A 57,671-nucleotide genomic window follows, 5' to 3' on the forward strand; every position below is an offset into this window, starting at 1 on the left:
AATGGCCTGCGCTACCACGTTCAGCGCCATACGGAAGAGGAGCAGTCCTGGCTGGCGCAGATCGACACGGTCGGGCTGAATGCCATCCCCGCCGGGCATATTTATACGCCAGCTCCGTTGCCCCCGGCGATCTTCGCCCCGGCATCGCCGCCGCAGTGGCGTGATTTCATTAAAAAAGGCCTGCCGGCGCTGCGCAAACGCGGCTGGCGCATCAGCATGGATGATGATTTCACCTGGAACGTCTCGGACGTTGATGCGATTGAAGGGCGCGCAGTACAGGGCGAGGACGGCTGGTTCGATCTTGAGCTGGCGATGAAAATTGGCCGCCGACGCGTGCGCCTGGAGCCGCTGCTGGCGAAGCTGTTTGAGCGTGACCGCCGCTGGATGTCCGGCAATCTGCGTCTGATTGATGATGACGAACAGATTGAGATGCGTGACGATAAGAATCAGCGATTGCTGTTTCGCGCGGGTCAGCTAAAGCCGCTGGTGGGCAATCTGATTGATCTGTTTGGCGCGCATCAACCGCTGCGACTGGCCGCCTGGGATATCGGGCGTCTCAGCGAGTCCGGCGATCGTAATCGCTGGATATTTGACGGTGACAACGCGGTCCATCAGCTGGCAGAGCGATTGAACGGGCACAGCGGTGTACAGGCCATTGCCCCGCCTGTTGGCTTGCAGGCCACCCTGCGCGATTATCAACAGCAGGGCGTGAACTGGATGCAGTTCCTGCGTGAGCATCAGCTGGCGGGCATACTGGCCGATGATATGGGGCTGGGGAAAACGATTCAGACGCTGGCCCACCTGCTGCTGGAAAAAGAAGCCGGGCGCCTCGATCGTCCTGCACTGATCGTGGTGCCGACCACGCTGGTCCATAACTGGTGCTGTGAAGCACGGCGCTTTGCCCCCGATCTGCGAGTACTGGCGCTGACCGGGCCGCAGCGCAAAGACTTTTACGATCAGATGGAACAGTACGACGTGGTCATCACCACCTATTCACTGCTGTGGCGCGATCAGCCGCAGCTGGTGGCGCACTATTATCATCTGCTGATCCTCGATGAGGCGCAGTACGTGAAGAACAGCGCCTCACGTGCCGCCTCGGTAATCCGCACCCTGAAGACGCGGCATCGTCTCTGCCTGACCGGAACCCCGCTGGAAAATCACCTCGGGGAGCTGTGGTCGCAGTTTGATTTCCTGCTGCCGGGCTTCCTCGGCAGCGAACGCGACTTCACCCAGAACTGGCGTATTCCGGTAGAACGCAATGGCGATAAAGTCAGGCGTGAGCTGCTGGCGAAGCGCGTACGGCCGTTTATGCTGCGCCGCCGTAAACAGGAGGTCGCCAAAGAGCTGCCGCCGAAAAATACCATTGTGCGCAGCGTGCCTCTGGACGGTGCGCAACGAGAACTGTATGACCAGGTGCGTGCCGCCATGCAGGACCGCGTACAGTTAGCGATGCAGCAGCAGGGGCCGGGACGCAGCCATCTGCTGGTGCTGGATGCCCTGCTAAAACTGCGCCAAATCTGCTGCGATCCGCGTCTGATGTCCGATCCGCGCGCCGAGCGGGTGAAACACTCTGCCAAGCTGGCGCTGCTGCGCGAGATGCTGCATGACCTGCTGGCAGAAGATCGGCGCATCCTGATCTTCTCGCAGTTCACCACCATGCTGGGCATCATCGCCGAAGAGTTACAGAAAGCGCGCATTCCTTATGTCATCCTGACGGGCAGCACCCGCGATCGCACTGAGCCGGTACGGCGTTTTCAGCAGGGCGAAGTCCCGGTGTTTCTGATCAGCCTTAAAGCGGGCGGAGTTGGGCTGAACCTGACGGCGGCCGACACGGTGATCCACTACGATCCCTGGTGGAACCCGGCGGCTGAAAATCAGGCCACCGATCGCGCTTATCGCCTCGGGCAGGATAAACCGGTCTTTGTGTATAAGCTGATCGCGGCCGATACCATTGAAGAGAAGATCGTCGCGATGCAGCAGCAAAAAGCCGAGCTGGCCGGAGAGATCCTCGACGACGAGCTGAGTGAACCCTCCAGTTTCAGTCAGGACGATCTGGCGGCACTGTTCTCCTGACATCACCGCCCGGATAGCATCAAAACGTTAACGGCGCCTGCGCCTTATGGAATTCGTTTCGTGAGATGTAACTTGATGTAACACGCGAATTATGTTTTATGAGGTCATCACAAAAAAAGGATGCCCTGATATGCCATGGTCACTGCGCCCGCTGTTGCTTGCCTGTTCCCTGTTTCTGCCATTCACTGTGGCTGCCGACCCGGCAGGGAAACTCCCGCTGATGCCCTGGCCGCAGCAGGTAGAGCAGCCAGAGGGTAGGGGAAATCTGGCCCTGACCATGCCGCTGGCGATTCAGGTTAAGGGCGATAACCTGCACGAGGCAATCCCGCGCTGGCAGCAACGCCTGGCGCGTCAGACCGGTAACCCTGATCTGCCGATTTCCGCCAGTGCCACGTCATTACAGATCCGTATCGCCCGACAGGTTGCCGCTATTCCTCAACCGGACAGCGATGAGAGCTACCGGCTGGTGGTCAGCGCCGACGGCATCACACTGGATGCAGCCACCCGTTTTGGCGCGATGCGCGGCATGGAAACGCTGCTGCAACTGGTGCATAACAGCACGGTGCCCCTGGTGACGATTAATGACCACCCGCGCTTTCCGTGGCGCGGGATCCTGATTGATTCTGCCCGCCACTTTATGCCCATTGAGACGCTGAAACGCCAGATTGATGGCATCGCCGCTGCGCGTATGAACGTCTTCCACTGGCACCTGACCGACGACCAGGGCTGGCGTTTTGGTTCCAGTCATTTCCCACAGTTGCAGGAAAAAGCCAGCGACGGACTGTGGTACAGCCCGCAGCAGATGCGCGATATCGTCAGCTATGCCGCCCATCGTGGCGTGCGTGTGGTGCCGGAAATTGACTTTCCGGGGCACGCTTCGGCACTGGCGGTGGCGATGCCTGAACTGATCGCGGCACCGGGGCCTTATCAAATGGAACGTGGCTGGGGCGTCTTTAAACCGCTGCTCGATCCGTCCCGCGAACAGGTTTATCAGTTTATTGATACGCTGGTGGGCGAGGTGGCCGCCATCTTCCCCGATCCTTATCTGCATATTGGTGGCGATGAAGTGGATCCCAGCCAGTGGGATAACTCTGAGGCTATCGCTCAGTTTATGCAGCAGAAAGGGTTGAAAGACAGTCATGCACTGCAGGCATATTTCAATCAACGGGTGGAGAAGATCCTGGAAAAACACCAGCGACAGATGATCGGCTGGGATGAAATCTATCATCCCGATCTGCCGCGCAGCATTCTGATCCAATCCTGGCGCGGACCGGATGCGCTGGGTGAAGTGGCAAAAAACAACTATCGCGGCATCCTTTCTACCGGCTTCTATCTCGATCAGGCCCAGCCTGCGGCGTTCCATTATCGCAATGAAGTCTGGCCGCAGGGACTGAACGATGCCGATCGGATCAAAGAGGGCGAAACAGCACAGAGCTGGCAATTTACGCTGCCACGTCTTAAGGGTAAGCCGCTTACAGGCAGCTTTACGCTGATTGATGCCGTTGGTGGATGGCGCGGATTTATTGATTTCGAAGGGCGCTCGCGGCGTATGGTGCGGGAGATCCGCTGGCTGTCGCCCACCCAGTTTACCTTCCGTGTCGACAGCTGGATGGGCGAGCTTCGTCCAGTGCTCACCCTGGCGGGCGACAACATGAGCGGCTACTGGCGCATCGGTAACGTGCGCTATCCCACTGTGGGCAGCAGGCTGCCGCAGCCTCCGCAGGGTATAAAACCGGTACTGCCGGATGATGCCCAGTTGCGAAATAACCTGCTGGGCGGGGAAGCGGCGCTGTGGAGCGAAATCGTCGATGAGAACGTGATTGACGTCCGTTTGTGGCCGCGGGCATTTGTGGTGGCAGAGCGGCTGTGGTCGGCCTCTGATGTGACGGATGAGCAGAATATGTATCAGCGCCTGGCGGCGGTTGATAGCTGGTCCGCCGTGTCGGTGGGTCTGCAACAGCACGCGGAGACGCAGTTGCAGATGATGCGTCTGGCCAACAGTAGTGACACGGTGCCGCTGCAAATCTTCGCTGAAGCGCTGGAGCCTGCGCAATTCTATACCCGACAGCATCTGAAATATCAGGCCGGACATTACACGCAGGCTGAACCGCTGAACCGGCTGGCCGATGTGCTGCCATCCGAAAGCAACAAAGTACGTGAGCTGGATCAGCAGGTGGACGCGCTGATCGCCAATCGGGGTGACCGACAGGCGGCGCAGGCGATCCGCCGTCAGCTTCTGCAGTGGCAGCACAATATTCCGCTGGTAGAGCCGGTGCTGGCGCAGAACCCGCAGCTACGGCCGCTGCTGCCGGTGGCAGGGCAGGTGGCAGAGATCAGTCAGATGGGGCTGTCACTGCTGGATGCGATGGAAAAGGAACAAACTTTTGGCGCTCGTGAAGTGGCGAAGATGCATCAGCGGCTGGATCAGGCGGCGCTCAGCCAGGATGAAGTGGTGATTGCGCTGGTGTATCCGGTGGAGAAATTATTGCGCAACGGGAAATAACGGCGGGTCGATCGTTGATCGACCCGTACAACGATTCACGACGTTCGCTTAACGACGTACAGCGATCGCTTCGATTTCGATGTTCACATCTTTTGGCAGACGCGCCACTTCCACACACGAACGTGCCGGGAAGCTGGCCTGGTGCTCAGTGAAGAAGGCTTCGTAGGTGGCATTCACCGTGGCGAAGTCATTCAGATCTTTCACGAACACGGTGGTTTTGACGATATCACCCACTTTCAAACCCGCGGCCTCAACAATCGCTTTCACATTTTCCAGCGACTGGCGTGCCTGCGCGGCAATATCGTCCGCCACAGCGCCGGTTTTCGGATCGACCGGGATCTGGCCTGACGTGAAGATCATGCTGCCGAGATCCACACCCTGAACATAAGGGCCGATAGCGGCGGGGGCGTTTTCCGTACTGATTTCGCGAGACATAGTTTCTCCTGAATGTGTGCGATGGTGAGGATAGGGGTACAGCGTATCATTTTTGCCCGGGCCGGGCATGCCCGGCCCCTACAGGTACAGTGATATTCCGTAAGAGCGAGGCCCGACAGCAACGGTGATACCCCGTAGTGGCGAGGCCCGACAGCAAAGGTGATACCCCGTAAGAGCGAGGCCCGACAGTAACGGTGATACCCCCGTAGTGGCGAGGCATGCCTCGCCTCTCTGTTTGACCCGGCGCGTGTCACATCCTGCCCACGCAACGGACCAAATGCAACGGCATTAACCGTTTGCCATCACCACATGGTGCGCGAACTCTTTCTCGCAGTATTTACATTTCAGGTGCAGCTCATCCTGGCGCTGTTTCACCGCGAAGCTGGAATGCACCGGTTCAGAACGGCTGATGCAGTTGCTGTTCGGGCAGGTCAGCACGCGTTCAATCCGGTCTGGCAACGTCGGGGAGCTCTTCGCCACCACGTTGTAATCATCAATGCGGTTCACCGTTGCGTGCGGTGCATACACCGCCAGCTGGTTGATCTGATCGTCGGTCAGGAAGGTGTTCTCAATCTTGATCAGGTCTTTGCGGCCCAGCTCACCCGAGGGCAGATTCAGGCCAATGGTAATGCGCTGGTCGGTTTCCGTCAGGCGGAACAGGGAGAGCAGCTTAAAGCCAATCTGGGCCGGGATATGGTCGATCACCGTGCCGCGTTTAATCGCTTCAACCTGTAATTTATTATCGTGTGTCATGTGCTTATCCCCTTAAAGAACCGGTTCGCTGTTCAGTACCAGCGCCAGAAGTGCCTGGCGTGCGTAGATACCGTTACCTGCCTGCTGGAAATACCAGGCGTGCGGCGTGTGATCGACATCCGTGTCGATTTCGTCAATACGCGGCAGCGGGTGCAGAACTTTCATATTCTCGCGTGCTCCCACCAGATCGCTGGCGCGCAGAATAAACTGGGCTTTGACGTTAGCGTATTCCGACGGATCAAGACGCTCTTTCTGTACGCGGGTCATATACAGAATGTCCACCTGCGGCACCACTTCTTCAATGCTGTCATGACGTGTCCAGACAATGCCTTTTTCGTCGAGCATATCGGTGATGTAAGCCGGCATCGCCAGTGCATCAGGCGCAATAAAGTAAAAACGATTGCCTTCAAACTTCGCCAGCGCCTGGGTCAGTGAATGTACGGTGCGGCCATATTTCAAATCACCGACCATCGCCACGCTGAGGTTATTCAGACGGCCCTGCGTTTCCTGCAAGGTAAACAGATCGAGCAGCGTCTGAGTCGGATGCTGATTGGCGCCATCGCCCGCGTTCAGGATCGGCACGCCGCCGGAAAACTCGGTTGCCAGACGCGCGGCGCCTTCCTGCGGATGACGCATGACAATCGCATCCACATAGGTGCCAATCACGGAGATGGTATCGGCGAGGGTTTCCCCTTTCTTGCCCAGCGAGGTGTTGCTGCCATCGGCAAACCCGACCACGGACGCGCCAAGACGATGCATCGCCGTTTCAAACGAGAGGCGGGTGCGGGTGGACGCTTCAAAGAAGCAGCTGGCAATCACGTTGTGCTTCAGCAGCTCAGGCTGTGGGTTCGCCTTCAGGCTGGCCGCGGTACGCAATACCAGCTCCAGCTCTTCACGGTTGAGATCGTTAATTGAAATAATGTGTTTGTGATATAGGGGGTTAGCCATTTCCACTCCTTTTGCCGTTATCATTCATGATGCAGCGGTGTCGGCTGCCTCATGAGTGCTATAGCGCAACGTTTTTGCATTAAAATACGGGCAAAAAAAAGCCCCTCAATGAGGGGCTTTTCTTGATGATCGGTCATGCAACGGGAGGAAAAACGGTGCTGCCCGCCTGTAGAAAGGCGATTCAGTACGGCTTGATTAACGCAATTCAGTTTCATGCATCCTCCCGGCAAACGGGGTGCATTATACGCATTCATCCGTTTGCAGCAAGCGAAAAACGCGTAACGTAATCGTTTGCCTGGGGTGAGTTACCCCAATTGTGCCAGCGTGGCCACCATCACTGCTTTGATGGTGTGCAGACGGTTTTCTGCCTGGTCAAACACCACGCTGTGCGATGATTCAAACACCTCATCGGTGACTTCCATGCCGCCGTGCAGATCGTACTGCTGCGCCATCTGCTGGCCCAGCGTGGTCTGGTCATCGTGGAACGCAGGCAGGCAGTGCAGGAACTTCACCTGCGGGTTCCCGGTCGCCTCAAGCATCGCCATGTTCACCTGATAAGGGCGCAGCAGGGCAATACGTTCGTGCCATACCTCTTTCGGCTCACCCATGGATACCCAGACGTCGGTGTAAATGAAGTCCGCGCCCAGCACGCCTTGCGCAATATCTTCTGTCAGGGTGATTTTTCCGCCGGTTTTTTCTGCCACGCTGCGGCATTCAGCAACCAGCCCCGCATCCGGCCAGCAGCTTTTCGGTGCCACCAGGCGCAGATCCAGGCCTGTCAGCGCCGCCGCCTCCAGCAGAGTATTGCCCATATTATTATGGGTATCGCCGACGTAGGTCAGCGTCATCTGACTGAAGGCTTTCTCCGGCAGGTGTTCCTGCATGGTGAGCAGGTCCGCCAGCAACTGGGTGGGATGAAACTCGTTGGTCAGCCCGTTCCACACCGGCACACCAGCGTGTTCGGCCAGGGATTCCACCAGCACCTGGCCGTGGCCGCGATATTGAATACCGTGGTACATCCGGCCCAGCACGCGGGCGGTGTCTTTCATCGACTCTTTATGGCCGATCTGGCTGCCGCTCGGGCCAATCCAGGTGACGTTCGCGCCCTGATCGTATGCGGCAACTTCGAAAGAGCATCGGGTGCGGGTCGAGTCTTTTTCGAAGATGAGCGCGATATTTTTACCTTTCAGATGCTGAATTTCTTCGCCATTTTTTTTATCGGTCTTCAACGTGGACGCCAGCGCCAGTAAGCCGTTGATTTCAGCGGGGGTGAAATCGAGCAGCCTGAGGAAGTGACGTTGATATAACTGACTCATAAAGCACTCCGGGATGATCTTTAATGAATTAAAATTCAATTTAACCGTATTAATATTCACTTTCAACCCCGAAGAGCAGAAACTTGCTTTTAAAGGTAGTGGCGCAGAGGGCACTGTGGGAAAATACGCGAAATAACGCCTTAATGAGGAAGCGATCATGGCTAATGAAGCATTGTTGGAAGAGCAGCGTGAAGAAACGCGGCTGATTATTGAAGAACTGCTGGATGATGGCAGTGACCCGGACGCGCTGTACACCATTGAGCATCATTTCTCTTGCGACAGCTTCGATGCGCTGGAGAAAGCGGCCGTGGAAGCTTTTAAGCTGGGTTACGAAGTCACTGAGCCGGAAGAGCTGGATCTGGAAGATGGCACCAAAGTGATGTGCTGCGATATTCTCAGCGAAGGCGCGCTGAACGCTGAACTGATCGACGCGCAGGTTGAGCAGCTGATCGATGTGGCGGGCAAGTTCAACGTTGACTACGACGGCTGGGGCACCTACTTCGAAGATCCGGACGCGCAGGATGACGACGAAGGCGATGAAGATGACGAAGCCATCGACGGCGAAGATAACGGCATCCGCCACTGATTCTCCCCTGTAAATTCTGGCCGGGCATGCCCGGCCATTTCATGACGTTGAGCAAATGAATACCGAACACCTGCTGGCCCCTGTCCTCGATTTCCTGCACTGCCGTACGCCTCAAGCCTGGATTGACGAAGCCCGTCAGCCGCAACATCTTCCTCTGTTACTGACCGACCATCTGGTATGTGAGCTGAAAGCAGCCCAGACCGCCATGTGGCTGATCCGTAAATATGTTGCGGACAAAGCCAGTGGCGATGCCCTGCTGGCGTGGCTGAAACCCTGGGAACAGTTTGTTCACAACGATCAGGCCGATCTGGCTTTCCTCGAACAGCATAAAGGTCTGTCAAAAACCATTATCAGCCGTGAAGAGGTGCCTTATGGCGATGAGCTGGTGGATAAGATGGTGCTGCTGATCAAAGAAGAGCTGCACCATTTCTATCAGGTGCTGGAGATTATGCAGGCGCGTGGTATTCCCTATATGCGCATCACCGCCAGCCGCTATGCCAAAGGGTTAATCCGCGAGATCATCACGCATGAACCGCAAACGCTGGTGGATAAACTGATCTGCGGAGCCTATATCGAAGCGCGATCCTGCGAGCGTTTTGCCAGTCTGGCACCGTATCTTGATGATGAACTGGCGGGGTTTTATATTTCGCTGCTGCGCTCAGAGGCGCGACACTATCAGGATTACCTGGCGCTGGCTGCACTGATCTCACCGACGGATATCAGCGTGCGGGTGCGTAAAATCGGGGAAACGGAAGCGCGTCTGATCATGGAACCGGACAACCAGCTGCGTTTTCACAGTGGCGTTCCGAACTTCGCCTGAGAGGCGAGCGGATAAAAGGGCCGATTGGAACACACGAACGGCCCCTGCAGGGGCCGTTCGCCGCGGTTAAAGGGTTTTCAGCATAGTCACTTCGCAATCCACATGACCGGTGGAGCCCATCGGGCCATCGATATGCTCAAAACCGAGATGTTCATACAGGCGAATGGCGCGCGTCAGTGACGCGGTAGTTTCCAGATAGCAGCGTTTAAAGCCCTGCTGGCGGGCATAGTCCATCGCCTGAATGGCCAGACGGCGTGCCAGCCCGAGGCCACGCACCGACGGCATAAAATACATTTTCTGCAGTTCACAGACATCCGCATCGCTGCTCGCCAGTGGCGCGATGCCACCGCCACCCACCACCTTTCCTTCCACTTCGACCACCCAGAAAGCACAGTTCTCTTCACTATAGACTTCATAGAGATGGTCAAGATTAGGGTCCGAAACGGTATAGCCTTTATCTGCCGTCAGGCCAAATTCTGCCGATACGGTGCGGATCACCGCAGCAATATGCGGGTTGTCAGCGGGAACGATCGGGCGCACGCGCAGGGTTGTCTGAATTGCGGTTGTCATACATTTCGCTCATGGTCTGTCGGTTGCAGGTAGTGTAATAACACTGCCAGCGTGCGGATGCAATGTCTGTGCATCAGGGGTTAACGTGTCTGAGTATGTTATCTAAATGATAATTATTTATTGTCGGGTTTCCAATGCCATGCTTAAATAGCGCGGCTATTTATTACGCTTTTATTTTCTGCTTCCCAGCAGTCTATTTCTATTTCAGGAAGAAAAACAAATGGAAAACAATACCTCGAATCAGCAGCGTCATGCGGTGCTGTTTCACGGTCGTTCTGGTGAATATTTCTCTATCTGGCTGGTCAATGCACTGCTGACCATGATCACATTGGGTATTTATTCTGCCTGGGCCACCGTCCGTCGCCGTCGCTATTTCTATGGCAATACCGAAATTGCGGGCGATCGCTTTGATTACCACGCTCGTCCCATTGATATCTTGAAAGGCCGTATTATTGTCTTCGTGGGCCTGGTGCTGTTCTTTATCCTCTCTTCAGCCATGCCGGGAATCTCACTGGTATTCGCGCTGGCGTTCTTCGCGTTAATACCGTGGATTGTCATCCGCAGTTGGCGTTACAACGCGCTGATGAGCAGCTTCCGTGGTGTGCGTTTTAACTACCTTTGCCGCGTGGGCCGTGCTTACTGGACCATGTTCCTGTGCCCGGTATTGCTGGTGCTGGCGCTCTATCTGGTCGTTGGTGTGATCGGTATGTTAGCCGCGAACAGTGGCAGCATCAGCGCTGCTCTGACCGTTGGCATCCTGGCATTTGTGCTGTTCCTGGCTGGTCTGGCGGCAGTGCAGGGCACCGTTGCTGCACTGAACCACGATCTGTATATCAACAACATGTCCTACGGTTCGCTGCCATTTAAAGCCGAACTGAGCAAAAAAGCGTTCATCAAAATGGTGTTAATCAGTTTCCTGATTATGCTGCCATTCCTGATCATCGCGGGAATGTTGATTGGTTCTCTGTTTGTCTCGATTTTCTATGCCATGGCAATGGGCATCACCGATCCTAAAATTCTGGGCAGCCAGATGAATGGTCAGCTGTTTAATATCTTCCTGACCTTCGCAATATTACTTTTTGGTGGTTTAGTTTCTTCTGCTTATTTAGTGGTGGCGCAGCGTAATTACGTGTTTGGCCAGACTCAATTAGGTGAAAAACTCCGCCTTAAGTCAACTATGTCTACAGGATCATTCTTAGGCCTGACGCTGACCAATACCCTGATTGTGATTTTCACCCTGGGTCTGGGGACGCCAATTGCTGAAGTTCGTCTGGCACGCTATATGGCGAACAGCACGGCGCTGGAAGGCGATATCTCTCTGCTGGACGTGCAGGCGCACCATGACACTGCCGGCACCGCCGTAGCAGAAGAAGTTGTTTCCGCATTCGATCTGAACGCTGGCATCTGACCTTGCAGCTGAACGGTTTTTATCAGTACCCTGGACGGGCAGCTCGCGAGGCTGCCCGTCTCACATTAGCGGAACAGCATGTGACGCTGGATCAGGGCACGCACCGGCAGCTCCTGATGTTGAACGATGTGACGGTCTCTGACGCGCTCGGGACCATCCCGCTGACGATCTCCTTCCCGGACGGCGGGCGCTTTGTCCCGGATGATGATGCGGCGTTCCGCGAGTGGTGGCAGCAGCGTCGTCGTCCAGGCCTCGTTCACCGGCTGGAACAGCATCGCCGGGGTGTCGTTGTTACTTTGCTGGCCACGCTGGCCGCCATTGCGTTCTACATCTGGGTGATCCTGCCCGTGACCAGCCGTGTGCTGGCGCAGCATATTCCCGCGTACGTTGAGCGCCAGGTCGGCCAGCAAACCTTCACTCTGCTACAGCATACCGGCTTCAGCGTTGGACGCCTGACGGAAGAGCAACAGCAGCGTATCAACCGGCTGTTCCGTGACAGTATTCCGGCAGAGATGAAAGATGACCCGACGCCGCTGCGGCTGAAGATCATGCATTTCGCCGGGGGGCCGAACGCCTTTATGCTGGCAGATGGTACGCTGATCGTCAGCGATGACCTGGTGCGCATGGCGAAAAGTGACGATGCGATTGTCGCGGTGATGCTGCATGAGATGGGGCACCATCAGCATCGTCATGTGATGCGTATGCTGGTGCGTTCGTCGCTGGTGTCGCTGAGCTATCTCTGGCTGACCGGCGATGTCAGCGGGATTGGTGACACGCTGTTACAGTCGGCGGCGTTTGTCGATCAGCTTCAGTTCTCACGCAGCATGGAGCGTGAGGCCGATGAGTATGCCATTGTGCAGATGAAGGCGCAGGGGCGTTCTCTGGCAGCGATGTCTGAGATCTACCGGCAGCTTGAACAGTCCGCAGAGAAGGAGAGCAGTGGGATTAATCTGCCGGAATGGATGAGTACCCATCCGGATATGCCTGCGCGCATCAAAGCCATTCAGGCGGCGGAGTAAATCTGTCAGAAAGGCGAGGCACGCAATAAAAAAGGGCCAGGCATGCCTGGCCCCTACGGGGAAGGGTATTGTAGGGGAGGGGCATGCCCCTCCCGTCAACTCGGCATGCAATAAAAAGGGCCAGGCATGCCTGGCCCCTACAGGGAACGGTGTTGTAGGGCAGGGCACGCCGCCCCCACAGTGATTGATGTTGTAGGGCAGGGCATGCCGCCCGAGAGGGATTGATATTGTAGGGGAGGGGCATGCCGCCCCACAGGGATTGATATTGTAGGGGAGGGGCATGCCCCTCCCTTCACCATTACAGCGCGGCAATCACCGCTTGCTGCTCAATCAGTTTGATCTTCGCCTGCTCAAAGTCCGCCAGACGTTCACGCTCTTTCGCCACGACGGCTTCCGGTGCGCGCGCCACAAACCCTTCATTGCCCAGCTTAGCGGTGATTTTTTCCATCTCCACCTCCAGCTTAGCCACTTCCTTCACCAGACGCTCCAGCTCCGCCGCTTTATCCACCAGGTCAGCCATCGGGATCAGCAGCTCAGCACCGTCAACCAGTTTGGTCACGGAAACCGGGCCTTTCTCGCCCGCTGGCAGCAGCTCAAGCGTTTCAAGACGCGCCAGGGTTTTGAGGAAGTTATGGTTATCGTTCACACGACGCACCACATCGGCACTGGCGCCACGCAGCAGCACATCCAGCGGCTTGGACGGGGAGATATTCATCTCGTTGCGAATGTTACGCACCGCGACGATCGCCTGCTTCATCCACTCGGTGTCGGTCATCGCCGCCACATCAACACGGCTTTCGCTGAATGCCGGCATCGGTTGCAGCATGATGGTGTCGTCGCTGATGTTTTTCAGCACTTTCACCTGCTGCCAGATGGTTTCAGTGATAAACGGAATAATCGGATGCGCCAGACGCAGCAGGGCTTCCAGTACCGTAACCAGCGTGTTGCGCGTACCGCGCAGCTGAGCCTCAGAACCGCCGTTCATCACGGGCTTAGCCAGCTCCAGATACCAGTCGCAGAACTGGTTCCAGGTGAACTCATACAGAATGTTAGCGGCGATATCGAAGCGATAGCTGTCCAGCGCTGCACGATAGGCTTTCACCGTTTCGTTGAATTCCGCGAGGATCCAGCGGTCCGCCAGCGACAGTTCCAGCTCGCCGCCGTTGAAGCCGCAGTCGTGCTCTTCGGTATTCATCAGCACAAAGCGGCTGGCGTTCCACAGCTTGTTACAGAAGTTGCGGTAACCTTCCAGGCGCTTCATATCCCAGTTGATGTCGCGGCCGGTTGAGGCCAGCGCCGCCAGGGTGAAGCGCAGGGCATCGGTGCCGTGCGGCTCAATACCGTTCGGGAACTGCTTCTCGGTGCGCTTACGGATTTTCTCCGCCAGCTGCGGCTGCATCATGTTGCCGGTGCGTTTCTCCAGCAGATCTTCCAGCGAGATACCGTCAACCATATCCAGAGGGTCGATCACGTTGCCTTTGGACTTGGACATTTTCTGCCCTTCGTCGTCACGGATCAGACCCGTCATATACACGGTTTTGAACGGCACCTGCGGTTTGCCGTCTTCATCTTTGATGAAGTGCATGGTCAGCATGATCATGCGGGCAATCCAGAAGAAGATGATGTCGAAGCCGCTGACCAGCACGCTGGTCGGGTGGAAGGTGCGCAGCGCTTCGGTGTTCTCCGGCCAGCCCAGGGTGGAGAAAGTCCACAGCCCGGAAGAGAACCAGGTATCCAGCACGTCTTCATCCTGGGTCAGCACCACTTCGGCACCCAGATTGTTCTCGGCGCGCACTTCTTCTTCGCTGCGCGCCACGTAGACGTTCCCTTCGGCATCATACCAGGCCGGGATACGGTGACCCCACCACAGCTGACGCGAGATGCACCAGTCCTGGATATCACGCATCCACGAGAAGTACATGTTTTCATACTGCTTCGGTACGAACTGGATCTCACCCTGTTCCACCGCTTCTACCGCCACTTTCGCCAGCGGGGCAGTGCGCACGTACCACTGATCGGTCAGCATGGGCTCGATCACCACACCGCCGCGATCGCCATAAGGCACGGTCAGGTCGTGGGGCTTGATCTCATCCAGCAGGCCGAGGGCATCAATCGCTGCCACGATCGCTTTACGTGCCGCAAAGCGTTCAAGCTTCTGGAATTCAGCCGGAATGGTCGGATCGCAGGCATCAGACTCTTCGCCGTTGGTGTCATACACCTGGGCTGTTTCACGGATGTCGCCATCGAAGGTCAGGATGTTGATCATCGGCAACTTGTGGCGACGTCCCACTTCGTAGTCGTTGAAGTCGTGCGCCGGGGTGATCTTCACGCAGCCGGTGCCTTTCTCCATGTCAGCGTGTTCATCACCGACGATCGGAATACGGCGACCGACCAGCGGCAGCACGAGGAACTTGCCGATTAGATCTTTATAACGCGGATCTTCAGGATTGACCGCCACGCCGGTATCACCGAGTACGGTTTCCGGACGCGTGGTGGCGACCACCAGATAATCTTTACCGTCAGCGGTTTTCACCCCGTCGGCCAGCGGATAGCGGATGTGCCACATGGAGCCTTTTGACTCGCGGTTTTCCACTTCCAGGTCAGAGATGGCGGTGCGCAGTTTAGGGTCCCAGTTCACCAGGCGCTTGCCACGGTAGATCAGGTTCTCTTTGTGCAGGCGAACGAACACCTCTTTCACGGCATTCGACAGGCCTTCATCCATGGTGAAGCGCTCACGCTCCCAGTCCACGGAGTTGCCCAGACGACGCATCTGGCGGGTAATGGTGCCGCCGGATTCGGCTTTCCACTGCCAGATTTTTTCGATGAACGCATCGCGGCCGTAATCTTTACGGGTTTTGCCTTCTTCCGCGGCGATCTTACGCTCTACCACCATCTGCGTGGCGATGCCCGCGTGGTCGGTCCCTGCCTGCCACAGGGTGTTTTTACCCTGCATGCGCTGGTAGCGGATCATGGTGTCCATGATGGTCTGCTGGAAGGCGTGACCCATATGCAAGCTACCGGTTACATTCGGCGGCGGGATCATGATGCAGAAGCTTTCCTGGCTGGTGTCGCCATGCGGTTTAAAGTAGCCCTGTTGTTCCCAGTGCTCGTAAAGCGGCTGCTCGATATCTTGCGGGTTATATGTCTTTTCCATGTCTGCTATGTCTTAGGCAAAGGGGGCGTTGCCGTATTCAAGTGGAATCCAACGCTGCGATAAGCTTTATAGCGGTCGCGCGCCAGCTGTTTCAAAGATGGTTCATAGGGGACGAAGTCTACCACTTCATAGAAAGCGGTGGCAAAATCTGCAAACTGCGGCAGCAGGCTGATCAGCAGGTCGCGCGGTGAATTACCGCGACGTTGTGGCCAGGCCAGCTCGACCGGGGCACCATACTTTGGGCCTTCTCCAGCCAGATTATGCGGCACGAAGGCATTTGCCGGGCGTTGCCACAGGGCTTCATCCAGCCGGATGGCCTGCGCTTCGTCTTCACAGGCAATCAGCACGCGTTTCCCGTCACGCCAGCGGGCCTCAGCCAGATCGCAGACCAGCGCTTCATGAGCGCTCAGCCCGTCAACCGGGGTATCGGTTTCCAGCAGATAGAAAGTTGCGTTTTTCATAATGATGCCAGTTGGGTTGGTCAGATCCGCAGGGGCCAGGCATGCCTGGCCCCTGCAAATACGATGGCGGTGTCGCAGGGGTCAGGCATGCCTGACCCGAACGAGGCACCCTGCAGGCACCTGTTACCGTCGGTTTAATCGTCGCCGTTCAGACCTGCGCGGTTCAACAGGAACTGAGACAGCAGGGCAACCGGACGACCGGTCGCGCCTTTGGCCTTTCCTGAACGCCAGGCGGTTCCGGCCACATCAAGATGTGCCCAGTTGTACTTACGCGTGAAGCGCGCCAGGAAGCAGGCTGCGGTGATGGCACCACCCGGGCGGCCGCCAATGTTTGCCATATCGGCAAAATTGGAATCCAACTGCTCCTGATATTCATCCGCCATCGGCAGACGCCACGCGCGATCGCCCGCTTGTTCTGAAGCACCAATCAGTTCATGCGCCAGCGGGTTGTGGTTCGACAGCAGGCCGCTGATATGGTGGCCCAGCGCAATCACGCAGGCTCCGGTCAGCGTAGCCACGTCGATAACCACATCCGGGTCAAAGCGCTCAACGTAGGTCAGGGCATCGCACAGAACCAGTCGACCTTCCGCATCCGTGTTCAGCACTTCTACGGTCTGGCCAGACATGGTGGTCAACACGTCACCTGGACGATAAGCGCGGCCACCCGGCATGTTTTCACAGCCCGCCAGCACGCCCACCACGTTCAGCGGCAGACCCAGCTCAGCAACCATGCGCATGACGCCGTACACTGAGGCCGCCCCGCACATATCGTACTTCATTTCGTCCATCGCTTCGCCCGGCTTGAGCGAGATACCGCCGGTATCAAAGGTCACGCCTTTTCCGACCAGCACGATGGGACGCGCTTCTTTATCCGGGTTGCCTTTGTACTCGATCACCGACATCAGGGATTCGTTCTGCGAACCGGCCCCGACGGCAAGATAGGCGTTCATCCCCAGCTCTTTCATCTGCTGTTCGCCGATGACGCGGGTGGTGATGTTGGCCCAGGTATCCGCCAGCTGGCGCGCCTGTGACGCCAGATAAGCGGCGTTACAGATGTTCGGTGGCATATTGCCGAGATCTTTCGCGGCCTTAACGCCCGCAGCCACCGCCAGACCGTGCTGAATCGCACGTTCACCGCTGGTCAGTTCGCGGCGCGTCGGCACGTTGAACACCAGCTTGCGCAGCGGACGACGCGGCTCAACCTTGTTGCTTTTCAACTGGTCGAAGCTGTACAGCGTCTCTTTTGACGTTTCTACCGCCTGGCGTACTTTCCAGTAGGTGTTGCGCCCTTTGACGTGCAGCTCGGTGAGGAAGCAGACGGCTTCCATCGATCCGGTGTCGTTCAGCGTGTTAATGGTCTTTTGAATGACCTGCTTGTACTGACGCTCATCCAGCTCACGCTCCTTGCCACAACCAATCAGCAAGATACGTTCAGAGAGAATGTTCGGCACATGATGCAGCAGCAGAGTCTGGCCGACTTTTCCTTCCAGTTCACCACGGCGCAGCAGGGCGCTAATGTATCCATCGCTGATTTTATCCAGCTGTTCAGCAATCGGTGACAACCGGCGCGGTTCAAACACGCCCACCACAATACAGGCACTGCGCTGTTTTTCCGGGCTACCGCTTTTTACACTGAACTCCATGCACTCTCCTGAATCTTAAAGACAACGGCGCTTGCTGCGGCTAGAATAGACCGCTTTCGTAACGTATAGCGCTGTCGCATAACGCTGTTGTCAGATTGGGTTTTGGTGAGGATTATTTTTTTTTGCATCACCAGAACGCGGTTGTTGTCATACTATTTTAGTAGTGACATGGGCCATTGATGAGAATAAATGGCGTATAAGCGATGAAACTAGCGATTTTCCTGCAAAAAGACAAGTTTTCACAGGCGTACTCAGCGTGATCATTATTAGATATCTGGTTCGGGAAATGCTCAAAAGCCAGCTGGCTATCCTGTTCATCCTGCTGCTGATCTTCTTTTGTCAGAAGTTAGTCAGGATACTGGGAGCCGCGGTGGATGGCGAAATTCCTACAAATTTAGTGCTGACCTTATTGGGCCTTGGCGTGCCCGAGATGGCACAGCTGATCCTGCCGTTAAGCCTCTTTTTAGCCATTTTGATGACGCTTGGCCGATTATACACCGAGAGTGAGATCACCGTGATGCACGCCTGTGGTTTAGGCAAGAGCGTGCTGGTGAAGGCGGCGATGATCCTGATGTTGTTCACGGCATTGGTTGCCGCGGTCAACGTCGGCTGGATGGGGCCGTGGTCTTCTCGTTATCAAAGTGAAGTGATGCAGAACGCGAAAGCGAACCCGGGTGCCGCGGCGCTGGCCGCCGGTCAGTTCCAGCAGTCTGGCGATGGTCAATCTGTGCTGTTTATCGAAAACGTCAAAGGCAACAATTTTGGCAATGTTTTCCTCGCGCAGTTGCGGCCAAAAGGCAATGCCCGGCCGTCCGTGGTGGTCGCTGACCGTGGCCATATGGAACAGCGTAAAGACGGTTCGCAGGTGGTGACGCTCGACAGCGGCACCCGTTTCGAAGGCACTGCGCTGCTGCGTGACTTCCGCATTACTGACTTCAAAAATTATCAGGCGATTGTCGGCCATCAGACCGCTACCCTTGACCCGAATGACTCTGAGCAGATGAGCTTCGGCGAGCTGTGGCACTCTGATAAACCTGATTTCCGCAGTGAGCTGCACTGGCGACTGACGCTGGTGTTCTCGGTGCTGATCATGGCGCTGATGGTGGTGCCGCTCAGCGTGGTCAACCCGCGTCAGGGACGCGTGCTGTCGATGCTGCCAGCGATGCTGCTCTATCTGGTGTTCTTCCTGCTGCAAAGTTCGCTGCGCTCCAGCGGTAATAAGGGGCGCCTCGATCCGGCTCTGTGGATGTGGGGGGTTAACCTCGGGTATCTGGCGCTGGCCGTACTGCTGAATGCGTGGGATACGGTGCCAATGCGCCGACTGCGCGCGCGTTTCACTCGCGGAGGATCGGTCTGATGTTTGGCGTTCTTGACAAATATATCGGTAAAACGATTTTCAATACGATTATGGCGACGCTGTTTATGCTGGTGTCGCTCTCCGGCATCATCAAATTTGTCGATCAGCTGCGTAAAACCGGGCAGGGCGAATACACCGCGCTCGGTGCCGGGCTGTATACCCTGCTGAGTGTGCCGAAAGATATTGAGATCTTCTTCCCGATGGCCGCGCTGCTCGGGGCACTGCTGGGCTTAGGTACGCTGGCCCAGCGCAGCGAGCTGGTGGTGATGCAGGCTTCCGGTTTTACCCGTATGCAGATTGCCGCCTCGGTGATGAAAACCGCGATCCCGCTGGTGCTGCTGACCATGGCCATCGGTGAGTTTGTGGCCCCGCAGGGTGAGCAGATGGCGCGTAACTACCGTGCGCAGCAGCTGGTGGGCGGTTCGCTGCTCTCCACGCAGAGCGGGCTGTGGGCGAAAGACGGCGATAACTTTATCTTTATCGAACGTATTCGCGGCGACAACCAGCTGGCGGGCATCAGTATTTACAGCTTTAACAAAGAGCGCCGTTTGCAAACCGTGCGCTATGCCGCCTCTGCGCAGTACAACGCGGAGAAAAAACTGTGGGAGCTGGCGCAGGTGGATCAGTCAGACCTGACGGACCCGCAGCAGGTGAAAGGCACCCAGACGCTGAGTGGCGAATGGAAAACCACCCTGACCCCGGACAAGCTGGGTGTGGTGGCGCTGGACCCAACGGCGCTGTCGATCACCGGGCTGTATAACTATACGAAGTATCTGAAGCAGAGTGGGCAGGTGTCTGGCCGCTACGAGCTGAACATGTGGAGCAAGATCTTCCAGCCGCTGTCGGTGGCGGTGATGATGCTGATGGCCCTGTCGTTTATCTTTGGTCCGCTGCGCAGCGTGTCGATGGGGATGCGCGTGGTCACCGGGATCAGTTTTGGCTTCCTGTTCTACGTGCTGGACCAGATCTTTGGGCCGTTGAGCCTGGTGTATAACATTCCGCCATTGCTGGGCGCGCTGCTGCCGAGTGCCGCGTTCTTTGCCATCAGTGTGTTTATGCTGCTGAAGCGGCGGTAATCAGGGGGCTCCGGCCTATCCCGAAGGCGGACTTTTTGTTTTGGTCAGCCTGTGGGGTTAAAGCCAGGTCAACGTCAAGGGCGTTTCGCTTTCCCGCTGTCGCGGGATGAGCGACCCAGGGCGGCCAATCGCCGCCGCCCTGGGGACCCGGGCTTGCGGCAGGCGCCGCGCCCGCTTTCAGCGGGTTCCCTCAGAAAATCGACTTTCCTGCCGGACCGGGTGTGACGGGACGTCCCTGTCCCGGCACACCCTCTCGCCAACGTCCTGTTGGCGCGTCCTGGAAATCCGATTTCCTTCGGCGCAGCTAAGATGCCGCCTCAACGTCAAAACCCAAACCCAAACCCAAACCCAAACCCAAACCCAAACCCAAACCCAAACCCAAACCAGAACCAGAACCAGAACCACTTATTTTGTTTTGGTTGTTTTGGTTGTTTTGGTTGTTTTGGTTGTTTTGATTTTGACCTGGGATATTGACTTTCAGGCGGCAATGAAGAATCGCTGAGGAAGCGAAGAGAACCAGGATGAGCCGACAGGACGTCGGCGAAAGTTCGGGCCGGTACAGGACGTACCGTCACGAACGGTCCGTCGGTGAAGCGAGCAGACGAAGGCACCCGCGAAGCGGGCGGTTCGCCTGCCGCAAGCCCGGGGTCAAGGGGCGGCGGCGACTGGCCGCCCCTTGTCGCTCAGCCCACGCAGTGGGAAAGCGAAATGCCGTTGACCTTGCCTCTACAGCACCTGCGTCCTTTCCAGCAGCTGCGGCACCAGCGACAGCAGATACAAAATCAACCCAATCACCCCACCGACTAACGTGCCGTTAATGCGGATACGCTGCAAATCCTTGCCGATATTCAGCTCCACCTGATGCGACATATCTGCCGCGTCCCAGCTCTTCACCGTATCGCTGATATGACGGCTGAGAAACGCCGAGAACTCCGGTGCCACATTGCTGGCGGCCTCTTCCATGTGCTGGTTGAGAGAGTTGCGCAGCGGCTCATCCTGCATCAGGGTTTCGCCGAACCACTGCCCGGCAGCACTCACTTTGGCGTGCAGCGTGGAGTCGGGGCGCTCCAGATCGTCTTTCAGCCAGCCACGCAAATCATTCCACAGCTGGCCGATATAGCGGTTCAACGTCTCATCCTGCTTCAGATATGCTTTAATCTCTTCCGCTTTCTCCGCCATCTCCGGGTCGTTACGCAGGCGGGTAATCAGCCGCTGCACGGCGCGGTTAAAGCCCTGGCGCAGCTGGTGGGCATCATCGTGTTCAATCTCGGTAAGGATCGACTGCACCGCATTGGCCGCCAGCTCGGCGCTTTTCTCTCCCAGCCACTCGCTCGGCAGCATCTTCTCCTTCAGCGGATGCTCGCGCTTCAGCCAGCTCACCACCTGATGAGCGATAAACTCATGCGTGCCGGGTTTGTTCACCAGTTGCAGGATCTGCGCCAGCGCATCGTCCAGCAGCTGCTGATGGCGGTTATTCTTCGTCAGACTTTCGAGGATCATGGCCGCCGACTGGCTGAGATCCACTTTATCGATCGCTTTGTGGATCGCCCGGCGCATAAACCCCTGAATACGCTGATCGTCGGCCAGATCGAGAAAGCCGCGCACGGTTTTCAGCACCATCCCGCTCAGGCGGGCGGCGTTGTCCGGGTGGCTCAGCCAGTTAGCAATAATCTGCGCCGGATTATGGCGGCGGATCAGCGCCAGCAGCGAATCGGTATTGAGGAATTTGTCCTGCACGAACAGGGCGAGATTGTCGGCGATACGATCCTTATTACGCGGGATAATCGCCGTATGACGGCCCGCCAGAGGGATCGGCACCCGGCGGAACAGCGCGCTGACCGCGAACCAGTCCGCCAGTGCCCCGACCATCGACGCCTCTGCCACCGCTTTCAGCCCGGCGACCCAGGGATTGGGCGGCCAGTACAGCGGCCAGAGAATGGTGGCGATAAACAACAGCGCCGCACCGACCAGCAACAGCAGCGGCAGGCGCTTCGCCCGGATTAACTCACGTTCCTTATCCATAAACCCCTTATCGTTTCCTTCCGCCCATAATGCTGCCTAACACACCACGGATGATTTGATTGGTGATTTGCCGCGCTGCGCTTTTGGCCACGCTCTGCACCACGCCATCGTGCTTGCCGCCGCGCGGCCCGGTGGTGCCGAACAGAATGTCCTTCAGCCCGCCGAGAATACCGTTATCCACCGCCACGTTCTCGCCTTTAGCTGCGGGAGCGCTGGCGGTGTTCGTGGCGTTCTGTATCCCTTTTTGCAGCATCTCGTAAGCGGATTCGCGATCGACAGCTTCTTCATATTTGCCGGAGAGGGATGAGTGGTTAATCAGCCCGTTACGCTCGTCGTCGGTCACCGGGCCCATGCGGGAACCGGGGGCAATGACCATCGCACGCTGCACCACAGAGGGGCTGCCTTTCTCATCGAGGAAGGAGATCAGCGCTTCACCGGTGCCGAGCTCCTGAATGGCCGTCACGGTATCAAACGCCGGGTTGGCGCGCATGGTCTGCGCCGCCACCTTGACCGCCTTCTGGTCTTTCGGGGTAAAGGCACGCAGGGCATGCTGCACGCGGTTACCCAACTGGCCGAGCACCGCATCCGGCACGTCCGACGGGTTCTGCGAGACAAACCACACGCCCACGCCTTTCGAGCGGATCAGTCGGATCACCTGCTCGATCTTATCCAGCAGCACTGCGGGCGCATCGTCAAACAGCAGATGCGCCTCATCAAAGAAGAACACCAGTTTCGGCTTCTCCAGATCGCCCGCCTCCGGCAGTTGCTCATACAGCTCCGACAGCAGCCACAGCAGGCTGGTGGCGTACAGTTTTGGCATCTGGTACAGCTTCTCCGACGCGAGGATGTTGATTATCCCTTTGCCGTTCTCATCGGTGCGCATCCAGTCTTTGATATCCAGCATCGGTTCGCCAAAGAAGTATTCCGCTCCCTGCTGCTCCAGCGACAGCAGCCCGCGCTGGATGGCGCCCACCGAGGCGCTGTTGATATTGCCGTACTGGGTCTGGAACGCTTTGGCGTTCTCGCCGATATACTGCGTGGCGGCGCGCAGATCCTTAAAATCGAGCAGCAGCAGGCCCTGGTCATCGGCCACACGGAAGATAATCTGCAATACGCCGCTCTGTACGTCGTTCAGATTCAGCAGGCGTGCCAGCAGCAGTGGCCCGAGGTCCGATACCGTGGCGCGCACCGGGTGGCCGCGTTCGCCAAAGATATCCCACAGCGCCACCGGATTCCCCTGCGGTGACCAGTCCGTGACGCCAATTTTTGCCAGACGGGCGAGCAGTTTCTCTGACTCGGTCCCGGCTTTGGCAACCCCGGTTAAATCACCTTTCACATCGGCCATAAACACCGGCACGCCGATATTTGAGAAGCTCTCCGCCAGCTTTTGCAGCGTGACGGTTTTACCGGTGCCGGTAGCACCCGTAATCAGCCCGTGGCGGTTCGCCATCGCGGGCAGCAAATGCAGTTGTTGTTCCGTGGTCTGAGCAATCAGCAGCGGCTCGGTCATCGTCAACGGTCCCTTTGGTGGTAAGACGGAGAATATTTTGTAAGCATAGCAGGCCTCTCCGTCAATTACGGCTTGCCAGTTAATGTCCACTCTCAGTAAGTTAGACGATATTACATGATGGAGGTGGAAGATGGATGCAGCAGTACTTTCAGTGATTTCAATCGGCGGTGCGCTGGCGCTGGGTGCCATCAGTCCGGGACCGAGCTTTATTCTGGTGGCGCGTACCGCTGTTGCCTCCTCACGCCGTGCCGGCATCGGTGCCGCGCTGGGCATGGGCGCGGGTAGCCTGATCTTCGCCATTATCGCCCTGATGGGGCTGCATACGCTGTTAAATGCCGTGCCTGTGCTGTGGCTGACGCTGAAGACGGCGGGGGGCCTGTACCTGCTGTGGATGGCGTACAAGATGTTTCGCGGTGCCCGCGAACCGCTGGTGCTGGACCTGCCAGGCAGCAACGGTAAAACGCTGAAGCGCGCCTTTCTCACCGCCTTTACCACCCAGATCAGGAATCCTAAAACCGCGATGGTGTTCGCCGGGGTGTTTGCCGCGCTGCTGCCTGCCCATGTGAGCAGCGGCATGCTGATTGCCATCCCGCTGGTGGCGATGATGGTGGATGGCCTGTGGTATCTGTTTGTGGCTTATGCGCTGTCGTCACGCGGGCCGCGCAACACCTATCTGCGCTTTAAAGCTCCGCTCGACCGTCTAGGGGGCGGCGTGATGGCGCTGCTGGGTATTCGGCTGATTGTAAAATAAAAAAAGGCCACACAACGGTGGCCGGGGGGAAGAAGGCGGCAAGGGGACAGCCCTGCCGCCTTAAGAGAGAGATTACGAGATAAACTGTTTGCCCTGTTTCAGCACCAGATCACAGGCTTTGGTTTTCACCTTCTTGCCGATGGCGGTATCACCCAGCGATTTCAGGTTCACCTGCTGATTGTTGCCGGTGTTCAGCAGACCCATCAGGCCCTGCTTATAGTCGGTAGTTTCCTGCTGCTTCTGCGTATCCGCCAGCCCCAGCTTACCGAGCAGTTTGTCTTTCACCGATGACACATTGTTATCGACAATATTGTTTTTCACACAGTACTCCAGCACACCCGCCGCATTGGTCATGGTGCCTGCGCTGAGCGACTGGCTGCCGCCGTTCAGTAACCCGGTCAACGCACCCAGCGAGTTACCCGTAGGCGCTGCGTTAGCACCGGAGGTATTGGTGGTGGTGCTGCTGTTGTTCTGGCCCAGCGCGCTGGCGGCTGAGTTAAGCTGATCCTGCCAGCTGGCGGCACCCGCCGTGGCGCTGAACAGTGCGGTGGTCACTGAACCTGCCAGAACCCATTTCATTGCTGCTTTCATTGTTAGCCCTATTCGATGTGATGTGACGCACGCCGCCCTCCTGGCCACGCGCTGATATCTGATTGTTCCGACTGCCGGAGAGCGGGTGAGTTCCACCGCACAGCGCCGTACAGCCATTATGGTCCAGGGTTTAAGAATTATCTGCACTGAAACATCACAGGGGCAGGGTATGCCCACGCCCGAACGGGATATCAATCGCTGGCCCGGCGCACGTTTTTTCAGCACTCAGACGCAGACCCTGCGGAATAGGGTTGCGTATGCAGGCGGTAACGGTATAATCCACAACGTTTTCCGCATACCCTTCAGTGCCGAAGTGGCGAAATCGGTAGACGCAGTTGATTCAAAATCAACCATCGAGAGATGTGCCGGTTCGATTCCGGCCTTCGGCACCATAAGTATGTTTGAGAACGTCCGTAACAGTACGTAAGTTACTGAAAAAAAGCCGAAAGGCTTTTTTTTTGCTCCAAATTCGTCCGGGTACATCCGTTGCAATCCGGGCATCGCTGGGGGCATAATTGGGGGCATCCTCACTTCGATAGAAAATGTGCCCCTAAATGAAGCTGAACGCCCGCCAGGTCGAAACCGCAAAACCCAAAGAAAAAAACTATAAAATGGCCGACGGCGGCGGTTTGTATCTTGAGGTGTCCACCAAAGGATCTAAATACTGGCGCATGAAGTACCGGCGTCCCGCTGACAAAAAAGAAGACCGTCTGGCGTTTGGTGTCTGGCCGACAGTCACGCTTGCTGAGGCACGCGTTAAGCGTGAAGAAGCTAAAAAGCAGTTAGGGCAGGGGATAGACCCCAAAGCCGAAAATAAAGAAGCGCAAGCCGAATCATCAGGGGCATACACCTTTGAAACTATTGCCCGTGAATGGCATGAGAGCAATAAGCGCTGGAGTGATGACCATCGTGCCAGGATACTGCGCTACCTTGAGCTGTATATCTTCCCTCATATTGGTTCGGCAGATATCAGGAAGTTGAAAACCAGTCAGCTACTTGCACCAATCAAAACAGTAGATGCCAGTGGCAGGCATGATGTAGCTCAACGTCTTCAGCAACGTGTCACGGCTGTTATGCGTTATGCGGTGCAGAATGATTACATCGATTCTAATCCTGCGGTTGATATGGCTGGTGCTCTCTCTACGACAAAAGCCCGGCATTATCCTGCACTGCCCTTTAGCCGTTTCCCGGAGTTTCTGGAGCGCCTCGCTGCATACCGAGGCCGACTGATCACACGTATCGCGGTTGAGTTTTCACTACTGACGTTTGTCCGTTCCAGTGAATTACGTTTTGCACGCTGGGATGAATTCGATTTCGAAAAATCTCTCTGGCGCATCCCGGCGAAGCGAGAAGAGATAAAAGGCGTCCGTTACTCGTACCGTGGTATGAAGATGAAAGAGGAACATATCGTTCCGCTTAGTCGTCAGGCACTAACCTTGCTGGAGCGCCTGAAGCAGCTGAGCGGTGATAATGAACGCTTGTTTCCTGGGGATCACGACCCTAAGAAAGTCATGAGTGAAAACACAGTCAACAACGCTTTGCGCGCTATGGGCTATGACACCAAGATAGAGGTTTGCGGGCATGGCTTCAGGACAATGGCACGTGGGGCGATGGGGGAGTCTGGATTGTGGAGTGACGATGCGATAGAGCGGCAGTTGAGCCATACAGAACGTAATAACGTGAGGGCTGCTTATATTCATACTTCGGAACATCTGGATGAGCGTAGATTGATGGTGCAATGGTGGGCTGATTATCTTGACGCTAATAGTAAATTCACCATAACACCATATGATTTCGCAAAGATGAATAGTATTAAAAATTAGCTTATAAATTTACCCCCCCCTCTTAAAGGGGGAGTTTTTTTTCTAAGCAGTCACAATTCTTCTGTAGCGCTGACTAAATGCGTCTTTACCACCTTCCATAATATCACAGATGTTTTGTCTCACTTCACGATCCTGTAGACCTCCTAAAGATAGGAAATCTGTTGTTCCTGATTGCTGACTCAAGGAAATTACTAATTCAGAGTCACCATTAACAACTATGTTTGGATTGTGAGTGATAATTATTATTTGCCTTTTGTTTTTGCTTTCTTTGATTTTTTTAACAATAAGCTCATAAACCAATTGATTATCTAAGTCATCTTCAGGTTGATCAAGAATTATCGGGTCATCTCCATAAGATAGCAAAAATGCTAGGACGGTCGCTGCTTTTTGTCCTGCAGAACCTTGTGACAAGTCCTTGAATCGTCTACCATCATTATATTTTACGGTAATAGCATCACTTGGGAACCAGCAAATTAGAGAAGTTTTTACTTCGTCGGTTAGATCATTTTTAAAATCAGAAAATCGTTTGCTCAACCTAACATTAAGTATTGTATTTGAATCCTTGTTGAGAAATTCATTTTTTAAAACTTGTGTCTTTTGGGTTATCGCATCCATGTCTTCAGAGATTTCTTTTATCTGTGCGTTAAAGATATTCAGGAATCCATTGTTATCTTCATTGTAAATTTCGTTGCTGAAAGTAGAGTCTTTTTTGTCAATGGCATTTCTGAAACTACTTTCTAAGAATTGTTTATCTCCACAGAAATCAATGCTAACGTTAAAGTTAGTATTGTTATTATTTATTTCAACTAGGAATTGTCTTCTGCGAGAAGTGAGCTCTTTTCGTAGTTCCACTAATTTTTTATAACTTTCAGTTATTGCAGATTTTTTTGTTTCAATGGTTTTTTCATCAACTTCGATTTTATCTAATCTTTCCTTAATTTGATTTCTTGTGGTGATGAGTGCTTCATATTCACTGGGGTTTTTTACGCCGCTAGCTTGCAAGGTAGATATTAAATTAGTATGTTGAGTTTGGTGGGTGGAGATATCTTGCTTCAGAGGTGATGAATCAAACCATTGAATTAAATCTCTGGCTTCTTTTATTATTTCATCGGCAATCACACTAAATTCTGTAATAGAGTTATCAATTTTTTGCTGGAGAGTAGTTATTTTATTTTGAGCTTCAATCTCATTGTAAGTGCTAAAGAGTACGTTATCATTAATAAACGATTTGGGTTTTGTTAATTCAATATTATTTATTAGGTTTTCGAAAAATTCAACGTTCTTTGATGTGAAGTGGTTGATTGTATTTACTTGACTTAATGTTCTTTGATAAGTTGCTAAAATAGAAGCATGACTAGATCTTTCAATAGAGGCTATCTTTTGACTCACATCATTTAACTGACCAGTTAAATTTGTTTTAGTTAATATATTGGTTCTGAGATCTTTAACATCCTTTCTTAATTGTGATAGTGTATTGCATTCAATGCCCCAATTATATTTCCAATCATTTATATTGACAATGTGAGATTCGTCAATGAGATTTAAAAGATAGTTTGGAGAGCGTGAAATTTCATAAATTTGCTTTTGGCTAAATATTTTAACAGGAAATCTAGATATTACATTCCCTTCTTCTAAGAGAGTGTTATTTCCGTCTATTCTATTTATAAGTACTTTTGGAACGGAATATTTCCAATCTAATAAGTATTTGTTTTCTCCTTTTAGATATTCAATTTGAATGCTGCTTTCATCAAGAAAGACTCCATCATCTTCTCTGCTTCTGGCCTTTTTCGCAAGATTAATATACGAGTTGTACATCTCTCTATTAGATGAGAGTTGCTCAAGCTCATTTTCCCTCCCTAATGCTGTTCTGATAAACTCTAAGATGGTCGATTTGCCACTACCTCTACCACCAATAATGCAGTTTAGCCATGGGTGAAATTCAATTTGAAATTCCTTATTTCTTCCGCAATATTTTGTTTTGTTAACTTTTATTGAAGTGATTCTATTTTCGGCAAAGATGTTAGGTGAGCCTGGGAATTGATCAGATCTTTTTAATGAGTCGCCACCATCAAATAATGCTAGTTTTAAACCATCTATAGATGGTATCCCCATTTTAATCCACGTAAATGCTCTACCGACTGTGTTTGGATGATGAGAATCAGAACCAAGTACTTCAGGGAGGCCTGTGTTAAGTGAAGTATATCCATTTAATGGGCTTGAGTTTGGTTGGATAGCTTCATACTCAGCATGTGTTTTAATTATTTCAACTGCTGATGCTTTTGTTAGTATTTGCTTTAACGTTGCACCTGATGAATGTACCCTACATAGTCCGCTAGGCTTGTCGATATGCGCTGGAATAGCAACGCCGCCACGGTCAATAATAATGTCAATAACATCCTGTGGACTACTTTGGGTTACTGCGTCACTATCACCTTCCGTCCCTGAGTAATTGGTAGCGCCAATTATTTGAGATATATAACTTGATGTTTTGTCTGGATCGAATATCCCTAGGATATGTATATTTCCATGAGCTGTAATCTCTATGCTAGGAAATATATAAATAGAGTGACCTTCGCTTCTTAGTATTTCAGCTTCAGATTTTAAAATATCGATCCATGAGCCTGTATTGTGATCCGTTACAGCTATACACTCAATACCATGACCTATATAGTCTAAAAGCCACTGCCTCGGAGTCATAGTCAGCTTTATTTGGTGGTCAGCTTTACCATAGTCCATCGACGCTGGAGTATGGGTATGGAAGTCAAACTTCCACCATTTCGAACCTTTTGGCTGCATGAGAATGTCCTTCTTAACTCATTGAAAAAATTGATTAATGGATTTTGGAAAATAGTCTTTTGGCTTGATAATGATTTACTTTAATCTCATTTTGAGCATAACTCCTTCTGCTTAAGATTTATAGAGTAATTCGCCTTGAGCGCGCAATGCTACCCCCTCCTCGCCTGCCCGCTTTATCGGTCGCATTTAATGCAATTGCATGAGGTCGCTCAGGCCGCACTGTGCCTGCCTTTGCCGGGGGTTAAGTACCCTGCAATCTGCATGCAAATCCATGCACCCTATGCATGCACGGCTCTTTACAAAGCGGGCTGGCCAGAAAAAGGGCTTTCGAAGGGCAAACGCCGGGCAAAAAAAAGCCGCTGGGGTGGCAGCGGCATCAGGGATTAATGTGACCGGAAGGATGAACCATAGCGCCCGATTGTTTGCGCCTTACTCTGCTGCTCTGGAGCCACCGGCAGGGGTTCCTGCAGAGGCGGGCAGGTAATGACCTTAGTGATGTTTTCAAGCGTCTTGAACGTGCATGAGCAGTCGATGTATTAATTCACGGAGAAAAATGTGCTTCACCTAATTTTTAACAGATTGGCGAGATATATCTAATACAAAGACATCTATTAGCCCATGCAACTGAGATGGAAGTCGGGCTTCGATGCTCAGTTTTAGCTGTAGTGCGTTAGAGATATGAGTATTCTTTTTCCCTGCAATTAACTCGTCTTTACCAAACCATAGTACAAGATATATCCCCTGTTTTTCCGCGCTAGGATGAATGGAATACTTTTGACTAAGTTGTGATTCCGCTGCAGTATATAATTCATTGTGCCATTGTCCCTTTACTTCAGTAACGAGAAGTCTTCTTTTCCCCCCTATCATTTTGGTCGCAGTAAAATCACACCGTTTTTGAGCATGCATCTGATGCTCTGGTACTATAGATATACCTTTAGATTCAAGACGGTTATTGAGCCATTCCGCGATGATTTCAGTGGATTTATTTTCGCTGAGGTGTTGTGCGCCATTATAAAAGCGATCTATCGTATTAAATTCCCCACCGAACAATGTTTGTTGGAAAGCATATAATTGCTCGATAATGAGCTCTCTTAAGCCCTCTACGGTTGCAACTGAATCTTTGTCCAGCCATTCAACGACCGCTGATGGAGAAGGGGTCTTGAAATTAAGGTGCCCAAGCTTACGAACTAATGAGGCTCTGACATTTTTTAACGAATTACTAAATCGATTCATTCGTTCATTTTTTAGAAGGCTTTCAATAATCGGCAGAGCATGGCTAGGTTCTGCATGGTTTAAAGACCATACTATTTCATGTAAAATATGGTTAGCATTCTCGTACTCAGCTCTTTCGCTATGATGAAATACCATATAGTCAATATCAGACCAATACTTAATAAACCCATTGAGTAAATACTGGGCTTTGAGGGGCGTAAGTTTAGGCCAGTAGATAATATCATATTCGGGTAAATTAAAATTTAAGCCATGAAACAATAAAAGATTTTTCTTCTGTTTGCATATCCACTCCCAGTAATCACTAAATGTTTCGTCCAGAAAATAGAAGGCTCGAATAATCCAAAACATTAGGGTTCGTTCGATTTCAGCGTTATCGGTTGCGAATTGATATTGCTGCATTAACGCTCTGCACCGTTGAGCAATGAGTGTATCAATTGCATTACGATTTTTATCATTACAAGCAATATCAAATATTTTACTCAGATTTACCAAATGAAGTGCAGGGAACTTTATCAACCATTCTAAAGCTAAATCAGAATTTAATTGGCTGAAGTGGGCATTCATCCTCAGAACATCAAGTTGCTCGGATACAGCATTGATCGCAAGTTCAGGTTCAATAAGCTCTCGGAAAAATGACTCAGCCGTCTGGGGAGAGGAGAATATTATTCTATTGACTTCCTCACATAGCGCATTATGTTCATCATTTGACATTATACTTTGGCTCCAGAAACTGTTTGCCCTGAACACCTGAATGAGCCCAAAATCTAGGTCTGCTAGGGTACCTTTGCTTCGGAATTTTTCCAAGCAGCCGGCATAAAAAATTCTTTCTAATCCCTTATTTTTCAATTGAATAAGAAACGCCCTCCAATCTCCTTGATATCCCATATCCTTGGAGATCTTTGGAATGGCATTTTGCAAACTAATACTCAGAAAAGATCTATCACCCAACTGCTCAGGAATTTTATTCGTCGTGCTGAGTATGAGATCAGCAAATAGGGACAGGACTTTTAGATCCGCTCCTTGTTTAATCTTTTCGTGGCTAATACGTATAGCATTTAGCGCTCGTTCAGTTCGAATAACTAGATTTTTCTGAGCACGAAGATGCCTACGGACCGCATAGCGTTGAGATTTTGCTATCTTAAACTGGTGCTTTGCACTTGAACGATCAAACGCCTTCCAAATTTTCAGTAGGTGGGAATTTTCGCGGGCATGTTTACGACATAGCTGCCGCAAATCTATGCAAAACTGATCTTTTGGGAAGGTTTGTCTGATATGCGCTACCAGTAATGATTCCCACAACGCTTCGTTACCTAATTCAAATGCAAGTTCGAGAAGAAAGTAATGATCTTCAACCCCAATGTGCAGGCCAGGATGGCTCCAGTTGCCCAGAAAACTTTTTTTTCTGGTCAACACTAGTTCATCGATATGGGTTAAAGATCCAAATGCCAGTGCATAAATACCGTGCCGCAATGCGTCATCTTCCCTGAGCACCTTTACAGAAATTCTGTCCTGTTTGAAGTTACTACAGGCAATATTTAGGTTTTTAAGCCACATCCACACCTGCACGGGATCATGTGGTGCTGTTGCAAGCGCCATATGGCGATCCAAGAGAGAGAAAATGATCTCGCTCAATGCCCTGCTGCATTTACAAGCATACAAATCTCTATGGCAAGTGCAGGTGAGTGTTGAGGATAATCTATCTAAAATTGTGTCAGTCACATCAAGCGTCAGCTTGTCGATTAATGAATCGATGGCCTTTTTTAATTCAGATTCTGAAAATATAAAAACACTGCGGGAGTGAATGTTTGCTGAGTCATGAAAAAACTTAACTAACATATCCACTTCATCAAGTGAGTTTTCTCTTCTTTTGATAAAAATAGCCGCAATATTGAGAGATAAGGGACTGCATTCAAGCAACAGGGCCTTGAGGAAATTCTCATTAAAAGCTGACTTGGCTTCCGATAATCGAAAAAATGCCAACCGACGTACAGATTCCTGCTCTTGAGGATTGAGTACTAATGCACACAATTCTTCACGTAAAATATCAATCGCATCGGAATCTTCTATTAGTTCCAGTACTAGTTTTTTCAACTGACCGTCATTTTTTTCATCTAAAATATCCTTAATTTCTTCGGCTACTGCAGAAGTGAAGAAACCATGAATACTGAATCTGCGCCATTCATCACTACGTCGAAAGAAAGGGTCATCTTGAGAAACACTGCGTAAACGGCGAATGAGCTTGATGCGAGCTTTTGGGTGCAATTCGGAAGGGACGCCACTGGCAAGCACGGTATAGGGATCCACTTCGATTATTGACTCCTGAAGTGAACGATTACCTATCGTTGCCATCCAGCCGAGCAGACCTCTTAATTCATCTCTGACAACACCATTAGGTGCAATGATACTCATGCACTGGGAAATGCTTAATGCTTTAACATTTGATTCAATACGTTCTATGAAATATTGTGCAGCACAATACTCCGCGACAATTTTATGAACAGGTTGGTGGTTTCCTTCCTTCTTTCCTGGCTTGAAAAGTCGTGTGGAGAGAATCGATCTTGGAATTTTCTTGTCGCTAAAAAGCGAGGATAAAAGCGGGTAGAGTTTATTACTTTCAGCTTGGCTTATTGTTACACCTTCTGCTCCGGATAGTAACAGTTTCGCAAATATCTCCGCTGATAACGAGACTTTTTGCGCAGGAGATAAATCCGCATCTGAGATGATGGTATTCTCATTTGTCTCTTTAGCCAGATGCTCGACAGATAGCCTGAAAATGGAACGTTTATCATTGAAGCGACGATCGCTTTCAACATACGCATCGGAAAAAAGCTGAAGAAACTTTGGGTTGGGTAATAGTGATGTGAGATTGAAACGCTCGAGCTCCTTGGCAAATCTGTTGAAATCTTCGCTTGGTTTATAGGCTTCAAAGATGGCGCGTTGGCCCAGTTCATCAAATGGTTTCAGTCTGACGACAAAAGGTTCATGTCCTAAGAAATCCTGATACAGTCGTGTAGAAGCTTGGTCCCATTCACTTGACCTGCTGGAGAGTACTATCTGCTTTGGCCTAGATTTGCGCAATAAACCTAGAAGTTGCTTAAGCGCTGTCTGTTCATGCTTAACAAGTTCATCAATAGCGTCAATAACAACGGCATTGTTACTTCCTTCAGGACCGATTTGATTGAAAACATTAGCAGTAAGGTGCTCAGCGCCCAAAGTTATGGCTAATTTTTTTAACAACTCGGACTTCCCTGCGCCGGGTTCAGCAAGCACAATAATGTGTCTGGCTGTAGCCAGAAGCTCTTCTTGCGAATAGTTCTCATTATCTTTTATCAGAATCCGTGGGATGTACACTTCGTTTTTCATATTCACTGAACGCACTGATAGCTGATAAACGTTAATTTCCCCATTTTAAGCGATAATACTACAACATTCTTTTGAAAATTTATCGTTGTTCTGGCCTGTATTGGTTGTAACTCAAGGCTATAGCTTTCTTCTCAGCAAAAGTGTCATAACATCCGGACTCAGAGATGCAAGCCTAAATGCGTCAGCCATATATTCTTGTTCCCGGCTTTGCTATTGTTAGCCACCTTTTGTCGGTTTCTTCCGTGGTTTGAGCAGGGAAGCCAGTTCAGCGGATGTAGTCCCTCTTTCTTTCAGTGCTGTAGCATTTCGGAGGTGGCTTGTTTTCATGCTGGCTTCGGCCTGAGTATCGGCTTTTTCATGTCTGCCGACGATCCCGGTACGTGAGTTTTTAACCACGGACGGTTGGCGTGACGGAATGATTTTTGAGGGAGAAAAGTTATCGTTTTTTACCAGGCGAAAATCCTGTAGCTGACGCCCCAGCTCATCTTCAGCCGCTAATTTGTTCAAATCACCTTCCAGCCCTAAAACTTGCATCACGGACAGGTACGCCCCTATCGTGACACCTGAGCCCCCCGCTTCCAGGGAACGTAGCGTCACTGGCGTCATCCCTGCACGTTCCGCAACCTGTTTGGCTGTGAGTTTACGTCGCAGGCGGGCGAGTTTCAGTCTCTCACCAAAATCAGTAAGCAGTCGGTTTGTGGCAGGGAGTAAAGATGCTGTTTTTTTCGCCATAATGTCAATATTTTATCTTTATGTAGTGCTTATGGCCATAATATTATCACTTTGGTGGTGCAGCTTGGCTGGCTATTGGATCTGTGCAGCCAGGGGCTTTCTGGCATTGCTCAACGACTGGCAATCCCGCCCTTCGGGCGGGACTCACCCCCAGCCCTTACCCTCTCACCCGTTTCCCCGCAATCACCCCAATAAACTCTTCCACTTGGCGCTGCTTACGTACCGACAGCGTGCAGACCTTCCTCAGTGACGTCATCAACGCTGATTCCTGCGGTTCGGGATCGCGTGCGGTGAGAACCAGGCAGCCTTTCATCACGCGGATATCGATTTTGGTGCCGGTGGCAAAACCTGCGGCTTCCAGCCATTTCCCTTTGATGCTCAGCGCCGGGATTTGCTGGTAATCTGGATAGGTGCTCGCATAAGTCACGGTTAAATGGCGCAGCGTGGGCGCGGTGACTTCTGATTTAACAACGTCTGTATTACAATCCTGCTCAGCCATGATAACTACTCCTGATAGTTGTTGCGGTTAGCGGTATGACGGTGTTCCTAGCACCTTCATGCCGCGATTAATTACCCTGTTATTATAACCAGCAGTAAAAACTAAGCACTCTGCAAATACAGTCAATGTTAAAAAATGCAGCATGGCTCAGAAAAGTAATGAAAGGGATGCAACTCCGCATTGCGATAGCTATTTATATTTTTCATTCCATATTGAGTTTCAATTATTTATTTTTTTCTCAATAATGAATTTAACCATTTTTCGTTCTGGCGTTCGGGCCGTTTATCCCCGGTTATCCAGGTATCCAGCAGAACGATATTTTCTAAATCAGCGATAAGATCGTTTAACTTTATTTCATCCATATCCGTAAACACACGTCCATCTTTCTCCCTTTCCCCGCTGCCATATTTAAACGACAGATACCAAACCCCACCCGGTTTCAACGCCCTGGCTAACCGCGACATCACCTCAGGCAACTCTGCCAGCGGCACATGCAGCAGCGATGCGCAGCACCAGATACCGTTATAGCGTTCTACTTCAGTGACATCCTCGAAGCGCTTCTGCTCAACGGGCAGGCCGCTATGCTGGCGGGCAAGTTCCACCAGTTCGGCAGAGGCATCGAATGCTTCCACGTCATAGCCCATCTCGTGAAACGCCTTTGCATCACGTCCGGAGCCGCAACCGGCATCTAAAATGCGTGCACCAGGCTTCAGGTGTGCGACAAACGGCTGATACAGCGCCGACATATCCACGGTCACCGTCTCAGTGAAAAAGCGCTCGGCATGCTGCTGGTAGTAGTCATTGTTCATCAGAAAATAGCGTCTCCCTGCGCGGTGGGATGCCAGGTGCTTAGTCCGGCATTACGCGCGTTCTGCCACTGGGTTTGCAGAAAATCATGGCGTTGGTGAAATGTTTTACCTGTCTGCTCCGTCAGGGTTTCATGCAGCGGCAAGTGGCTGTTAATAAAGTATTCGTTACGATCCTCCAGCCGTTCCAGCAGTTCCACTGATGGAATAAGTGCAGACTTGCCTCCCTGGCCGCGATTGCAGTTCCTGCACGCCAGCACCAGGTTCCAAACGCCGTTCAGGTTGGCGTGGGTGGCGTTGAGCATCCAGGGGATGAAGTGGTCCACGTCGGCCAGGTTCTCGTGGCCGGATTGCAGGCTGATATCGCGATAGCAGTAGAAACAGCGGCCCTTCTGGTAGCCGTTCAGGCTGTCGCGGCAACGGGTGATATTGACGCGACGCTTGTTCTGGCGGCTGAACAGCAGCTGATCTTCCGGGTCATACTCCACCGCGATCAGGTGGCTGGAAACACCGAGCGCCCAGGCCTGTTCGACCAGCCGCCAGCGGGCGTCGGTTTCCTTCACCAGGTTGTGAAACTGCGTGGTCTGCGTCAGCTGGTAGAAGTTATCGGTCAGGCGGATGCCTTTGCTGGATTTACGTTCGTCGATAAAAAAGCGTTTATCGATCTCTGCGCGGTTAACGTTATGGAAAGCATCAATCACGTTGGCAAAGCCATGGCGCACGGTCTGTTCAATCAGCTGCGCTTCATCGATCTCATCGTTATTGAACTGTACGCAGCTCGCCAGAAACTGGCTGCCGCGAGAGGTGATTTGTTTCGGCGCATGGTGCAGGTGCGTGCAGAGATGGCGAGCAAAGGGTGCAGCCAGGGTTTCCAGCGTGATCAGGTCGTCCTGATGCTGCTGCAAATCGTACAGCGCATGGGCGAGGGCGAATTTGTACGAGGCAACATTCCTGCCAAAAAGGATCACCCCGCGCCAGTAGTTCTCCAGCGTCGGATCGGCCTGATAGAAGCGCATAGAAGATGTGTTCCGCTACGGTGTGCGCCCGGAGTGTAAGCCGGACAAGTAACGTGATCACATAACAAACGGGGGCGGTTGTAAACCAAAAATGCGGGATGCCTCGCAAAAAGGGATTAGACAATGAAACTGAAACCAGGCTGCATTCTTTACCCCGTCATGCTACCTCAACGCTATCTGCTGATATTCCACGGCAATAATCTGCGTAACACGCTTCTCAGTTACAGAAGTGGGTATGACCATTGATCTAAGGGTAAATGATATTTCTGATGGAGCAATGTAGGGGGCGTTACTCTGATTACTAATACTGGTTCCGATAATAATAAAATAATGATGTTGTTTTCAAAGGTCATCATGGGATTTATTTGGATTTTTATAGCATTGTTCAGAATTGAAAATGTGATAAATTTATTTCAATTGATTGATGGTTAATGATCTTTTTCAAGGTGGGAATGGGTTTGATTCTCCATCCAAGATAATGGAACTATAGACAACTGAGTAAGGATACTTGTTATGGCGATAATTCCCATCATGCCTGATGGTGGTTTTGATATTCTTCGAAAAAATTTGAATGAAGCAAGATTTCGAAGTGTGGGTAAAAATATGGCAACACCGACGACATATTATTGGTTTTATCAAAAGGTCAGAAATCGCGGTCCATGGGATTATAAGCAGAGAAATCGAGCCTGGGCTGACTTTGGTAATTTCAATTTTGGAGCAACGGGATATGCTGTTGGTATTCCGATCGATATATTGTTAATGGGGGCGGGATTTGCGCAGAAGATGGCAGGAACATCAAAAGCAGAGTGGGGGCATTGGTATGATTTACCACCATATGGTGATGATCCCATAGACCAAAGATGGATTAATCAAGGAATCGACTATGCAAGGCAGCACGGTTATTAAATGGATACACCGACTGCTAACGGCAGTTTTACTGGTGCTGGTTGTCGGTAACGTGGCTTACCGTTATTACGTAGGGCCACCTTATGATGATGCGCTGTATCAATCCCGGCAGCTTAATGACGATACCTGGCTATACGTGACAAAATATCAGGGCGGCGGGGCAACGGTATCTGAGGTTTACCGCTACTATCTGGCGGGTGAAATACAAAAGGACGTATTAAAGGTCTTGGGAAATACGGCACCTTTTCTTACTTCGGACAGTGATGGGGCCAGCGTCACAAAAGTGGGCAACCGGGTAACGGTCAGGATCACAGGAAGGATTTATAATTTCACCAACGCCGTTTTATATACTTCTGATCGGGTGGATGTGATACCGACCATCGAGTTATATGCCATTAACTCAAGGTGATATCGGGTCCCGCCATGCCAGGCTTCACCCTGGTGATGGTTTGCACGATGGCCCAGGTCAAGGCCAGGGTCAACGTCAAGGGCGTTTCGCTTTCCCGCTGCGCGGGCTGAGCGACCAAAGGGCGGCAGTCGCCCCGCCCTTTGGAATCCGGGCTTTGCGGCAGGCGCATCGCCCGCTTTCAGCGGGTGCCTTCGCAAGCGTCGTTCACCGACGGAGCGGTCGTGACGGCACATCCCTGTGCCGGCTCTCCCTCTCACCGCCGTCCTGGCGGTTCGTCCTGGTTCACTGTGCTTCCTCAGCGCTGCTGAATGCCGCCTCAACGTCAAAACCCAGGTCAAAACCCAAACCGAAAACAACTCAGGATGCGAAGGGGGAGACCCTTTTTTCCGGTCTGCCCGTGATGTTGAGTAGGACGGCAATCCGGAGTTACGGGGCGATCGGAAAAGATGATCGCCCCCTACGAAAGATCGCAATGCAGTCGGGGTTTTAAAATTTACAGCGAGCGCGATCTTGCGGGGAGGGGGCCAGTTTGAGGTAAGCCGGACGTCACGCGACAGGACGTCGCGTGCCGAGGCCCGCAGGGATGCGTCTTTTGCCGATCCGGCGTGCTCAAACTGGCCCCAGACCGGTCGCTGAACAGGCAGCCAGTACCAGACCGGTTGCTGAACAGGTAGCCAGTACCAGACCGGTCGCTGAACAGGCAGCCAGTACCAGACCGGTCGCTGAACAGGCAGCCAGTAAAAGCATTTCCGGGGCCCTTACGCCCCGTACCCCATCACTTGCAACAGATGCTGTGCCTGCTGCACGGCTTCCTGACGGTGCGCCACGCCCAGCTTCTGATACAGATTACGGATATGGGTTTTGATGGTAGTGGAGGCCACGTCCAGCTCCCCGGCTATCTGGTCGTTGCTGTAGCCAGAATAAATCAACCCCAGTACCTGCCATTCACGCTGGGTGAGCGGGCTGGTGCGGATCAGCTCCGGCACCTGCGGATGCGTCAGCAGTTTATTGACAAAACCTTCGTCGAAATGCGCAAACTTATGGCGATGATGCTGGTTAATCTCGCGTAAAATCAGCTGCGCCCGGCGCTGCTCCAGGTCGGGCAGCAGGTTAAGCTGGATCAGCTGACGCAGCTGCTGCGCCATCATCTCCCCTTCAATCACAAAGTGGCTGATAAACCCGGTGCGGTTCGCCAGCCCCAGCGCTTCAATCAGGGCATGCTGCGCTTCCCCTTTGCGGCCGGTGTGCCAGTAAAGCAGGTTGCTCAGCAGCAGGTTGCGGTTCAGGTCGCTGGTCAGGCGCAGCTGGCGCGCATTCTGATTCAGCTCATCCAGCACCACTTCGGCTTCATCAAACTTCTCCAGCAGGATCTGCACGCGGGCGATATTACGCCACTGGCCCTGCTGGAAATGGTTATCGGCCATATCGGGTTTACGCGCCTGTTGCAGCCACTGGCGTGCGGCGGCTTTATCGCCCACCATCTGCCAGTAGGTGACGCGCGGCTTGTCAGTGTTGGTCAGCCAGTCGATATGATACTGGCCGGTTTTCAGCAGCGCCTCGCAGCGTTGTAAATGATGATGGGCATTATCCAGCTGACCGCGTGCCAGCGAGCACTTCGCCAGCATGGCCAGGCACTGCAACTGCTGCTGGGGATGGAAGTTAGTCAGTATCTCCAGCCCCTGACGTGCGGCGTCTTCGGCATCGTCCAGGCGGGACCACGACCATAACAGCTGCGATCGCAGACGCAGTAAAAACTCGTGCATCGGCAGCTGTTCAAGATGCTGTTCGCGCACCAGTTCGAACGCGCGATCCTGCATCTCAAACGCGGCCTGCAAAAAGCCCTGAGCGATAAGGATCTCGCTCTGCTGTATCAGTGCCCACAGCGCGTAGTGATAGGCTTCGTGACGGCGGGCAATCTGTTCCGTCTGCTGCATCAGCGGCAGGGCGCGGGCCAGGTCGCCTTTGCAGTGCTGGATCTCCCCGGTGACGGAGGTGGCAACAATCCGGCTGTAAAAGCTTTCATACGGCAGAAAACGAAGCGCCTCGGCCGCCAGCTGTTCCGCCTCATCCTGGCGTCCGTCATTGATGGCGACCTGCGCACGCAGCGCATTGAACTCCGCGTTCAGGTCCTGATCCATCACGATATCGCGCTTCTGCATCTCGCTTTCCGCCTGCGCCAGCAGGGTATCGACCTCAGCGTAGCGGTGCTGGCTCTGCGCCAGCCAGGCCTGCAACAGCACCAGCCTGGGGCTCTGGATCAGGCGGTCATAAGGCAGGGCGGCCAGGCACTCTTCCAGCAGCGCCAGCTCGCTCTGATTAAACAGTGACCAGGCGTGTTGCAGCATAATATCGCGCAGCATATCGATGTCATCGGCACCCAGCGCGTGGTGGATTGCCTCCGCCGGGAACCCCTGCGCCAGCCAGCCTTCGGCGGCCGCACGGTGAATGGCGGGCAGCTCACTCGCCAGTTCCCACTGGCAGCGCTGACGCAGGAAGGTGGCGAACAGGGGATGGAAGCTGAACCACTCGCCGCTGTCATCCATGCGGTGAATAAACAGGCCCTGACGCTCTAACTCTTCCAGACGCTGCTGGCCATTATCCCCCCCGGTCAGGCGCACAATCAGGGCATCGTTCATCGAGCGCAGCAACGAGCAGCGCAACAGGAAATCACGGGTCGGGGCATCGACGCGGTCCAGCACCTCATCCACCAGATAATCGGAAAGGTGGCTGGCGTTCAGCCCTGCCAGCTTACGCGCAGACTGCTGAGTCGATTGTCGTGAAGGCGTGCTGGACTGGCGCGCCGAGAGGGCAATCAGCTGTAAGGCGGTGGCCCAGCCCGCCACGTCATCACACAGACGGCTGCTGTCGGCCTGGTCGATGGGATCGTTAAGGCGGTTATCGAAAAATTGCTGCGTTTCAGGATGCGTAAAGGCCAGATGGGTGGCATTCAGTTCAAGCAGCTGTTCACGCACGCGTAGGTTGGCGATCCCCAGCGGCGGCAGGGTGCGCGAAAGCACCACCAGCGAGAGGTTCTCCGGCTGATGACGTAAAAAGAAACGCATCCCTTCATGGATCGCATCGTTGGTGATCAGATGATAATCATCGATCACCAGCAACAGCGGGCGATGCCAGTCGGAGAGCTCGACGAACAGTTGGGCGAACAGCGCCGGCAGACTGGCGTACTGATGCTTCAGGCTCAGCGCTTCACTTTTGCCGCAATGGCCGCCGCAGGCCTGCTGGATGGCGGCAATCAGATAACTGGCAAAACGCTCCGGCAGGTTGTCGCTTTCATCAAGAGAATACCAGCCCAGATCGCTCTTACCCGCCGCCCAGTGCGCGACCAGCGTGGTTTTGCCATACCCCGCCGGGCTGCCGACCAGGGTCAGACGATAATGCGGCGCTGCCGACAGCCGGTTCAGCAGTCGGTCGCGCACCACGGTATTTTGCTGCCGCACCGGGCGGCTCAATTTTGATGGGATCAGCATTTTTTTTCGATTCTTTTGACGGTAGTCAGAGGGCGTAATAATTATTTCGCAGCGTGTAATTAATCACTTTTTCTAAAGTCCTCCTTTGAAACATCGAATGCAACAATGTTACGTATTTACATGCTGTTAACTTGCTCTGCATCACACTTCTAAAGACAAATTTTGCACCACTCCCCCTGACCCTGCATCCCCTCCGGCTACGCCCCGGTGCTCCTCCCCGTCTAATCGCTGGCGGGAGGATGTTGCACGTCGTAGAAGGCTTCAGCATAGGGATATAAGAGCTTATCCCATTAGGCTATTTTACTTGCCATTTTGGCCCTGGGCAGTGCTCAAAATCCTCACGTACTGCGTGTACGCTCCGGTTTTTCCGCGCTGTCCGTGTCCAAACTGGCCGCGACAATGACGCCTACTGGGATAGGCTCTAACACTCTACTTTCCTACAGATTCCCGAATAAAGAGGCATGTGATGCAGGTGACGTTAGATAAAACACAGTTTATCGCTGCGCTAAAACGCCAGTGGCAGGGGTTCGGTTTGCAGCAGGCGCAGGATATGACGCCCCACCAGTGGTGGCAGGCGACCAGTGCGGCGTTATCAGAACAACTGAACGCACAGCCTGCACCCGCAGCGACCCGGCAGCCGCAGCGCCATGTGAACTACATTTCGATGGAATTTCTGATTGGCCGTCTGACCGCCAACAACCTGATCAACCTGGGCTGGTATGACACGGTCAGCCAGGCGCTGAAAGAGCAGGGCGTTGAGCTGGCCGATGTGCTGGAGCAGGAGACCGATCCGGCGCTGGGCAACGGCGGGCTGGGGCGTCTGGCGGCCTGTTTCCTTGACTCGATGGCCACCGTCGGGCAGCCCGCTACGGGCTATGGCCTGAATTATCAGTACGGTCTGTTCCGCCAGTCCTTTAAAGAGGGCCAGCAGCAGGAAGCCCCGGACAACTGGCATCGCGAAAGCTATCCGTGGTTCAGCCACAACAGCGCGCTGTCAGTCGATGTCGCCTTCGGCGGCAAACTGGTGAAGAACGCGCAGGGCGCAGAGCAGTGGCAGCCCGCGTTTACGCTGCGCGGTGAAGCCTGGGATCTGCCGGTGGTGGGGTATCAAAATGGCGTCACCCAGCCGCTGCGTCTGTGGCAGGCCACCGACGTGCATCCGTTCGATCTGACGCTGTTTAACGACGGCGCGTTCCTGAAGGCGGAGCAGAAAGGTATCGATGCCGCGAAGCTGACGAAAGTGCTGTATCCGAATGACAACCACGATGCCGGAAAACGGCTGCGCCTGATGCAGCAGTATTTCCAGTGTGCCTGTTCGGTCGCCGACATTCTGCGCCGTCATCACTTCCTCGGGCGCGCCATTCAGGATCTGCCCGACTATGAGGTGATCCAGCTGAACGACACCCACCCGACTATCGCCATCCCGGAGCTGCTGCGTATTCTGCTCGACGAGCACCAGCTGGAGTGGGACGCGGCCTGGGCGATCGTCCAGAAGACCTTCGCCTACACCAACCATACCCTGATGCCGGAAGCGCTGGAGTGCTGGGATGAGAAGCTGGTACGCAGCCTGCTGCCGCGCCACTTCTCGCTGATCAAAGCCATTAATGCCCGCTTTAAGAAAGTGGTGGAAAAACAGTGGCCGGGCGACAAAGCAGTGTGGGAAAAACTCTCGGTGCACCAGAACCGTCAGGTGCGCATGGCCAACCTGTGCGTGGTCAGCGGCTTTGCGGTGAACGGCGTGGCGGCGCTGCACTCTGAGCTGGTGGTAAAAGATCTGTTCCCGGAGTACCACCAGCTGTGGCCAAACAAATTCCACAACGTCACCAACGGCATCACCCCGCGCCGCTGGTTAAAGCAGTGCAACCCGGCGCTCTCTGCGCTGCTCGATGACACGCTGAAAACCGAATGGGTGAATAACCTCGATGCGCTGCAAGGGCTGGAGCCTTTCGCCGATGATGCGGCGTTCTGCCAGCGCTATCAGCAGATTAAGCGTGATAACAAAATCACACTGGCCGCGTACGTGAAGCAGGTCACCGGAATTGTGCTTAACCCGGAAGCGATTTTCGACGTGCAGATCAAACGTCTGCACGAGTACAAACGTCAGCATCTCAACCTGCTGCACATTTTGTCGCTCTACCGCCAGCTGCGTGATAACCCGCAAAGGGATATGGCACCGCGCGTGTTCCTGTTTGGTGCCAAAGCCGCGCCGGGCTATTACCTGGCGAAAAACATTATTTACGCCATCAACCAGGTGGCAGAGAAGATCAATCACGATCCGCTGGTGGGCGATCGTCTGAAAGTGGTGTTTATCCCGGATTACCGTGTTTCGGTGGCGGAGCTGATGATCCCGGCGGCGGACGTCTCTGAGCAGATCTCAACCGCAGGTAAAGAGGCCTCCGGCACCGGCAACATGAAGCTGGCACTGAATGGCGCGCTGACCGTCGGCACGCTCGACGGGGCCAACGTCGAGATCGCCGAACAGGTGGGCGAAGACAATATCTTTATCTTCGGCAACACCGTCGATCAGGTGAAAGCGTTGCAGGCCAGTGGCTACGATCCGCTGAGCATCCGCAAGAAAGACAAGCACCTGGACAGCATCCTGAAAGAGCTGGAAAACGGCTTCTTCAGCAACGGCGATAAGCAGGCGTTCAGCCTGATGCTCGACAGCCTGCTGGGAGGCGGGGATCCGTATCTGGTGCTGGCCGATTTCGCGGATTACTGCGCCGCGCAGCAGAAGGTGGATGCCCTGTATCGCAACAGCGATGAGTGGACGCGTAAAACCATCCTCAATACCGCCCGCGTCGGGATGTTCAGTTCAGACCGCTCGATCCGCGATTATCAGCAGCGTATCTGGCAGGCGAAACGCTAAGGAGCCCCCATGGAGCACAACACACTGGAGCAGGCGGCCAGGGAAGCGGGGATCTCCTCCGGCTTTATTAATGCGCACGGGCAGCAGCAGGCGATTGCCGCGGAAACCAAACGCGAGCTGTTAACCGCGATGGGCTGGACGGGGGAGCGCCGTCAGGCCTCCACGCCCGTACCGGGGGTAAAAGTTTTCGTCGCGGGCCAGCGTCTGGCGCTGCCGGTCGAGGGCGACGGTGAATACCTCTGGACGTTGCAACTGGAGAGTGGGGCCACCCAGCGCGGCCGGATTAGCGGCAAAATGACGCTGGCGCTGGCGGGGAAAATCCCGCCGGGTTACCACCAGCTGACCCTGACGCAGGAGGCGCAGACCTGGGATTGCCGGGTGATTGTTGCCCCGAAGCGCTGCTATGAACCGGACGCCTTGCTGGCCGGAAAAAAGCTGTGGGGCGCCTGCGTGCAGCTTTATACGCTGCGTTCGGACAGTAACTGGGGCATCGGTGATTTTGGCGACCTCAGTCTGCTGCTGAAGAAGATTGCCGAACGCGGCGGGGCTTTTGTCGGGCTGAACCCGATCCATGCGCTCTATCCGGCCAACCCGGTGGCGGCCAGCCCTTACAGCCCGTCGTCGCGCCGCTGGCTGAACGTGGTCTATATCGACGTCAGTGCGGTGGACGATTTCAGGCAGAGCGAGGCGGCACAGCACTGGTGGCGGTTGCCCGACACGCAGCAACGCTTAACGGCGGCACGTGCCAGCCACGAGGTGGACTATGCCTGCGTGATGCCGCTGAAGCTGGAAGGCCTGCGCCTGGCGTACGCGCATTTCCTCGGGCGTAAGCCGCAGGATGCGCAGGTTAAAGCGCTGGCAAACTTTACCCGCCAGGGGGGCGAAAGCCTGTGGTTACAGGCCGCTTTTGATGCGCTGTACGCACATCTGGTGCAGGAAAACGGCATCGCTACGGGCTGGAACCACTGGCCGGAGCAGTATCATGATGCCCGCGGCCCGGCGGTGCGGGCGTTTTGCGAGCAGCACGCGCAGGAGGTGGAGTTTTATCTGTGGCTCCAGTGGCTGGCGGAAACCCAGTTCGCGCAGTGCTATCACACCAGCCAGCAGCAGCAGATGTCGATGGGGTTGTATCGCGATCTGGCGGTGGGCGTGGTGGGCGGAGGCGCTGAAACCTGGAGCGACGGCGAACTGTACTGCCTGAAAGCGTCGGTGGGTGCGCCACCGGATATCCTTGGTCCGCTGGGCCAGAACTGGGATCTGCGCCCGATGGACCCGCATGTGATGGTCAACCGGGGCTATCAGCCGTTTATCGATCTGCTGCGGGCCAATATGACCCACTGCGGCGCGCTGCGCATTGATCATGTGATGGCGCTGCTGCGTCTGTGGTGGATCCCGGCGGGCGAGACGGCGGATAAAGGCGCGTATGTGCACTATCCGGTGGACGATCTGCTGGCGATCCTCGCGCTGGAGAGTCAGCGGCATCGCTGTATGGTGATCGGCGAAGATCTGGGCACGGTGCCGGTGGAGATCGTCAGCAAGCTGCGCGAGGGCGGGGTTTACTCCTACAAGGTGCTCTATTTTGAGCGCGATGAAGAGAACAACTTCCGTGCGCCGCAGTCGTATCCGGTGCAGGCGATGGCCACCATCACCACGCATGATCTGCCGACGCTGCGCGGCTACTGGCAGGCAGACGATCTGACGCTGGGGAAAACGCTCGGACTGTATCGCGACGAGAGCGTGTTGCAGGAGCTGTACCTTGACCGGGCACGTGCGCGTCAGGGGCTGCTCGACGGGCTGCATCATTACGACTGCATTCCGAAGAAAACCGGCAGCCATGCGGAGCTGATGGCGATGACCCCGGTGATTAACCGTGGCCTGCAACGCTATGTGGCCGACAGTGCCAGTGCGCTGCTGGGCTTGCAGCCAGAGGACTGGCTGGATATGTCCACCCCGGTGAACGTGCCGGGCACCAGCGATGAGTATCCGAACTGGCGGCGTAAGCTCTCCCATACGCTGGAGGAGATGTTCGCGGATGACCAGGTGAATAAGCTGATTAAAGACCTGGATAAACGGCGGCGTAAGGTGTCGGTAAGCTGAGGTTAATGCAGTAAAAAGAGGGTTCCTTCTGGTGGGGGAACCCTTTTTTGTTGGGTAAAAACCATCATAATCAGGGGGCGGCCACTGAGGTATTCCTATAAAACTACACGGGCATTATCCGTGGCCGGTCTTCTGTTCCGATCGACCAGTGACGCAGGTCTGCACGATGGTCCAGGTCAACGTCAAGGGCGTTTCGCTTTCCCGCTGTGCTTCCTCAGCGCTGCTGAATGCCGCCTGAACGTCAAAACCCAGGTCAACATCCAAACCAATTCGCAGAGAGCGTCATGTTATTGCTGTTTTAAAACTTACAGCGAACAATCGTTCTGCGGGGATGGGGCCAGTCTGAGGTAAGCCGGACGTCACGCACCAGGGATGGTGCGTGCCGAGGCCCGCAGGGAGGCGGTTGTTGCCGATCCGGCGTGCTCAGACTGGCCTCAGACCTGAAGCCAGTCTGTCAGCCATTAATATTGGTGGGGAGCCCCCAGTGGGCGGCCTTTGCGAGAGGCCCTTGTAGCGTGGCTGTTCAGAACTCACAGCAGCAACCCCTCGCTGACCTGACATAAAAAAGGGCGGCTTATTCAGCCGCCCAGGACACAGGAAAAAGTACTACACCCGTTACCGGGATAACGCGCAAAAACATCGTTATAAACTAACCCTTCACCCCGCCCGCCGTCAGCCCACCTACCAGCCAGCGCTGGGCAATCAGGAACACCGCCGTAATCGGGATGGCTGAGAGAATAGCGGCAGCGGCGAAGTCGCCCCACAGATAGTTCTGCGGGTTAAGGTACTGCTGCATTCCCACCGCCAGCGTGTAGCTGTTCACATCGCGCAACAGCAGCGAGGCCACCGGCACTTCGGTAATGGCGGCAATAAACGACAGAATAAACACCACCGACAGAATCGGCACCGACAGCGGCAGCAGCACCAGGCGAAACGCCTGCCACGGTGAGGCACCGTCCAGCGCGGCGGCTTCCTCCAGCGAACTGTCGATGGTTTCGAAATAGCCTTTGATCGTCCACACGTGCAGGGCGATGCCGCCCATATAGGCGAAGATCACCCCGCCATGCGTGTTCAGCCCAAGGAACGGGATGTAAATGCCCAGGCGGTCAAACAGGGCGTAGAGCGCCACCAGTGACAGCACCGCCGGGAACATCTGGAAGATCAACATGCCTTTCAGCAGCGAACTTTTGCCACGAAACTTCATGCGGGCAAAAGCATAGGCGCAGGTGGTGGAAAGCGCCACTATTCCCACGGCGGTGATCCCGGCGATCTTGATCGAGTTCCATAACCACAGCAGTACCGGGAACGGCGGCGGCGTCAGGCTGCCGTCACTGTTCGTTACGGTGATCCCCAGCGCCAGCTTCCAGTGATCCCAGGAGACCTGATCCGGGATCAGGCTGCCCGTGGCGAAGTTGCCCGGGCGCAGCGAGATGGTAAATACCATCAGCAGCGGGAACAGGATCAGCGCCAGAAAGCTCAGCAGTAACAGATGTGTGACCAGCAGCCTGACTTTTTGCGACCTCGGTTTTACCATTGGCATTGTTATCACTCCTTAGTCGAATTTCATGCGTGATGCTTTCAGGTTGACGACAGCCAGCGCGCCCACCAGCAGGAAGATCAGCGTGGCAATCGCCGCCGCCAGCCCGAAGTCCTGCCCGCCGCCGCCCTCAAAGGCGATGCGATAGGTGTAGCTCACCAGCAGGTCGGTGTGCCCGGCCGGGGTGGTGGTGCCGAGCATATCCGGCCCGCCGTTGGTCAGCAGCTGGATCAGCACGAAGTTATTAAAGTTAAACGCAAAGCTGGCGATCATCAGCGGCGTCAGGGGTTTGATCAGCAGCGGCAGCGTGATGCGGAAGAAGTTCTGCATCGGCGTTGCGCCGTCCATCGCCGAGGCCTCGTAGAGATCGTCCGGGATCGCCTTCAGCAGGCCCATACACAGGATCATCATGTAGGGATACCCCAGCCAGGTGTTGACGATGATGATCATGCTTTTCGCCGTCCAGGGATCGCTGAACCACGCCGGTTTAATGCCAAACAGCGCATTCAGCATCAGGTTGATTTCCCCGAAGCTCTGATTGAACAGCCCTTTGAAAATCAGAATGGAGATAAACGCCGGGACGGCATAGGGCAGGATCAGCAGGATGCGGTACACCGCTTTGCCTTTCAGCTCCTCCCACTGCACCACACAGGCCAGCACCATGCCGACGGCAACGGTCAGCACCACGGTGAGCAGCGCAAAAATAACCGTCCAGACGAAGATAGAGAGGAACGGCTTCTGGATGCCGTCATCGTGCAGCACGCGCAGGAAGTTGCCCCAGCCGATGCCAACGGTAAAACCGGGGCTGAGTTTCTCTGCCTGCCATTCTCCCTGGGCGTTCACCGCCTGATAAAACCCTGTCTCGCGGTTCGGCTGATAGACCACACCGGACTGGGCATCGGTCAGCTGCTGGTTCTCTTTGTTCAACTGATACAGCGGCTGCGTGCCGGAGAACTGGCGCAGTGAACTCATGCGCAGCGTGTCACCCTCGGGCAATCTGGCACTTAACTGGCCGAGCGCCTGGCGGTTCTGGGTGACCACGCGCAGCCCGGCTTTCTCCCCGGTGGGGGCAGCCTGCGGCGTCATGGTCAGCGTTTGGGGGGCCGACGCGTTAAAGGTGAAAGGCGGGGAAACCAGGACCTCACCGTTGTCAGGGGAAGTGAGGGCCAGCTGCCACTGTTCGCCTGCCGGATAAAGCGCAAAGTTCAGGGCTTTACCGCCCTGGAATTCACGGCCCATCAGCACCGACTGCGCACGTTCAAAGGTCAGCTGGTTAGTGCTGCTGTAGTTAGTAAACGCAATCGCAATAGTACAGACCAGCGGGAACAGCACAAATAACGCCATCCCGGCCAGGCCAGGATAGACATAGCGCCACGAATACGCGCGGCGGTTACCGTAAATGTACAGGCCGGCACTGGAGAGGATCAGCGCCAGAACGGCAAAGAGATATTCACCCTGCGCATACATCAGCACGATCAGATAACCGGTTAAGCAGGTGAGCAGGCCAATGGCCAGCCATTTTATCACCTGACGCAACGGCCATTTTTTGTCAGCGGTCAGACCGGTTTGGGCTACTGGCATAGGGGCTATCCTTGTAGTAACGGCAGGGAGCGGGTTGGCTCTCTGCCGTTTATTTCATGACCTCAACGGCATCAGTCAGTTAACGTTAATTACTTGGTAATGCGTGTTTCAACGTCCTTCAGCGCCTGCTCAACGGTCTGACGGCCATTCACCGCATTAATGATGGCGCTGCGCTCGGCATACCAGAACGCACTCATCTGCGGGATATTTGGCATGATTTCGCCGTTTTTCGAGTTCGCCATGGTGGCGGCGATGCGCGGATCTTTCTCTAACTGTTCCTGATAGGATTTCAGCGCGACCGCGCCCAGCGGTTTGTCTTTATTGACGGCGCTCAGGCCCTCGTTGGTGATCAGGTAGTTTTCCAGGAACTCTTTCGCCAGTTCTTTATTCGGGCTGGCGGCATTGATACCGGCAGTCAGCACGCCGACGAACGGCTTAGACGGTTTGCCATGGAAGGTGGGCAGGAGGGCAACGCCATAGTTGATTTTACTCTTGTCGAGATTCGACCACGCCCACGGACCGTCGATGGTCATGGCGGTCTGGCCTTTATTAAAGGCGGCTTCGGCGATGGAGTAGTCGGTGTCGGCGTTGATGTGTTTGTTTTTCACTAAGTCGATAATGAACTGTAAACCGGCTTTGGCGCCGTCATTGTTCACGCCCGTGTCTTTGATGTTGTATTTGCCGTTCTCATATTTATAGGCATACCCGCCGTCAGCCGCGATGACAGGCCAGGTGAAGTAGGGTTCCTGCAGGTTCCACATGATGGCGCTTTTGCCTTTCGCCCGCAGCGAGGTGTCCAGTGCCGGGATCTCTTCCCAGGTTTTCGGTGCCTCTTTGATCAGGTCTTTGTTATAAATCAGCGACAACGCCTCCACCGCGACCGGGTAGCCGATCAGCTTGCCGTTGAAGGTGACGGCATCCCAGGTGAAGGGGAAAATCTTATCTTTAAAGGCCGCGTCCGGGCTGATCTCAGCCAGCAGGCCGGACTGCGCGTAACCGCCGAAGCGATCGTGCGCCCAGAAAATGATGTCGGGGCCGCCACCGGTCGCGGCCACCTGTGGGTATTTTTCTTCCAGCTTATCCGGGTGCTCGACGGTGACTTTAATGCCGGTGTCTTTTTCAAATTTCTTACCGACTTCCGCCAGGCCGTTATAGCCCTTGTCACCGTTGATCCAGATGACCAGCCTGCCTTCTTCGATTTTGGCAAACGCAGAGGAAGAGAGCACCAGCGTCGCGAGCGCGGTGAGGGCCAGGGTCTGTTTAACGACTTTTTTAACGAAAGGAACCTTGATGCTGAGAGTCATAATCCAATCCTTTTTTATCCTGTTAGGAGTCGGTATTGCTCGTGTCACAGAAGGAATGACAGGGTACGGCGCCAGTGTGGATTCAACCTGCTCTGCCTTCATCATCCCCCCCTCTACGCCCCCGGCCCTCAGAGTGTGATCCCACCGACACTCTCAGACGTTATGTGGTGGAAGGCTCAGTTTGTGGCTTCATTTTTTGCTACCCCGATCACGAATTTGAGCGGGGCAGTGAACTTTCAGCCGTTGCCATGAAGTGACCGTCCTCCCTGCGCCTCCGCCATGAAAAACTTTGTTACGGGTGATTACGTTTACCCACCACTCCTTCACTCTTCGTTGCATCGAGTTTTCTCGCAGGCGTCAAGTACAGGAGTTCAGGATGGCGAGCGTTTCCCTTAACAGCGTGTACAAAGCGTTTGGCAAGACGGTGATTTCCAGTGATATCAACCTGGAGATAAAAGAAGGCGAGTTTGTGGTGTTTGTCGGGCCTTCCGGCTGCGGCAAGTCAACGCTTCTGCGCATGATTGCCGGCCTTGAGGACATCACCTCCGGTGAGCTGAAGATCGGCGATAAACGCATGAACGACGTGCCGCCCTCAGAGCGCGGCATCGGCATGGTCTTTCAGTCTTATGCGCTCTACCCGCACCTGTCGGTGGCCGAGAACATGTCTTTCGGCCTGAAGCTGGCCGGGGCAAAAAAAGCCGAAATCAATCAACGGGTCAACCAGGTTTCTGAGGTGCTCCAGCTGGCCCATTTGCTGGATCGCCGGCCAAAAGCCCTGTCGGGTGGGCAGCGGCAGCGCGTGGCGATCGGTCGTACGCTGGTGGCGGAACCGACGGTGTTCCTGCTGGATGAACCGCTGTCTAATCTGGATGCCGCGCTGCGCGTTCAGATGCGTATCGAGATTTCCCGTCTGCATAAGCGCCTCAGGCGCACCATGATTTACGTGACGCACGATCAGGTGGAAGCGATGACGCTGGCCGACAAGATCGTGGTGCTCGACGCCGGACATATCGCCCAGGTCGGTAAGCCCCTTGAGCTGTATCACTACCCTGCTAACCGCTTTGTCGCCGGATTTATCGGCTCCCCCAAAATGAATTTCCTGCCGGTCAAAGTCACCGGAGCGGAACCCACGCGTGTGCAGGTTGAGCTGCCTAATCGTCAGCAGGTCTGGCTGCCGGTGGAGGGCACGGAGGTGATCGTCGGCAGCAATCTGTCGCTGGGCATTCGTCCTGAACATCTGCTGCCCAGTGACGTGGCTGAGGTCACGTTGTCCGGTGAGGTACAGGTGGTTGAGCAGTTGGGTAACGAAACACAGATTCATATCCAAATTCCGGCCATTCGTCAGAACCTGGTGTACCGCCAGAATGACGTGGTGCTGGTAGAAGAAGGTGCAACATTCGCCATTGGTTTGCCGCCACACCGCTGTCATCTGTTCCGCGAAGACGGAACGGCATGTCGCCGGTTACACCCGGAACCCGGCGTTTGAAAGCACGCGATCCCCTACAGGAGAAAATGATGAGAACAATGCGTATTGCTTCCCTGTCGCTGGCAGTGGCTGCCGGTATCCTTTCTACACAAGCGATGGCGGTTGATTTTACCGGTTATGCGCGTTCGGGCATTGGCTGGTCCGGCAGCGGCGGCGAGCAGCAGTGCTTCAAAGCGACCGGGGCAGACAGCAAATACCGTCTGGGTAACGAGTGCGAAACCTATGCAGAATTAAAACTGGGCCAGGAAGTGTGGAAAGAAGGGGACAAGAGCTTCTACTTCGATACCAACGTGGCCTATTCCGTTTCACAGCAGAATGACTGGGAGTCAACCGATCCGGCTTTCCGCGAAGCGAATGTGAAAGGGAAAAACCTGATCGAATGGCTGCCAGGTTCTACCATGTGGGCCGGTAAGCGCTTCTATCAGCGTCATGACGTCCACATGATCGACTTCTACTACTGGGATATTTCCGGCCCGGGTGCCGGTCTGGAAGATATCGATCTGGGCTTTGGTAAGTTGTCTCTGGCGGCAACGCGTAACACCGAAAGCGGCGGGTCGTTCGGCTATATCGCCGACCAGCGTAATGAAGTGGCCACCTCGAATGACGTGTTCGACGTGCGTCTTGCCGGGCTGAATACTAACCCCGGCGGCGTGCTGGAGTTGGGCGTGGATTACGGACGTGCTAATGCGCGTGATGGCTACTCCCTGGCGAACGATGCCACCAAAGACGGCTGGTTGCTGACGGCAGAACACACGCAGAGTATCTATAACGGCTTCAACAAGTTTGTGTTGCAGTATGCGGCAGACTCGATGACCGATCCGGGCCAGGGCGCGGCAAACGGCCACTCTAACGGCTCGGCGATCAACAACAACGGCAGCATGGTGCGCGTGCTCGACCACGGTGCGATTGATTTCAACGACACCTGGAGCCTGATGTATGTGGGCATGTATCAGGACGTTGACCGTGATAACAACAACGGCACCACCTGGTACACCGTGGGCATGCGTCCAATGTACAAATGGACGCCGATCATGAGCACCCTGCTGGAAGTCGGTTACGACAACGTGAAGTCCCAGCGCACCGGCGATCGTAACGGCCAGTACAAAGTGACCCTGGCCCAGCAATGGCAGGCGGGTAACAGCATCTGGTCACGCCCGGCCATCCGCGTGTTCGCCACCTATGCGAACTGGGATGAGAAGTGGGGTTATGACACGGATACCGGCACCAGCAATGGGTTAGCGATGAATGACACCAGTGCGCGTACTTTCAGCCGCGGCAATGACGATGAGGTGACCTTCGGCGCGCAAATGGAAATCTGGTGGTAACTTTTTCCTTCCTGTTTCGCGCTGCTGATGCGTTGGCTGCGCGGCCTCGCCCCGGTCACGTAGTGATCTACGCTCCCGGGGACTTGGCCGCTTGCCGCCTTCCAGCAACACGAAACCGTTTGGAAAAAGCCGCGTTCAACATGAGCTAAGAAGTGCTGGCTGGCGGTATATCAGTGGATAGCCGCCAGCCTTCAGGTGATCAAAAGGAAACAACCATGAGAAAAAATTTGCTGTCACTGTGTTTGTCGCTGAGCCTGCTGGCGGCGTTGCCTGCCGGGGTTTACGCCGCGCAGCAGGATGCCAGTACCGCACCGGCGATCGCGAGCCAGACCTTACACACGCTTTCATGGACGCCGCTGGTGCCGCCAGTGACGCAGGATGTGACGCTCGGCACTGCCAGCGCCACGATTAATCAGGGGGATATTCAGGGGGCCGTTGCGGCCTTTGCCCTGCCTGCCGACCGGGGATCGCTTGAAATCACCCTGAGCAGTATTGCGACGGGGAAAACGGTGTATGCACCGAATGTATTAGTGCTGGATGAACAGATGCGTCCGGCGGCTTTCTACCCCTCCAGCTACTTCCCGTATCAGCAGCCTGGCATTGTTTCCAGCGATCGTCTGGAAGGCACACTGAAACTGACGCCTGCGCTGGGTCAAAAACAAATTTACCTGCTGGTGTATACCACGCGTCAAGATCTGGCAGAGACAACGCAGATGGTGAACCCGGCGAAAGCCTATGCGGCGGGCGTGGGTAACGCTGTGCCGGATATCCCGGACCCGATTGCCCGCCATACGACAACGGGGTTGCTGAGCCTCAAAGTGTCTGCCGAGCAGAAGAGTGGCAACGTGATGATTGGTCAGGTCTTCCCGTCATCGGCCCCGGCGGCGGCACCTGTCATGGTCGGCAGGACAGCTCCGGCAGCGGCGCCAGCCGTGACGAAGCCGGACGCACCGATGCTCGACGATTCTGAACGCTACTTTAATGACGCGATTTCGAAAGCAGTCAAAGCGGGTGATGTTGATAAGGCATTGAAACTGCTGGATGAAGCGGAGCGTCTGGGCTCGAAAACGGCACGCAAAACCTTTATCGACAGTGTTAAGCGCTGATTTCTCAATCCTGACTGATGCCGAGCCTCCCCGCGCAGGGGAGGTTATTTATCCAGACTGCTCACCATCTCATACTGCTGTAATGCCACCTGCTGATACCCCGCCTGAATAAACAACGGGGCAAACCTTTCCGGCACAGACACCGGCGTGCGGATCCCCGGATAGTGCGCATTTATCTTACCCAGTATCGTACGGGCCCGCCCCTGATGGCAGAAATCGGGCTCGACAAACAAATAGCGCAACTGCGGGGCACCCGTCAGCCAGTCAATCACGGCCCATGCCTGCTCGCCATCGCGAACCACCTGGCAGGGCAACGCGGGAAAGGAGAGAGGGTCCAGCAGCCACGGGATCTCATTCTGCGGGGCGCGCCAGATGGCACGTAACAACGCGTCGGTAGCGGCGATGGGCAGCGGGTTTGTCGGGCCGTTGGGTGACTCCTGACCCGTAAAGCCCAGCAGTGTCTGCCGGGTTTCAAAGCCCAGCGCCTGGTAAAGCGCCACCGCCGCACGGTTTTCAGCAATCACTTCCAGCGCAACCTGAACATAGTTTTTTTCAGCCAGCCGGGATAACAGCGCCAGCATCATTGGCTTCGCCAGCCCGTTGCCGCGAGCGTCCGGGTGCAGCGCAAAGGCGGCGATGCGTGCCCGTAGGCCTCGGGTCGTGACCAGCGCAATGGCGATCGGCTGCTCTCCCTGCATCCACACCAATGACTCAGTGAAATTCAGCCCTTCGGAACAGAAGCGCGCGGCGAAATAGTCCGGGGTGACCGACAGCGGTACGACATACTGCTGAAAGCAGGTGGTCATAATGTCACTGAGTTGCACAATACTGAAATGACTCGCAGGGACGAATAGCGGTGACATAGTCAAACTCCGTTTTGGGGAGGGTTGCTCAACGATAGGCGATAACCGCGTTTTATGCGCGCCGGGAGACTATTCCGCCTCCAGTTTCCCTACCCCAATCATCATCGGCGTATGGTGATGACCCGTCTCGGCAAACAGCAGTGAACCGTTAACGCGCACGCGCTGGCCGATCAGGTGGCGATGGGTTTTATACATGCCCGCCTGCACCAGCAGTTGCATCTGCGCCTGGTCTCCCCAGTTGGCGGCATCATCCGCACACACCGGCTTATCCGCCTGCAATACCCAGTAAACCTCGGCTTCATCGCCTTGTTCAACGCTCTCGTAGTTCGGCGGGCCGGGGAAGGTGATGCGCAGCAGCTTACCTGTCAGCGTCACTTCAGTACCTTCTTCCGGGCAGGCGGTGGGCGGCGGAGTGGTCAGCGCCACATATTTTTGCTGTGAACGGCTGTACCACTCACTCAGGCAGGCGGCGGTCTTGCACTGCTCGCGCAGCGCCCAGTTCTCTTTGGTCATCTGCCGGAATTCACTGCTGTTGCCGCTGGCGGTTTTGGCCTCGTGGTAAACCTTTGCCAGCTGGTCGTCAGCCTGGGACAGGGCAGGTGTGGTGCAGATCAGTTTCTCGCTGACGCTGCTGGCTTTGGTGCAGTCAAAACTCGCCGCATGGGCGCCCAGGGAAAGGGTAAAGCAGAGTAACGCTATCCGTCTCATGGTGTATCCATTGGAATATTTTTACCGGATGTTAATAGCCTGAACCGCCGCACAGATCCACTAAAAACGCACGGCCTCAGCCTGGATGCCATCGGGCAGGGTGAGCACGCCACCGCGTTAACCGCAAATATAACGTGATGGCGGTGGCTTTTTCCCTGCCTGGCAACCAAAATACCCCCCATAAACCGGTAAACGCCGGGTGAAAACCGATATGCGTAGCGAGGTAACAGCATGCAACAAGGACCATTGACGGAAGAAGAGCTGGAATGGCTGGACGATGTCTTAATCAAATATGGCAGCGAAGAGTCGGTGGTGGATGCCTCTGAACTGGATGGCCTGTTCACCGCTATTCTCTCCGGTCCGGTGCTGGTTGAGCCGCAGGTCTGGCTGCCGCTGATTTGGGGTGGCGAAGAGAATGACCCGGAATGGGAGTCGGATGAAGAGTTTGAGCAGTTTATGGATCTCATCGCCCAGCATATGAACGATATCGCGGACCGCCTGAATGAATATCCTGACCAGTTTGAGCCGTTGTTTGGCCTGAACACGGTGGACGATCAGGAGTTTGTCGTGGTGGAAGACTGGTGTTGCGGTTATCTGAAAGGCGTGGCGCTGGGCGACTGGTCGTCACTGCCGGCCACCTTGCAGCCTGCGCTGGCGGCGATTGCCCTGCACGGCGAGGAAGAAAACCTCTCCCAGCTGGAAACGCTGACGCCGGAAGCGTACGAGCAGAG

43 protein-coding genes, 1 tRNA gene and 1 pseudogene (2 of these 45 only partly in view) are annotated in these 57,671 nt (G+C 54.5%); 20 read left to right on the forward strand and 25 right to left on the reverse strand.

Features of this window, described 5'->3' with window-relative positions; genetic code table 11:
- Together FVB43_RS03710 and FVB43_RS03715 are read left to right on the forward strand one after the other, a co-directional pair.
- Nucleotides 1–2,073 carry the 3' portion of a DEAD/DEAH box helicase gene (locus tag FVB43_RS03710; RefSeq protein WP_167863390.1) on the forward strand. 480 nt of this gene lie to the left of the window's left edge, so the window shows 2,073 of its 2,553 coding nt (coding positions 481–2,553); its start codon lies beyond the left edge, outside the window; it ends in the stop codon at nt 2,071–2,073.
- Between the two features lie 130 nt (nt 2,074–2,203).
- Nucleotides 2,204–4,576 (forward strand): beta-N-acetylhexosaminidase, encoded by a 2,373-nt coding sequence (locus tag FVB43_RS03715; protein ID WP_167863391.1) that lies wholly within the window; start codon nt 2,204–2,206, stop codon nt 4,574–4,576.
- A 48-nt stretch (nt 4,577–4,624) separates the two neighbouring features.
- Here the strand turns inward: FVB43_RS03715 and ridA are convergent, their stop codons facing one another.
- The 5 genes from ridA to argF form a co-directional block, all read right to left on the reverse strand.
- On the reverse strand, nt 4,625–5,011 hold the full coding sequence (ridA, locus tag FVB43_RS03720) for a 2-iminobutanoate/2-iminopropanoate deaminase (protein WP_133844004.1): 387 nt from the start codon (nt 5,009–5,011) through the stop codon (nt 4,625–4,627).
- Between the two features lie 288 nt (nt 5,012–5,299).
- Nucleotides 5,300–5,764, reverse strand: coding sequence for an aspartate carbamoyltransferase regulatory subunit (pyrI, locus tag FVB43_RS03725; protein ID WP_133844002.1), 465 nt, complete (start codon nt 5,762–5,764; stop codon nt 5,300–5,302).
- A 12-nt stretch (nt 5,765–5,776) separates the two neighbouring features.
- Nucleotides 5,777–6,712: an aspartate carbamoyltransferase gene (gene pyrB, locus FVB43_RS03730; protein ID WP_133843999.1), complete on the reverse strand. Its 936-nt coding sequence runs from the start codon at nt 6,710–6,712 to the stop codon at nt 5,777–5,779.
- A gap of 20 nt (nt 6,713–6,732) precedes the next feature.
- Nucleotides 6,733–6,927 carry a hypothetical protein gene (locus tag FVB43_RS03735; RefSeq protein WP_133843997.1) on the reverse strand — a complete coding sequence of 65 codons (195 nt, stop codon included), beginning with the start codon at nt 6,925–6,927 and terminating at the stop codon, nt 6,733–6,735.
- A gap of 90 nt (nt 6,928–7,017) precedes the next feature.
- Nucleotides 7,018–8,028 carry an ornithine carbamoyltransferase gene (gene argF / locus FVB43_RS03740; RefSeq protein ID WP_133843995.1) on the reverse strand — a complete coding sequence of 337 codons (1,011 nt, stop codon included), beginning with the start codon at nt 8,026–8,028 and terminating at the stop codon, nt 7,018–7,020.
- A 157-nt stretch (nt 8,029–8,185) separates the two neighbouring features.
- Between argF and rraB the strand changes: the two genes are divergently transcribed.
- Nucleotides 8,186–8,614: a ribonuclease E inhibitor RraB gene (gene rraB, locus FVB43_RS03745; RefSeq protein WP_133843993.1), complete on the forward strand. Its 429-nt coding sequence runs from the start codon at nt 8,186–8,188 to the stop codon at nt 8,612–8,614.
- Between the two features lie 55 nt (nt 8,615–8,669).
- Complete coding sequence (miaE, locus tag FVB43_RS03750; RefSeq protein WP_133843991.1) at nt 8,670–9,434, forward strand: tRNA isopentenyl-2-thiomethyl-A-37 hydroxylase MiaE; 765 nt, start codon at nt 8,670–8,672, stop codon at nt 9,432–9,434.
- Nucleotides 9,435–9,500: 66 nt separating this feature from the next.
- On the opposite strand, the gene FVB43_RS03755 is transcribed toward miaE, so the two are convergent.
- Nucleotides 9,501–10,004 (reverse strand): GNAT family N-acetyltransferase, encoded by a 504-nt coding sequence (locus FVB43_RS03755; RefSeq protein WP_133843989.1) that lies wholly within the window; start codon nt 10,002–10,004, stop codon nt 9,501–9,503.
- A 220-nt stretch (nt 10,005–10,224) separates the two neighbouring features.
- On the opposite strand from FVB43_RS03755, the gene FVB43_RS03760 reads away from it, so the two are divergent.
- On the forward strand, nt 10,225–11,412 hold the full coding sequence (locus FVB43_RS03760; RefSeq protein ID WP_167863392.1) for a YjgN family protein: 1,188 nt from the start codon (nt 10,225–10,227) through the stop codon (nt 11,410–11,412).
- A gap of 2 nt (nt 11,413–11,414) precedes the next feature.
- On the forward strand, nt 11,415–12,431 hold the full coding sequence (locus tag FVB43_RS03765) for a M48 family metallopeptidase (protein WP_167863393.1): 1,017 nt from the start codon (nt 11,415–11,417) through the stop codon (nt 12,429–12,431).
- Nucleotides 12,432–12,729: 298 nt separating this feature from the next.
- On the opposite strand, the gene FVB43_RS03770 is transcribed toward FVB43_RS03765, so the two are convergent.
- The 3 genes from FVB43_RS03770 to pepA form a co-directional block, all read right to left on the reverse strand.
- The gene (locus FVB43_RS03770; protein ID WP_133843983.1) at nt 12,730–15,585 is read right to left on the reverse strand and encodes a valine--tRNA ligase; all 2,856 of its coding nucleotides are present in this window, start codon (nt 15,583–15,585) and stop codon (nt 12,730–12,732) included.
- Between the two features lie 5 nt (nt 15,586–15,590).
- Nucleotides 15,591–16,046, reverse strand: coding sequence for a DNA polymerase III subunit chi (locus FVB43_RS03775; RefSeq protein ID WP_133843981.1), 456 nt, complete (start codon nt 16,044–16,046; stop codon nt 15,591–15,593).
- A gap of 134 nt (nt 16,047–16,180) precedes the next feature.
- Nucleotides 16,181–17,689 (reverse strand): leucyl aminopeptidase, encoded by a 1,509-nt coding sequence (gene pepA / locus FVB43_RS03780; protein WP_133843979.1) that lies wholly within the window; start codon nt 17,687–17,689, stop codon nt 16,181–16,183.
- A 256-nt stretch (nt 17,690–17,945) separates the two neighbouring features.
- Between pepA and lptF the strand changes: the two genes are divergently transcribed.
- Complete coding sequence (gene lptF / locus FVB43_RS03785) at nt 17,946–19,046, forward strand: LPS export ABC transporter permease LptF (protein ID WP_133843977.1); 1,101 nt, start codon at nt 17,946–17,948, stop codon at nt 19,044–19,046.
- Nucleotides 19,046–20,122 carry an LPS export ABC transporter permease LptG gene (gene lptG / locus FVB43_RS03790; RefSeq protein ID WP_167863394.1) on the forward strand — a complete coding sequence of 359 codons (1,077 nt, stop codon included), beginning with the start codon at nt 19,046–19,048 and terminating at the stop codon, nt 20,120–20,122. The genes lptF and lptG overlap by 1 nt, the downstream gene beginning before the upstream one ends.
- Nucleotides 20,123–20,848: 726 nt before the next feature.
- Here the strand turns inward: lptG and FVB43_RS03795 are convergent.
- Both FVB43_RS03795 and FVB43_RS03800 read right to left on the reverse strand, forming a co-directional pair.
- On the reverse strand, nt 20,849–22,144 hold the full coding sequence (locus FVB43_RS03795) for a DUF445 domain-containing protein (protein ID WP_159337327.1): 1,296 nt from the start codon (nt 22,142–22,144) through the stop codon (nt 20,849–20,851).
- Nucleotides 22,145–22,151: 7 nt separating this feature from the next.
- The gene (locus FVB43_RS03800) at nt 22,152–23,654 is read right to left on the reverse strand and encodes a helicase HerA-like C-terminal domain-containing protein (protein ID WP_167863395.1); all 1,503 of its coding nucleotides are present in this window, start codon (nt 23,652–23,654) and stop codon (nt 22,152–22,154) included.
- Nucleotides 23,655–23,784: 130 nt separating this feature from the next.
- Between FVB43_RS03800 and FVB43_RS03805 the strand changes: the two genes are divergently transcribed.
- Nucleotides 23,785–24,405: a LysE family translocator gene (locus FVB43_RS03805; protein ID WP_167863396.1), complete on the forward strand. Its 621-nt coding sequence runs from the start codon at nt 23,785–23,787 to the stop codon at nt 24,403–24,405.
- Between the two features lie 72 nt (nt 24,406–24,477).
- Here the strand turns inward: FVB43_RS03805 and FVB43_RS03810 are convergent, their stop codons facing one another.
- Entirely contained in the window at nt 24,478–24,996 is a 519-nt protein-coding gene (locus tag FVB43_RS03810) for a YjjA family protein (protein ID WP_167863397.1), read from the reverse strand.
- Nucleotides 24,997–25,303: 307 nt separating this feature from the next.
- Here FVB43_RS03810 and FVB43_RS03815 point away from each other — a divergent pair.
- Together FVB43_RS03815 and FVB43_RS03820 are read left to right on the forward strand one after the other, a co-directional pair.
- A tRNA-Leu gene (locus FVB43_RS03815) sits at nt 25,304–25,388 on the forward strand.
- Nucleotides 25,389–25,550: 162 nt separating this feature from the next.
- The gene (locus FVB43_RS03820) at nt 25,551–26,819 is read left to right on the forward strand and encodes a tyrosine-type recombinase/integrase (RefSeq protein ID WP_167863398.1); all 1,269 of its coding nucleotides are present in this window, start codon (nt 25,551–25,553) and stop codon (nt 26,817–26,819) included.
- 42 nt (nt 26,820–26,861) lie between these two features.
- Here the strand turns inward: FVB43_RS03820 and FVB43_RS03825 are convergent, their stop codons facing one another.
- From FVB43_RS03825 to FVB43_RS03850, 6 genes and pseudogenes are all read right to left on the reverse strand, one after another.
- Nucleotides 26,862–29,615, reverse strand: coding sequence for a TrlF family AAA-like ATPase (locus FVB43_RS03825; RefSeq protein ID WP_167863399.1), 2,754 nt, complete (start codon nt 29,613–29,615; stop codon nt 26,862–26,864).
- 564 nt (nt 29,616–30,179) lie between these two features.
- Nucleotides 30,180–34,211, reverse strand: a complete 4,032-nt coding sequence (locus FVB43_RS03830; RefSeq protein WP_167863400.1) for an NACHT domain-containing protein — start codon at nt 34,209–34,211, stop codon at nt 30,180–30,182.
- 443 nt (nt 34,212–34,654) lie between these two features.
- Nucleotides 34,655–34,943, reverse strand: a pseudogene (locus FVB43_RS24835) (helix-turn-helix domain-containing protein); the annotation flags it as partial.
- 157 nt (nt 34,944–35,100) lie between these two features.
- Entirely contained in the window at nt 35,101–35,442 is a 342-nt protein-coding gene (symE, locus tag FVB43_RS03840; protein WP_167863402.1) for an endoribonuclease SymE, read from the reverse strand.
- A gap of 227 nt (nt 35,443–35,669) precedes the next feature.
- Nucleotides 35,670–36,251 carry a class I SAM-dependent methyltransferase gene (locus FVB43_RS03845; RefSeq protein WP_167863403.1) on the reverse strand — a complete coding sequence of 194 codons (582 nt, stop codon included), beginning with the start codon at nt 36,249–36,251 and terminating at the stop codon, nt 35,670–35,672.
- Nucleotides 36,251–37,264: an HNH endonuclease family protein gene (locus tag FVB43_RS03850; protein WP_167863404.1), complete on the reverse strand. Its 1,014-nt coding sequence runs from the start codon at nt 37,262–37,264 to the stop codon at nt 36,251–36,253. The genes FVB43_RS03845 and FVB43_RS03850 overlap by 1 nt, the downstream gene beginning before the upstream one ends.
- Nucleotides 37,265–37,387: 123 nt before the next feature.
- Here FVB43_RS03850 and FVB43_RS24720 point away from each other — a divergent pair, with 123 nt between their 5' ends.
- The 3 genes from FVB43_RS24720 (at nt 37,388) to FVB43_RS03860 (ending at nt 38,579) form a co-directional block, all read left to right on the forward strand.
- Nucleotides 37,388–37,510 carry a hypothetical protein gene (locus FVB43_RS24720; RefSeq protein ID WP_277950364.1) on the forward strand — a complete coding sequence of 41 codons (123 nt, stop codon included), beginning with the start codon at nt 37,388–37,390 and terminating at the stop codon, nt 37,508–37,510.
- A gap of 267 nt (nt 37,511–37,777) precedes the next feature.
- Entirely contained in the window at nt 37,778–38,170 is a 393-nt protein-coding gene (locus FVB43_RS03855) for a polymorphic toxin type 44 domain-containing protein (RefSeq protein WP_167863405.1), read from the forward strand.
- Nucleotides 38,148–38,579, forward strand: a complete 432-nt coding sequence (locus tag FVB43_RS03860) for a hypothetical protein (RefSeq protein WP_167863406.1) — start codon at nt 38,148–38,150, stop codon at nt 38,577–38,579. The genes FVB43_RS03855 and FVB43_RS03860 overlap by 23 nt, the downstream gene beginning before the upstream one ends.
- 609 nt (nt 38,580–39,188) lie before the next feature.
- Here the strand turns inward: FVB43_RS03860 and FVB43_RS03865 are convergent.
- Nucleotides 39,189–39,326: a hypothetical protein gene (locus tag FVB43_RS03865; RefSeq protein ID WP_167863407.1), complete on the reverse strand. Its 138-nt coding sequence runs from the start codon at nt 39,324–39,326 to the stop codon at nt 39,189–39,191.
- 11 nt (nt 39,327–39,337) lie between these two features.
- Nucleotides 39,338–42,064 carry an HTH-type transcriptional regulator MalT gene (gene malT / locus FVB43_RS03870; RefSeq protein WP_133843937.1) on the reverse strand — a complete coding sequence of 909 codons (2,727 nt, stop codon included), beginning with the start codon at nt 42,062–42,064 and terminating at the stop codon, nt 39,338–39,340.
- Between the two features lie 466 nt (nt 42,065–42,530).
- Here malT and malP point away from each other — a divergent pair, with 466 nt between their 5' ends.
- Nucleotides 42,531–44,933, forward strand: coding sequence for a maltodextrin phosphorylase (gene malP / locus FVB43_RS03875; RefSeq protein ID WP_167863408.1), 2,403 nt, complete (start codon nt 42,531–42,533; stop codon nt 44,931–44,933).
- A 9-nt stretch (nt 44,934–44,942) separates the two neighbouring features.
- Nucleotides 44,943–47,030: a 4-alpha-glucanotransferase gene (gene malQ, locus FVB43_RS03880; RefSeq protein WP_167863409.1), complete on the forward strand. Its 2,088-nt coding sequence runs from the start codon at nt 44,943–44,945 to the stop codon at nt 47,028–47,030.
- A 649-nt stretch (nt 47,031–47,679) separates the two neighbouring features.
- Here malQ and malG read toward each other — a convergent pair.
- The 3 genes from malG to malE form a co-directional block, all read right to left on the reverse strand.
- Nucleotides 47,680–48,570, reverse strand: a complete 891-nt coding sequence (gene malG, locus FVB43_RS03885) for a maltose ABC transporter permease MalG (protein ID WP_167863410.1) — start codon at nt 48,568–48,570, stop codon at nt 47,680–47,682.
- A 12-nt stretch (nt 48,571–48,582) separates the two neighbouring features.
- Complete coding sequence (gene malF, locus FVB43_RS03890; RefSeq protein WP_167863411.1) at nt 48,583–50,148, reverse strand: maltose ABC transporter permease MalF; 1,566 nt, start codon at nt 50,146–50,148, stop codon at nt 48,583–48,585.
- 89 nt (nt 50,149–50,237) lie between these two features.
- The gene (malE, locus tag FVB43_RS03895; RefSeq protein WP_159337342.1) at nt 50,238–51,452 is read right to left on the reverse strand and encodes a maltose/maltodextrin ABC transporter substrate-binding protein MalE; all 1,215 of its coding nucleotides are present in this window, start codon (nt 51,450–51,452) and stop codon (nt 50,238–50,240) included.
- 376 nt (nt 51,453–51,828) lie between these two features.
- Here malE and malK point away from each other — a divergent pair, with 376 nt between their 5' ends.
- The 3 genes from malK to malM all read left to right on the forward strand — a co-directional run bounded on the left by malK (nt 51,829) and on the right by malM (nt 55,369).
- Nucleotides 51,829–52,938 (forward strand): maltose/maltodextrin ABC transporter ATP-binding protein MalK, encoded by a 1,110-nt coding sequence (gene malK, locus FVB43_RS03900; RefSeq protein WP_133843925.1) that lies wholly within the window; start codon nt 51,829–51,831, stop codon nt 52,936–52,938.
- Between the two features lie 26 nt (nt 52,939–52,964).
- Entirely contained in the window at nt 52,965–54,263 is a 1,299-nt protein-coding gene (locus tag FVB43_RS03905) for a maltoporin (RefSeq protein ID WP_166653729.1), read from the forward strand.
- A gap of 215 nt (nt 54,264–54,478) precedes the next feature.
- Complete coding sequence (malM, locus tag FVB43_RS03910; protein ID WP_167863412.1) at nt 54,479–55,369, forward strand: maltose operon protein MalM; 891 nt, start codon at nt 54,479–54,481, stop codon at nt 55,367–55,369.
- Nucleotides 55,370–55,413: 44 nt separating this feature from the next.
- On the opposite strand, the gene FVB43_RS03915 is transcribed toward malM, so the two are convergent.
- Together FVB43_RS03915 and FVB43_RS03920 are read right to left on the reverse strand one after the other, a co-directional pair.
- Nucleotides 55,414–56,232, reverse strand: a complete 819-nt coding sequence (locus FVB43_RS03915) for a GNAT family N-acetyltransferase (RefSeq protein ID WP_167863413.1) — start codon at nt 56,230–56,232, stop codon at nt 55,414–55,416.
- Nucleotides 56,233–56,301: 69 nt separating this feature from the next.
- Entirely contained in the window at nt 56,302–56,940 is a 639-nt protein-coding gene (locus tag FVB43_RS03920) for a DUF4431 domain-containing protein (RefSeq protein ID WP_133843916.1), read from the reverse strand.
- A 231-nt stretch (nt 56,941–57,171) separates the two neighbouring features.
- Here FVB43_RS03920 and FVB43_RS03925 point away from each other — a divergent pair, with 231 nt between their 5' ends.
- Nucleotides 57,172–57,671 carry the 5' portion of a YecA/YgfB family protein gene (locus FVB43_RS03925; protein ID WP_133843914.1) on the forward strand. It continues 58 nt past the right edge of the window, so 500 of the gene's 558 nt are visible here — the first part of the coding sequence; it begins with the start codon at nt 57,172–57,174; its stop codon lies beyond the right edge, outside the window.

The organism is Erwinia rhapontici, from assembly GCF_012271765.1.
GTDB lineage: Bacteria > Pseudomonadota > Gammaproteobacteria > Enterobacterales > Enterobacteriaceae > Erwinia > Erwinia rhapontici.

Excerpts from the sequence above, each read along its gene's own strand:
- FVB43_RS03715 (WP_167863391.1), top strand. The coding sequence starts at position 2,204 with ATGCCATGGTCACTGCGCCCGCTGTTGCTTGCCTGTTCCCTGTTTCTG.
- ridA (WP_133844004.1), bottom strand. The coding sequence starts at position 5,011 with ATGTCTCGCGAAATCAGTACGGAAAACGCCCCCGCCGCTATCGGCCCT.
- pyrI (WP_133844002.1), bottom strand. The coding sequence starts at position 5,764 with ATGACACACGATAATAAATTACAGGTTGAAGCGATTAAACGCGGCACG.
- pyrB (WP_133843999.1), bottom strand. The coding sequence starts at position 6,712 with ATGGCTAACCCCCTATATCACAAACACATTATTTCAATTAACGATCTC.
- FVB43_RS03735 (WP_133843997.1), bottom strand. The coding sequence starts at position 6,927 with ATGAAACTGAATTGCGTTAATCAAGCCGTACTGAATCGCCTTTCTACA.
- argF (WP_133843995.1), bottom strand. The coding sequence starts at position 8,028 with ATGAGTCAGTTATATCAACGTCACTTCCTCAGGCTGCTCGATTTCACC.
- rraB (WP_133843993.1), top strand. The coding sequence starts at position 8,186 with ATGGCTAATGAAGCATTGTTGGAAGAGCAGCGTGAAGAAACGCGGCTG.
- miaE (WP_133843991.1), top strand. The coding sequence starts at position 8,670 with ATGAATACCGAACACCTGCTGGCCCCTGTCCTCGATTTCCTGCACTGC.
- FVB43_RS03755 (WP_133843989.1), bottom strand. The coding sequence starts at position 10,004 with ATGACAACCGCAATTCAGACAACCCTGCGCGTGCGCCCGATCGTTCCC.
- FVB43_RS03760 (WP_167863392.1), top strand. The coding sequence starts at position 10,225 with ATGGAAAACAATACCTCGAATCAGCAGCGTCATGCGGTGCTGTTTCAC.
- FVB43_RS03770 (WP_133843983.1), bottom strand. The coding sequence starts at position 15,585 with ATGGAAAAGACATATAACCCGCAAGATATCGAGCAGCCGCTTTACGAG.
- FVB43_RS03775 (WP_133843981.1), bottom strand. The coding sequence starts at position 16,046 with ATGAAAAACGCAACTTTCTATCTGCTGGAAACCGATACCCCGGTTGAC.
- pepA (WP_133843979.1), bottom strand. The coding sequence starts at position 17,689 with ATGGAGTTCAGTGTAAAAAGCGGTAGCCCGGAAAAACAGCGCAGTGCC.
- lptG (WP_167863394.1), top strand. The coding sequence starts at position 19,046 with ATGTTTGGCGTTCTTGACAAATATATCGGTAAAACGATTTTCAATACG.
- FVB43_RS03795 (WP_159337327.1), bottom strand. The coding sequence starts at position 22,144 with ATGGATAAGGAACGTGAGTTAATCCGGGCGAAGCGCCTGCCGCTGCTG.
- FVB43_RS03800 (WP_167863395.1), bottom strand. The coding sequence starts at position 23,654 with ATGACCGAGCCGCTGCTGATTGCTCAGACCACGGAACAACAACTGCAT.
- FVB43_RS03805 (WP_167863396.1), top strand. The coding sequence starts at position 23,785 with ATGGATGCAGCAGTACTTTCAGTGATTTCAATCGGCGGTGCGCTGGCG.
- FVB43_RS03810 (WP_167863397.1), bottom strand. The coding sequence starts at position 24,996 with ATGAAAGCAGCAATGAAATGGGTTCTGGCAGGTTCAGTGACCACCGCA.
- FVB43_RS03820 (WP_167863398.1), top strand. The coding sequence starts at position 25,551 with ATGAAGCTGAACGCCCGCCAGGTCGAAACCGCAAAACCCAAAGAAAAA.
- FVB43_RS03825 (WP_167863399.1), bottom strand. The coding sequence starts at position 29,615 with ATGCAGCCAAAAGGTTCGAAATGGTGGAAGTTTGACTTCCATACCCAT.
- FVB43_RS03830 (WP_167863400.1), bottom strand. The coding sequence starts at position 34,211 with ATGAAAAACGAAGTGTACATCCCACGGATTCTGATAAAAGATAATGAG.
- symE (WP_167863402.1), bottom strand. The coding sequence starts at position 35,442 with ATGGCTGAGCAGGATTGTAATACAGACGTTGTTAAATCAGAAGTCACC.
- FVB43_RS03845 (WP_167863403.1), bottom strand. The coding sequence starts at position 36,251 with ATGAACAATGACTACTACCAGCAGCATGCCGAGCGCTTTTTCACTGAG.
- FVB43_RS03850 (WP_167863404.1), bottom strand. The coding sequence starts at position 37,264 with ATGCGCTTCTATCAGGCCGATCCGACGCTGGAGAACTACTGGCGCGGG.
- FVB43_RS24720 (WP_277950364.1), top strand. The coding sequence starts at position 37,388 with ATGAAACTGAAACCAGGCTGCATTCTTTACCCCGTCATGCTACCTCAA.
- FVB43_RS03855 (WP_167863405.1), top strand. The coding sequence starts at position 37,778 with ATGGCGATAATTCCCATCATGCCTGATGGTGGTTTTGATATTCTTCGA.
- FVB43_RS03860 (WP_167863406.1), top strand. The coding sequence starts at position 38,148 with ATGCAAGGCAGCACGGTTATTAAATGGATACACCGACTGCTAACGGCA.
- FVB43_RS03865 (WP_167863407.1), bottom strand. The coding sequence starts at position 39,326 with ATGCTTTTACTGGCTGCCTGTTCAGCGACCGGTCTGGTACTGGCTGCC.
- malT (WP_133843937.1), bottom strand. The coding sequence starts at position 42,064 with ATGCTGATCCCATCAAAATTGAGCCGCCCGGTGCGGCAGCAAAATACC.
- malP (WP_167863408.1), top strand. The coding sequence starts at position 42,531 with ATGCAGGTGACGTTAGATAAAACACAGTTTATCGCTGCGCTAAAACGC.
- malQ (WP_167863409.1), top strand. The coding sequence starts at position 44,943 with ATGGAGCACAACACACTGGAGCAGGCGGCCAGGGAAGCGGGGATCTCC.
- malG (WP_167863410.1), bottom strand. The coding sequence starts at position 48,570 with ATGCCAATGGTAAAACCGAGGTCGCAAAAAGTCAGGCTGCTGGTCACA.
- malF (WP_167863411.1), bottom strand. The coding sequence starts at position 50,148 with ATGCCAGTAGCCCAAACCGGTCTGACCGCTGACAAAAAATGGCCGTTG.
- malE (WP_159337342.1), bottom strand. The coding sequence starts at position 51,452 with ATGACTCTCAGCATCAAGGTTCCTTTCGTTAAAAAAGTCGTTAAACAG.
- malK (WP_133843925.1), top strand. The coding sequence starts at position 51,829 with ATGGCGAGCGTTTCCCTTAACAGCGTGTACAAAGCGTTTGGCAAGACG.
- FVB43_RS03905 (WP_166653729.1), top strand. The coding sequence starts at position 52,965 with ATGATGAGAACAATGCGTATTGCTTCCCTGTCGCTGGCAGTGGCTGCC.
- malM (WP_167863412.1), top strand. The coding sequence starts at position 54,479 with ATGAGAAAAAATTTGCTGTCACTGTGTTTGTCGCTGAGCCTGCTGGCG.
- FVB43_RS03915 (WP_167863413.1), bottom strand. The coding sequence starts at position 56,232 with ATGTCACCGCTATTCGTCCCTGCGAGTCATTTCAGTATTGTGCAACTC.
- FVB43_RS03920 (WP_133843916.1), bottom strand. The coding sequence starts at position 56,940 with ATGAGACGGATAGCGTTACTCTGCTTTACCCTTTCCCTGGGCGCCCAT.